58 protein-coding genes and 1 pseudogene (1 of these 59 only partly in view) are annotated in these 55,848 nt (G+C 68.3%); 18 read left to right on the top strand and 41 right to left on the bottom strand.

Annotated elements, in window-relative coordinates:
* Positions 1–458: the end of a S8 family peptidase gene (locus BLU79_RS43590; RefSeq protein ID WP_177001420.1), read on the top strand. Its footprint begins 760 nt before the window's first position; the window shows 458 of its 1,218 coding nt (coding positions 761–1,218); the start codon falls outside the window, past its left edge; the stop codon is at positions 456–458.
* 239 nt (positions 459–697) lie between these two features.
* Here BLU79_RS43590 and BLU79_RS43585 read toward each other — a convergent pair whose 3' ends face one another.
* Genes BLU79_RS43585 through BLU79_RS43575 form a run of 3 tightly spaced genes read right to left on the bottom strand, consistent with a single transcriptional unit; the run spans position 698 to position 2,651 of the window.
* A complete protein-coding gene (locus BLU79_RS43585; RefSeq protein WP_093911601.1) occupies positions 698–1,342 on the bottom strand; it encodes a hypothetical protein in 645 nt (214 codons plus the stop codon).
* Positions 1,339–2,334 carry a WXG100 family type VII secretion target gene (locus tag BLU79_RS43580; protein ID WP_093911600.1) on the bottom strand — a complete coding sequence of 332 codons (996 nt, stop codon included), beginning with the start codon at positions 2,332–2,334 and terminating at the stop codon, positions 1,339–1,341. Before BLU79_RS43580 ends, BLU79_RS43585 begins: the two co-directional genes overlap by 4 nt.
* Complete coding sequence (locus BLU79_RS43575; protein WP_093911599.1) at positions 2,331–2,651, bottom strand: type VII secretion target; 321 nt, start codon at positions 2,649–2,651, stop codon at positions 2,331–2,333. The genes BLU79_RS43580 and BLU79_RS43575 overlap by 4 nt, the downstream gene beginning before the upstream one ends.
* Positions 2,652–3,501: 850 nt before the next feature.
* On the opposite strand from BLU79_RS43575, the gene BLU79_RS47965 reads away from it, so the two are divergent.
* Both BLU79_RS47965 and BLU79_RS43565 read left to right on the top strand, forming a co-directional pair.
* Positions 3,502–3,903: a hypothetical protein gene (locus tag BLU79_RS47965; protein ID WP_143052582.1), complete on the top strand. Its 402-nt coding sequence runs from the start codon at positions 3,502–3,504 to the stop codon at positions 3,901–3,903.
* A 112-nt stretch (positions 3,904–4,015) separates the two neighbouring features.
* The gene (locus BLU79_RS43565; protein ID WP_093911597.1) at positions 4,016–4,564 is read left to right on the top strand and encodes a hypothetical protein; all 549 of its coding nucleotides are present in this window, start codon (positions 4,016–4,018) and stop codon (positions 4,562–4,564) included.
* 36 nt (positions 4,565–4,600) lie between these two features.
* On the opposite strand, the gene BLU79_RS43560 is transcribed toward BLU79_RS43565, so the two are convergent.
* The 7 genes from BLU79_RS43560 to BLU79_RS43530 form a co-directional block, all read right to left on the bottom strand.
* Positions 4,601–5,203 (bottom strand): hypothetical protein, encoded by a 603-nt coding sequence (locus tag BLU79_RS43560; RefSeq protein WP_143052581.1) that lies wholly within the window; start codon positions 5,201–5,203, stop codon positions 4,601–4,603.
* Positions 5,204–5,261: 58 nt separating this feature from the next.
* Complete coding sequence (locus tag BLU79_RS43555; RefSeq protein ID WP_256333706.1) at positions 5,262–5,876, bottom strand: hypothetical protein; 615 nt, start codon at positions 5,874–5,876, stop codon at positions 5,262–5,264.
* A 29-nt stretch (positions 5,877–5,905) separates the two neighbouring features.
* The gene (locus tag BLU79_RS43550; protein ID WP_093911594.1) at positions 5,906–6,616 is read right to left on the bottom strand and encodes a hypothetical protein; all 711 of its coding nucleotides are present in this window, start codon (positions 6,614–6,616) and stop codon (positions 5,906–5,908) included.
* The gene (locus BLU79_RS43545) at positions 6,613–7,899 is read right to left on the bottom strand and encodes a putative T7SS-secreted protein (protein WP_093911593.1); all 1,287 of its coding nucleotides are present in this window, start codon (positions 7,897–7,899) and stop codon (positions 6,613–6,615) included. The genes BLU79_RS43550 and BLU79_RS43545 overlap by 4 nt, the downstream gene beginning before the upstream one ends.
* Entirely contained in the window at positions 7,899–8,171 is a 273-nt protein-coding gene (locus BLU79_RS43540; RefSeq protein WP_256333705.1) for a hypothetical protein, read from the bottom strand. Before BLU79_RS43540 ends, BLU79_RS43545 begins: the two co-directional genes overlap by 1 nt.
* 323 nt (positions 8,172–8,494) lie before the next feature.
* Entirely contained in the window at positions 8,495–8,776 is a 282-nt protein-coding gene (locus tag BLU79_RS43535; protein WP_093911591.1) for a hypothetical protein, read from the bottom strand.
* A gap of 185 nt (positions 8,777–8,961) precedes the next feature.
* Complete coding sequence (locus BLU79_RS43530; RefSeq protein WP_143052580.1) at positions 8,962–9,861, bottom strand: hypothetical protein; 900 nt, start codon at positions 9,859–9,861, stop codon at positions 8,962–8,964.
* 511 nt (positions 9,862–10,372) lie between these two features.
* On the opposite strand from BLU79_RS43530, the gene BLU79_RS43525 reads away from it, so the two are divergent.
* The 3 genes from BLU79_RS43525 to BLU79_RS43515 all read left to right on the top strand — a co-directional run bounded on the left by BLU79_RS43525 (position 10,373) and on the right by BLU79_RS43515 (position 12,311).
* Entirely contained in the window at positions 10,373–10,642 is a 270-nt protein-coding gene (locus BLU79_RS43525; RefSeq protein WP_093911589.1) for a hypothetical protein, read from the top strand.
* A complete protein-coding gene (locus tag BLU79_RS43520; RefSeq protein ID WP_093911588.1) occupies positions 10,639–11,679 on the top strand; it encodes a WXG100 family type VII secretion target in 1,041 nt (346 codons plus the stop codon). Before BLU79_RS43525 ends, BLU79_RS43520 begins: the two co-directional genes overlap by 4 nt.
* Positions 11,680–11,846: 167 nt before the next feature.
* Positions 11,847–12,311 carry a hypothetical protein gene (locus BLU79_RS43515; protein ID WP_143052579.1) on the top strand — a complete coding sequence of 155 codons (465 nt, stop codon included), beginning with the start codon at positions 11,847–11,849 and terminating at the stop codon, positions 12,309–12,311.
* A 32-nt stretch (positions 12,312–12,343) separates the two neighbouring features.
* On the opposite strand, the gene BLU79_RS43510 is transcribed toward BLU79_RS43515, so the two are convergent.
* From BLU79_RS43510 to BLU79_RS43500, 4 genes are all read right to left on the bottom strand, one after another.
* A complete protein-coding gene (locus tag BLU79_RS43510; protein ID WP_256333704.1) occupies positions 12,344–13,186 on the bottom strand; it encodes a hypothetical protein in 843 nt (280 codons plus the stop codon).
* Positions 13,187–13,488: 302 nt separating this feature from the next.
* Positions 13,489–15,036, bottom strand: coding sequence for a DUF6571 family protein (locus tag BLU79_RS43505; protein ID WP_256333703.1), 1,548 nt, complete (start codon positions 15,034–15,036; stop codon positions 13,489–13,491).
* A gap of 52 nt (positions 15,037–15,088) precedes the next feature.
* Positions 15,089–15,745, bottom strand: a complete 657-nt coding sequence (locus tag BLU79_RS49570; protein WP_256333702.1) for a PPE domain-containing protein — start codon at positions 15,743–15,745, stop codon at positions 15,089–15,091.
* Positions 15,746–15,834: 89 nt separating this feature from the next.
* A complete protein-coding gene (locus BLU79_RS43500; protein WP_093911585.1) occupies positions 15,835–16,269 on the bottom strand; it encodes a hypothetical protein in 435 nt (144 codons plus the stop codon).
* Positions 16,270–16,678: 409 nt separating this feature from the next.
* On the opposite strand from BLU79_RS43500, the gene BLU79_RS43495 reads away from it, so the two are divergent.
* From BLU79_RS43495 to BLU79_RS43485, 3 genes are read left to right on the top strand one after another with little or no spacing between them, the layout of a single operon-like run.
* The gene (locus BLU79_RS43495) at positions 16,679–17,080 is read left to right on the top strand and encodes a WXG100 family type VII secretion target (protein WP_107489336.1); all 402 of its coding nucleotides are present in this window, start codon (positions 16,679–16,681) and stop codon (positions 17,078–17,080) included.
* Positions 17,077–18,510 (top strand): putative T7SS-secreted protein, encoded by a 1,434-nt coding sequence (locus BLU79_RS43490; protein ID WP_093911584.1) that lies wholly within the window; start codon positions 17,077–17,079, stop codon positions 18,508–18,510. The genes BLU79_RS43495 and BLU79_RS43490 overlap by 4 nt, the downstream gene beginning before the upstream one ends.
* A 33-nt stretch (positions 18,511–18,543) precedes the next feature.
* The gene (locus BLU79_RS43485; RefSeq protein WP_177001419.1) at positions 18,544–19,248 is read left to right on the top strand and encodes a hypothetical protein; all 705 of its coding nucleotides are present in this window, start codon (positions 18,544–18,546) and stop codon (positions 19,246–19,248) included.
* Positions 19,249–19,389: 141 nt separating this feature from the next.
* Here the strand turns inward: BLU79_RS43485 and BLU79_RS47960 are convergent, their stop codons facing one another.
* From BLU79_RS47960 to BLU79_RS43470, 3 genes and pseudogenes are all read right to left on the bottom strand, one after another.
* Positions 19,390–19,935 carry a hypothetical protein gene (locus BLU79_RS47960; RefSeq protein WP_143052578.1) on the bottom strand — a complete coding sequence of 182 codons (546 nt, stop codon included), beginning with the start codon at positions 19,933–19,935 and terminating at the stop codon, positions 19,390–19,392.
* Positions 19,936–20,453: 518 nt separating this feature from the next.
* Positions 20,454–20,657 (bottom strand): DUF397 domain-containing protein, encoded by a 204-nt coding sequence (locus BLU79_RS43475; protein WP_093911582.1) that lies wholly within the window; start codon positions 20,655–20,657, stop codon positions 20,454–20,456.
* A pseudogene (locus BLU79_RS43470) lies at positions 20,654–21,402 on the bottom strand (helix-turn-helix domain-containing protein). Before BLU79_RS43470 ends, BLU79_RS43475 begins: the two are co-directional and overlap by 4 nt.
* Before the next feature lie 204 nt (positions 21,403–21,606).
* Here BLU79_RS43470 and BLU79_RS43465 point away from each other — a divergent pair.
* Positions 21,607–21,999, top strand: coding sequence for an ATP-binding protein (locus BLU79_RS43465; protein ID WP_256333701.1), 393 nt, complete (start codon positions 21,607–21,609; stop codon positions 21,997–21,999).
* Between the two features lie 366 nt (positions 22,000–22,365).
* Here BLU79_RS43465 and BLU79_RS43460 read toward each other — a convergent pair whose 3' ends face one another.
* From BLU79_RS43460 to BLU79_RS49560, 3 genes are all read right to left on the bottom strand, one after another.
* Positions 22,366–23,697 carry a S8 family serine peptidase gene (locus tag BLU79_RS43460; RefSeq protein ID WP_177001418.1) on the bottom strand — a complete coding sequence of 444 codons (1,332 nt, stop codon included), beginning with the start codon at positions 23,695–23,697 and terminating at the stop codon, positions 22,366–22,368.
* Positions 23,698–23,782: 85 nt separating this feature from the next.
* On the bottom strand, positions 23,783–23,920 hold the full coding sequence (locus BLU79_RS49565; RefSeq protein ID WP_256333700.1) for a hypothetical protein: 138 nt from the start codon (positions 23,918–23,920) through the stop codon (positions 23,783–23,785).
* A 116-nt stretch (positions 23,921–24,036) separates the two neighbouring features.
* Positions 24,037–24,231 carry a hypothetical protein gene (locus tag BLU79_RS49560; protein WP_256333699.1) on the bottom strand — a complete coding sequence of 65 codons (195 nt, stop codon included), beginning with the start codon at positions 24,229–24,231 and terminating at the stop codon, positions 24,037–24,039.
* Between the two features lie 487 nt (positions 24,232–24,718).
* Between BLU79_RS49560 and BLU79_RS49555 the strand changes: the two genes are divergently transcribed.
* A complete protein-coding gene (locus BLU79_RS49555) occupies positions 24,719–25,252 on the top strand; it encodes a hypothetical protein (RefSeq protein ID WP_256333698.1) in 534 nt (177 codons plus the stop codon).
* Positions 25,253–25,264: 12 nt separating this feature from the next.
* On the opposite strand, the gene BLU79_RS43450 is transcribed toward BLU79_RS49555, so the two are convergent.
* The 5 genes from BLU79_RS43450 to eccB form a co-directional block, all read right to left on the bottom strand.
* Positions 25,265–25,579 (bottom strand): hypothetical protein, encoded by a 315-nt coding sequence (locus tag BLU79_RS43450; RefSeq protein WP_093911580.1) that lies wholly within the window; start codon positions 25,577–25,579, stop codon positions 25,265–25,267.
* Positions 25,580–25,581: 2 nt separating this feature from the next.
* Positions 25,582–26,826 carry a type VII secretion-associated serine protease mycosin gene (gene mycP / locus BLU79_RS43445; RefSeq protein WP_093911579.1) on the bottom strand — a complete coding sequence of 415 codons (1,245 nt, stop codon included), beginning with the start codon at positions 26,824–26,826 and terminating at the stop codon, positions 25,582–25,584.
* Between the two features lie 204 nt (positions 26,827–27,030).
* Entirely contained in the window at positions 27,031–27,324 is a 294-nt protein-coding gene (locus BLU79_RS43440; protein WP_093911578.1) for a WXG100 family type VII secretion target, read from the bottom strand.
* 65 nt (positions 27,325–27,389) lie between these two features.
* Positions 27,390–27,710: a WXG100 family type VII secretion target gene (locus BLU79_RS43435; protein WP_093911577.1), complete on the bottom strand. Its 321-nt coding sequence runs from the start codon at positions 27,708–27,710 to the stop codon at positions 27,390–27,392.
* A gap of 273 nt (positions 27,711–27,983) precedes the next feature.
* A complete protein-coding gene (gene eccB / locus BLU79_RS43430) occupies positions 27,984–29,576 on the bottom strand; it encodes a type VII secretion protein EccB (protein WP_093911576.1) in 1,593 nt (530 codons plus the stop codon).
* A gap of 195 nt (positions 29,577–29,771) precedes the next feature.
* Here eccB and eccE point away from each other — a divergent pair, with 195 nt between their 5' ends.
* The 4 genes from eccE to BLU79_RS43410 all read left to right on the top strand — a co-directional run bounded on the left by eccE (position 29,772) and on the right by BLU79_RS43410 (position 35,979).
* Complete coding sequence (eccE, locus tag BLU79_RS43425) at positions 29,772–31,100, top strand: type VII secretion protein EccE (RefSeq protein ID WP_093911575.1); 1,329 nt, start codon at positions 29,772–29,774, stop codon at positions 31,098–31,100.
* On the top strand, positions 31,100–31,927 hold the full coding sequence (locus BLU79_RS43420) for a hypothetical protein (protein WP_093911574.1): 828 nt from the start codon (positions 31,100–31,102) through the stop codon (positions 31,925–31,927). The genes eccE and BLU79_RS43420 overlap by 1 nt, the downstream gene beginning before the upstream one ends.
* Before the next feature lie 387 nt (positions 31,928–32,314).
* On the top strand, positions 32,315–32,632 hold the full coding sequence (locus tag BLU79_RS43415) for a DUF397 domain-containing protein (RefSeq protein WP_093911573.1): 318 nt from the start codon (positions 32,315–32,317) through the stop codon (positions 32,630–32,632).
* 224 nt (positions 32,633–32,856) lie between these two features.
* Positions 32,857–35,979: an SCO5717 family growth-regulating ATPase gene (locus tag BLU79_RS43410; RefSeq protein WP_093911572.1), complete on the top strand. Its 3,123-nt coding sequence runs from the start codon at positions 32,857–32,859 to the stop codon at positions 35,977–35,979.
* A 74-nt stretch (positions 35,980–36,053) separates the two neighbouring features.
* On the opposite strand, the gene BLU79_RS43405 is transcribed toward BLU79_RS43410, so the two are convergent.
* The 9 genes from BLU79_RS43405 to rimP all read right to left on the bottom strand — a co-directional run bounded on the left by BLU79_RS43405 (position 36,054) and on the right by rimP (position 48,341).
* The gene (locus tag BLU79_RS43405; protein ID WP_093911571.1) at positions 36,054–37,010 is read right to left on the bottom strand and encodes a bifunctional riboflavin kinase/FAD synthetase; all 957 of its coding nucleotides are present in this window, start codon (positions 37,008–37,010) and stop codon (positions 36,054–36,056) included.
* A gap of 154 nt (positions 37,011–37,164) precedes the next feature.
* Complete coding sequence (locus BLU79_RS43400; RefSeq protein ID WP_093911626.1) at positions 37,165–40,740, bottom strand: trypsin-like peptidase domain-containing protein; 3,576 nt, start codon at positions 40,738–40,740, stop codon at positions 37,165–37,167.
* 534 nt (positions 40,741–41,274) lie between these two features.
* A complete protein-coding gene (truB, locus tag BLU79_RS43395) occupies positions 41,275–42,180 on the bottom strand; it encodes a tRNA pseudouridine(55) synthase TruB (RefSeq protein WP_093911570.1) in 906 nt (301 codons plus the stop codon).
* On the bottom strand, positions 42,177–42,632 hold the full coding sequence (gene rbfA / locus BLU79_RS43390) for a 30S ribosome-binding factor RbfA (RefSeq protein ID WP_031484943.1): 456 nt from the start codon (positions 42,630–42,632) through the stop codon (positions 42,177–42,179). The genes truB and rbfA overlap by 4 nt, the downstream gene beginning before the upstream one ends.
* Positions 42,633–42,677: 45 nt before the next feature.
* Positions 42,678–42,974, bottom strand: a complete 297-nt coding sequence (locus BLU79_RS43385; RefSeq protein ID WP_093911569.1) for a DUF503 domain-containing protein — start codon at positions 42,972–42,974, stop codon at positions 42,678–42,680.
* A gap of 209 nt (positions 42,975–43,183) precedes the next feature.
* Positions 43,184–46,309 carry a translation initiation factor IF-2 gene (gene infB / locus BLU79_RS43380; RefSeq protein ID WP_093911568.1) on the bottom strand — a complete coding sequence of 1,042 codons (3,126 nt, stop codon included), beginning with the start codon at positions 46,307–46,309 and terminating at the stop codon, positions 43,184–43,186.
* Positions 46,310–46,455: 146 nt separating this feature from the next.
* A complete protein-coding gene (locus tag BLU79_RS43375) occupies positions 46,456–46,752 on the bottom strand; it encodes a YlxR family protein (protein WP_093911567.1) in 297 nt (98 codons plus the stop codon).
* 102 nt (positions 46,753–46,854) lie between these two features.
* The gene (nusA, locus tag BLU79_RS43370; RefSeq protein WP_093911566.1) at positions 46,855–47,841 is read right to left on the bottom strand and encodes a transcription termination factor NusA; all 987 of its coding nucleotides are present in this window, start codon (positions 47,839–47,841) and stop codon (positions 46,855–46,857) included.
* Between the two features lie 2 nt (positions 47,842–47,843).
* Positions 47,844–48,341 (bottom strand): ribosome maturation factor RimP, encoded by a 498-nt coding sequence (gene rimP / locus BLU79_RS43365; protein WP_093911565.1) that lies wholly within the window; start codon positions 48,339–48,341, stop codon positions 47,844–47,846.
* 231 nt (positions 48,342–48,572) lie between these two features.
* Here rimP and BLU79_RS43360 point away from each other — a divergent pair, with 231 nt between their 5' ends.
* Genes BLU79_RS43360 through BLU79_RS43350 form a run of 3 tightly spaced genes read left to right on the top strand, consistent with a single transcriptional unit; the run spans position 48,573 to position 50,562 of the window.
* Positions 48,573–49,148: a hypothetical protein gene (locus BLU79_RS43360; protein WP_093911564.1), complete on the top strand. Its 576-nt coding sequence runs from the start codon at positions 48,573–48,575 to the stop codon at positions 49,146–49,148.
* Positions 49,145–49,612: a ferritin-like domain-containing protein gene (locus BLU79_RS43355; RefSeq protein ID WP_093911563.1), complete on the top strand. Its 468-nt coding sequence runs from the start codon at positions 49,145–49,147 to the stop codon at positions 49,610–49,612. The genes BLU79_RS43360 and BLU79_RS43355 overlap by 4 nt, the downstream gene beginning before the upstream one ends.
* 50 nt (positions 49,613–49,662) lie before the next feature.
* A complete protein-coding gene (locus tag BLU79_RS43350) occupies positions 49,663–50,562 on the top strand; it encodes an aminoglycoside phosphotransferase family protein (protein WP_093911562.1) in 900 nt (299 codons plus the stop codon).
* 58 nt (positions 50,563–50,620) lie between these two features.
* Here the strand turns inward: BLU79_RS43350 and BLU79_RS43345 are convergent, their stop codons facing one another.
* From BLU79_RS43345 to BLU79_RS43315, 7 genes are all read right to left on the bottom strand, one after another.
* Entirely contained in the window at positions 50,621–50,830 is a 210-nt protein-coding gene (locus tag BLU79_RS43345; protein ID WP_093911561.1) for a ferredoxin, read from the bottom strand.
* Positions 50,831–50,923: 93 nt separating this feature from the next.
* Entirely contained in the window at positions 50,924–51,130 is a 207-nt protein-coding gene (locus BLU79_RS49550; protein ID WP_093911560.1) for a hypothetical protein, read from the bottom strand.
* On the bottom strand, positions 51,130–51,447 hold the full coding sequence (locus tag BLU79_RS48520) for a hypothetical protein (protein WP_177001417.1): 318 nt from the start codon (positions 51,445–51,447) through the stop codon (positions 51,130–51,132). Before BLU79_RS48520 ends, BLU79_RS49550 begins: the two co-directional genes overlap by 1 nt.
* Positions 51,448–51,570: 123 nt before the next feature.
* A complete protein-coding gene (locus BLU79_RS43330) occupies positions 51,571–53,274 on the bottom strand; it encodes a proline--tRNA ligase (RefSeq protein WP_093911559.1) in 1,704 nt (567 codons plus the stop codon).
* Positions 53,275–53,363: 89 nt separating this feature from the next.
* Entirely contained in the window at positions 53,364–53,933 is a 570-nt protein-coding gene (locus tag BLU79_RS43325) for a GNAT family N-acetyltransferase (RefSeq protein WP_093911558.1), read from the bottom strand.
* Between the two features lie 115 nt (positions 53,934–54,048).
* Complete coding sequence (locus BLU79_RS43320; RefSeq protein WP_093911557.1) at positions 54,049–54,897, bottom strand: GNAT family N-acetyltransferase; 849 nt, start codon at positions 54,895–54,897, stop codon at positions 54,049–54,051.
* Positions 54,898–55,137: 240 nt separating this feature from the next.
* The coding region (locus BLU79_RS43315) for a flavodoxin-dependent (E)-4-hydroxy-3-methylbut-2-enyl-diphosphate synthase (RefSeq protein WP_177001416.1) at positions 55,138–55,848 on the bottom strand (711 nt) is incomplete at its 5' end.

The following is a 55,848-nucleotide window of genomic DNA, read 5'->3' as shown; positions in this document are numbered from 1 at the left end:
TCAACGGCACCTCACCGGCCTGTGCGCTGGCCGCGGGCGTCGTGGCGCTCATGAAGGCGAAGAACCCGAAGCTGACGCCCACCCAGGTGAACGACGTCCTGATCGCCACCACCAACCGCCCCGCCGGCGGCGGCAGCGCCCTGCTCGGCTACGGACCGATCAACGCGGCCGCGGCCGTCAAGGCATCCGCATCGCCTCCCAAGGACGAGACGGCGCCGGCGGCGTACGAGGGCAAGGAGCACTTCGCGACGCCGGACGGCACACCGAAGGACACGCACCCCGAGCTGGAGCAGTCGGTCTTCATGACGGGCGCGGTCGCTGCGGGCGCGGGGCTGGTGTTGCTGATCGGCGGTGTGCTTCTGGTGCGGTCGGGGCGGCGCCGGGCGCCGACGCCTGGGCCGATGGGACCGACGGGACCGGCCGGCATGATGCCGCCTCAGGGGCGCTACCCGGGCTGATTCCCTCGGCTTCCGCCCAGTTGAATCACCCGTAGAAGCCCCTGTCGAAGCCCCTGAGAAGCTCCTGTCGGCTGTTGGGACCTCGGTCCTCCAGCCGACAGGAGCTTTCGATTTTCCCGGTTCAGGTAGCTGTGGCGACAGCCCTGCAATGGACCAGCGTCAGCTCCGAGCAGTCGTGCCCACCGGCGAGATTTGGCTCGTACAGGGAATCCGTACGTTCTGCTGGCCTTGGTGCTGCCCTATCGCCCCATGGCCATGGCGTCCTGCCGCAGGTGTTCCGGGAACGCCATGAAGAAGTTCACCGCCCCCTGGCTGGGCAGGCACACCCTCACCCAAGAGTCGTCAGTGAAACCGATCTCGTAGGTGTCCGCGTCCACGTCCGTACGGTGCCGGATCCAGGCCACGTGATGCGCCTCCGTGCTCCAACCTTGCTCGACGACGCCCAGTTGCCCAGCACTCCTGCGACGCGCTCGCTGCACGTATGCGATCCCCAACCGACGGTCCGTCAGCTGAAGGACCGGCACTACACCCGTCGTTTTCGACACCGGCCAGAGCGCGGCGGCCAGATTCCCGCCGAGGCTGTGCCAGCCGCCCTCCAACGGCTTGCCGTGCCTGCGCCGCCATTCGAAGAGCCAGTCGAAGCCGCCGATCTCGGGCAGGGTCACCAGCCGCCAGAAGACCCGGGAGACGCCCGCCAGCCTGTCCCCCGGCATCCGAAGACCGCGCAGCACCCGGGGCCGTCGGCTCCGCCGTGGCTTCGGCAGCCGGTGGCCCGGCACGGCCACTTCGCTGCCGAGCAGCCGCTCACCACCCGGCAACGCCTCCGCGGCCCGCGTCCTGACGTCCTTGTAGGGCACACGGCGGAAATCCACAGGCAGGCTCATCCGAAAACTTCCCTTACCGATAGGGCCGACCGTTCCTTGAAGCTCTGCGGTTCCGGCCGGTTCTGGTACTCGGCCTGCTCCTCAGTGGGCTTCGGCGTGGCACTGTCCTGGTGCGCCACATCCCAGGTACGGTCACCGATCCGCACCTCGTCCAGACCGGTGGTCTGGTGAAGCGACCGTTCGGCGCCGTCCGCCCATCCCGCGACCGTCCCGTCGACGTCCCACCCGGTTTCGTGCTCCAGCACGCTGCCCGCAGTGGGGGCCGCATCGATCGCGGCTCCCACCATCTGAGCGCCGAGGACCTTCTTGACCGGGTACTTGACCGCCGTTTTGATCTTCTTGCGGGTCGGCTTGTGTCGCCACGCCGCCCTGGCCTTGGTGCGGAGCCGCCGCAACTTCTGCAGCGCCCGCAGCCGGTCGGCCAAGTCCTTTAGCCTGTCGGCCAGTTTCGCCGTGATACGTACGGCCTTCAGCATCCGGTGCGCCGTGCCCGCTGCGGCGATGAGTGGCCCGATCGCCGCGCCGATCCCCGCGGTGAGCAGCGCCACGATGGCGGCCGTGGCCGCGGCGACCAGCAGTGCCTCGACGATCTCAACGATCAACTCGACCATCGCATCCTCGGCGACAGCACACGCCTCGGCCGCCATCTCCAAGAGTTCGGCGATCGTGATCATGTCCTCGGCCTCGCCGAGGAGGCCCTGCTCGAACTCGGCCATCTGGCCACCGAACGCCTTGGCCGCTTCACCTGTCCAGGACGCCTCGAGTGTGCGGCGTTCCGCTCGCAGATCCTCGACCACGCCCTGCATGTCCCGGGCCGCAGCGCGCCACTCCTGCGCGACCGCGCGCAGCCGTTCGTTGTCCCCGCTGACCTTCTCCAGGTAGTCGTCGAGCCCGAGCTCCTTGATGGCCGCCCGGATCGTCCCGTCGAGGGCCCCTGCCAGGGGGTTGCTCCAGTCGACGGAGAAGCCGACCCTGTCCAGTGCGTCACTCACGCGGTGTCACCGCCGAACGCACGCACCTGGTCCTCCTCGTTGGCATCGTAGGCGTCAGCGCTCAGTCTCAGGCCGCCGGCGATCAGCTGAAGCGTCTCCGTCACGTCACGCAGGTCCTCGCCGGCCTGCGTCGACTGCGTGTCGTAGTCCGCCTTGAGGCTGTCGGACTCCGCCAGCTTCCCGAAGACACCACTACTCAGGTCCAACCCGGACGTGCGGCGCCGGACCACTGCCACGCGGTCGGCCGCGCTGTCCAATGACTTGGCGAAACGCCGTAGCGCCGCACTCTCGACGTCGTACCCTGCACCCTGGCTCATACAGCTTCCCCGCGAATTCGATCTTGCACTGTGCAAAGCCTAGTCGCAGGGATTCACCCGTTTTTCGGCATGGCCATGGCGCATTCACGAGCCGCACGCCTCAAGACCGCACCTTCCGCACGCTTCACCGACCCGAACGCCCCCCATCGCGCGCCGCCGCGACCCAAGCCAAGCAAGGCCAGTCTGCAGGGCGCCTTCATTGAACTGCCGTGAGCACACAGTTGGTTGAGCGCCGGCACTTCAGCCGTCGACCGTTACAGAACCTCCCCGACCGCGCCGGATCACGACGGAGTGGCGCACCCGCCCAAGACGCAGTCGACGACTGCCCACCTGGAACGCCGGCGAGCTCGCTCGTCGGGCCCACCGCGAGCGCTGCGTGCGCAAAGCCCAGCTTTGCAATGCGGCCGGGGCCGGCCTGCTCCCGTTCCGAGCAGACTCGGCCCAGTCCTTCGGCCACACCACCAGTAGGGTGCCGCTGCCTCGACACGACGGCTACACCGCCGCAGGATGGCGTTCAACCACCCGACATTGTCGGCCCACGCCCAATACCTCCTCCGGGCACGCGCCGCCTGTCGACTACTATCCGTTCAGTCGACTGCCGGGAAAACAGCGAGAGACGTAATCAGGTGAAATTCTCGGAGCTGCTGTCCTGGTCGGATTTCAAGGACTGGATCTCAGGACCCGCAACTCCAGACCAGCACGCCATCGCTCGGGAGGCCCGAATGCGGGCAGGGACAGTCCTTCCCGAAGGAGAGCGACTCGGCGACTCCCATGTCGTGGCCATAGGCAAGGGTGTGCCGACACCTCCCAACCGCCTGAGGCCGAGCGGTTCCTGGACCGTCTGAATCCGGTGAACGCGGCGTTGGACGCGTTCGACAGCCGGGGCGAGAACAAAGAGCAGGCGCTGCACGGGGATTGGGGCAGCGCTGCAGGAGAGCTGGCGGTTGCTCTGCAACCCCGTGAAGGATGTGATGTCGTGGCGGTCCTTTTGCTGGGGGACAGCGGCCTGCACCTGGTCCACGTACAGAAGTCCCCGGACGGGCGCGGGGTGGGGCCGGGCGTCCAATACGGATGGGGCGTTCCTTCAAGGCGTGTGGCGTGGATCCGAAAGCGGAATGGCGCGCGACACGGCACCCATGAGATCGGTTTCGATGACGGCTCATGGGTGAGGGGCATCTTCCCTGTTGCCGGCTGGGGAACGCTGGTGGAAGCCCTCGCCAACCTCAACGGCGGCTCCACCCCCGCCCGGTGAAGCACAGTCCCGTATCTTCATGGTCCGTCCGGAGGCATGCGTTGACGGGCCGGAGCTACGGAAGGACGGCATGCGAGATCGATCCGTTCAGGGACGAGATACTCAACTCCCCATGGGCAAGGCCGCATTCGACCACCCCGAGACTCGGACCGCCTGGGCCAAGGCAAGACGCGCGCTGATCACACGTCTGTCACTCGCGACCTTCCTCTTCGCGGCGGCGTTCATCACCCTCAGCGTGCTACAGGGATTCGGCGTCATCACAATGCCCGGCAGCGAGAACAAGGACGGCGGCGTCCTCGGCCTGATCCTGACTCTGCTGCTCTTCGTCTACGTAGTTTTCCTCTGCCTCTACGTCAGCGCCCTGCGCTCTCTTCGGCGAATCCGACGCGTCCTCGAAGCACACCCGTGGCGACCGATCCAGGGAGCTCAGCGGCAGCCCGTCCTCAAGGACGCGATCGGCGTGCCCATCCTGCTCCTGCTCAATGCCACGGCAGAGACGGCGAAGGCGGACGGCTTCATGTCGGCCCGCGGTGCGGTCCACCGCCGTCGCTGGCCGGAAGCCATGGAGTACGGCGCCTGGCACGCGGGGGACCTCGAGGGCCACGGTGTCCTCGCCCTCCCGGGCGGCACCGACCTCATGGAGGTTGAGCCCCGCCGATGAGCCCCCACGCTGAACCCCGTCGCAACGCTCATCGAACTACCGGTAGGAGACAGCCTTCTTGATACCGGCACGCCGGGCCCGCTCGATGCGAGCTTCCCCGGCGCTCTCCCGCTCCTTCGCCGAGAGCACCCATTCATTGGGCTGCATGAAGAGCAGCTCGCCGGTGCCCGGCACGACGGCGGCGCCGCCGAAGGGATCGTCACCGGCGAACCACACACCGTTCTCGATGCCTGCCGGCCAGCCGTTGCCCCCGAGGACGGATTTCGCAAGCATCGTCGTCGATTGATCAGCTTGCTGGGCGAAGCGCAGGCGAAGCCTCGACCTCGCGCGCTTCTCCGTATGCATCTTCTCGATCGGCCCACGGAATTCCATGGGGTAGGTGCGGAAGACCCGCGAACACCTCCAGATCAACGAGAGTCTCGCGTAGAAGCCAACCGCGGAGATCAGAGATCCAAACATCCCGATAATCGCGAGAGGCAGCAAGTAATCGCTCTTCGTGACGAACAGCAGGAGAATCATGACCGCGAAGATCGGGAAAACCTTCAGGAAGCGCTTCAGCGTGACGCCGTAGTGGTCCTTCAGCGCACTCTTGAAATCCGAACCGCCCATTGCGTCAGGCACATGACTGGTCTCGTGCACAACATCCCTTTCCCCTATCGGCTCGCCCCCGGGCCCGCCCCTCGTCGCCCAAGGCCGACTACCGGTAACGCACAGCCCTCTTGATCCCGGCCCGCTTGGCCTGCCCGATGCGAACCTCCCCGGCGCTCTCCCGCTCCTTCGCCGACATCGCCCACTCGGTGGGCTGCATGAAGAGCAGCTCACCACTGCCCGGCACGATGGCCGCGCCCCCGAACGGTTCGTCTCCGGCGAACCACACGCCGTTGGCGATGCCCTCCGGCCAGCGGGAGCGTCCCAAGGGGTCCTTGGCCAGCAGTGTCACCGACTGGCCGACCTTGCCGGCCCGCGCGCCCAAGCGCAGGTGGAGCCGTAGCGGCCGCTCCAGCTTGACCTTCTCGACGGGCGCACGGAATTCCAGAGGGTAGGTACGGAAGGCCCGCGCACATCTCCAGGTCAGGAACAGGCGGCCGTAAACGAGAAAGAACGCGACCAGGAAGCCGATCATTCCCACGATGGCCAACGGCAGGAAGTATCCGCGGTAGTCCATCGGCCACGCGAACATCTGAACAAACAGAGCCGCGCTGGGCAGGCCGAGTTTCGCGAATCGAGTCAGCGCGGAGCGGTAGTAATAGCTCAGTGCGCCCTTGAAGTCCGTGCCGTCCGTCGCGTAAGGCGCGTGCGCGGTCTCTGACACAGCGGATCCTCCAGTAGTCCTGCCCGTGTTCATCCGAAGGGGCTCTTCCCCGCGGTCCCGGCCCCAGGTGCTCCGAACGGCCCCGATGCGCCGTTCGCTTCGGCCGGCCCTGCCGGGTCGGTGAAAGTCACCGTTTGGGCGACGCCCAGCAGCACGCCACGGTAGTCGTCGGCCATGTGCACGGCCGGGGTCACCAGCTGAACGGTGATGACCGACGAGCCGCGCGTGTCCGGAATGACCACCGTGCCCTGCCAGACCGTCTCCTCCAAGGGCTCGTCCTGTCCCTCGGGCGGAGCACCCGGCGACACAGTGCGCCGTTCCGACTCGAGGAGGAAACCCGTCCCGACGGCCAGCTCCACCGGGACGACGCCGTTGTCCACACCGGTGCCGGCGCCGGCCGCCAGCATCTGGGTGAGCGCGGCCTTGGCGTTGCCCTTCGGCGTCACGAGCGTGGAGACCGTCAGGACGGACATCAGTGGGTCGCCGTTGTCGTCGGGGTGCATGCCGAGTGCGCACCCCTGGACCTGCTGGCTCTGCAGCATGCTCACGACGACGGCGTAGAGGCGGAACGCCTGATCGGCGCGGTCGCGAGCCTCGGCGGGAAGTTCATTGATCTGCCGAGCCATTTCCAGGAGCCCCTCAGCTGTCGGCTGGAGGTCCAACTTGAGGTAGCCGTACGGGAGTCCGTACCAGTACTCCGGCTTCGGCTCGGGCGGCGCGATGTCGAGGAAGGTGTTCACAGTCGGATGCCCCTCATCATTTCGCCCATATCCGTCAGGATTCCGATGGCGCCGGCCTTCAGCCCGGTCGAGGCGGCGCCGATCTTCGTCACCTCGGCGGAATCATGTCCGTAGCCGTTCTTCGGAAGAACGCCGGCGGTCTCCAGCGACGACGCCGCGTTCGCGAGTACGTTCGCGCCCTGGATGGAGTACTGAAGCGCCCCAACCGCGGGATCCGTCGCGGCCTCAAGAGCCTTGAGCTTGAAGGCCGGCACGATTTCACTGCCGAAGTTGGCCATCTTCGACCCCAGCGACATGGCCTCTCCGCCCTCACGGACAACCGCCGCCGCGAGCCCCGCCTCGCTTCCCGCCCTGGCGAGCGCTCCGACGCCGGGCACCATACCGAGCGTGTCACCGACCATCGCGCCCCAGGCGAAGGCCCCTTCCTTCCACCCGTACTTGCCCATCAGGGAATCCCTGAAGTCCTCGCTCGAGAGGTTCTTCGTCATGGCGAGCGCGCTGGCGCCGACGGCGATCGCCGCGAAGATCGGCGCGGCCGGCGTCGGGAGGAGCGCGAGCAGACCGGCGATGGCGCCGATGGTTCCGGCGTGCTCATAGATCTGCTTGCCGACCCAGGCGATGCCCTCACCGATGGCCGAAACGGTCTTGCTGAGCCAATTCGGTTCCTTCGGCGCCAGCTTGTCGTCGGCCTCGTCGAGCTTGCCGGCGATGAACTCGGCCCGGGCGGTGTGGTCGCCCTCCAGCTCCTTCGCCTTCTTGATGACGTCGTTGTACGCGGTGGTGGCGTTGTTGAGCTGGGTGGTGGCCTCGTTCAGCGCACTCTCGGCGGCACGCAGCTTGGCCGTGGCGGCATCGGCCTCCGCCTGGGAGGGGAACTCCTTCCCGGCGAGCTTGAGGTCCGGGTGCTTGCTGGCCTCGTCATGACGCGTCTGGGCCGACTCGCGGGCGGTCTTCTTCTCACCTGCGGCGTCGTCGTACTTCTTCGCCAGGTCCCGGTGGGATGCGAGGTCGCCGTCCCATGTGCCCAGCCAGCCGGCGGCCTTCCCCAGGGACTGTCCGGCGTTCCTCATGTATTCCTTGAGGTCGCCGTCGAGGGCGTCACGGAAAGCGTTCGCCGCGTCCCCCTCCCAGGAGGAGCTGGCCGCGAGCAGTCGCTCGATCTGGCGATGGCAGTTGTCCAGCGTCTCCGCCGCGGACTTCACCTTCTTCTGCACTGTCGAAACCGCTTCCGGTACGCCGGGAACGGGATTCCAGCCGAGGTTCGGGTACGGGTTGGCAGCCATCAGCGGGTCCCCCCTGCGTTCGCGGCCGCCGTGTCGTTCATCTGCTTGAGGGCCTTCGACAGTTCCTCTTCGAACTTCTTGTAGCTCAGCATGGTCGTCTCGACGCCCTCGCCGACGGCCTTGATCAGGTCCTTCAGCTGGTCGGTCCCGTACGCCCACCTGTCCTGGAAGGTGTCACAGGCCTCGTCCAGCCGAGGCGTCCCGATCTGGTCGGCCCGCACGTCCGCGAGCGCTTTGCGCGCCCCCTCCAGTTCCTCAACGGATCGCTTCAATGTGTCACCGAACGACTTCAAATGATCAAGATCGACCTTGAATTCCCCAGCCACTGAGGACCCCCTTGTGTGTTGCGCTGAAGCGATCAGTTGCGACGCAGGGGGCGATAGGACACCCCCGTGGTGATGACGCGGGCACAGACTATCGTCGAGTCTTGGAGATTCTGTGAGGACTGAATCGTCACATTGAGTGAGCGAACGATCTTGATGAATATGAGCGCGCGCTCGTGTGCTCGTACATGCTCAGTGGGTTCTGCCGCACCCGGCGATTGCAAGATCGACCGGCGCATCGACCGGTGCCGGTCAGGCCCTCAAGGGACCGGTCAGGCCCCCTCAAGGAAGGCGAGTACGAACGCCAACGGCAGTGCGACGACAGCCAGGACGAGCCCGGCCGCCGCCACTCCCGTACGGATCTCCCGCTTGCCCCGGACGCCCAGATAGGCGGCGATCAACGGCAGGAGGCACAGCACGAGAAAGCTGTAGTGCCAGCCTTCTTCCTTGACGAGGAAGACCATGACGCCCAGGCAGGCCGGCACCGACGCGACGCTCATGGCCTGACAGCGCGAGAGGAAGAGCTCCAGGCTGTCGCCGCCGAGGAATGCCATGTTCTGGACCGCTTTCTGTGGCTGTGCCGCATGGTGGCCTTGGCCACGGGTGCACTTGGGGAATACCGTTCGCCGCGGCGAACGGACCGAACTCAGTCGTCGCGGGTCGGCCGCAGGCGAGCATAGTGGTGCCGTATTCGGACCCGTACTGGCCCCCTACCCCCTCTGTCCGGCCCCTGTTCAGATCACCCCCGCCCAAGCAGCAGCAAGCCCGGCAAATCGAGAGTCTTGTTGTTGTCCCCGGGCCGACGGCGTCCCTCGCTGCTGTTCTTCCAGGTCATGGAGACGGTCGGGGTCTTGCCGTCCCGGATGGTGACCTTGGAACCCACGTAGGGTTCGCCGTCCTTGGTCTTCCCGCGCAGCTTGATAGCAGTGCTCTGGGCGGCCTTCTCGGAGGAGTTGACGGTGCAGATGGTCTCCGTGGAGGTGCCGTCGGCGGCGAGCCTTGCACCAATCGCGAGCAGGATGATGCCCTTCCTCTCGACCTTGCCGTAGAACGAGGCATAGTAGACATCGCCAAGACAGTCGGCGACGGCCGCATATACGCGATCGCCGGCGAGGGATTTCTCCGGCTCGCCGAGCCCCAGACCGGTTCCGTCTTTGTCATGAATGCCGACACGGATCGAGTTGGAGACCTGGAAAGTGGAATCGTCGCCCGGCTTCATAAAACGGGTGCCGCCGTCCACGTCGCTCGCGCCGTAGCCCTTCTCCTCAAAAGCCTTGGTGAGTGCGTCGGTGTCGAATTCTCCCGTCATGCGGGCGTTGTAGTTACCGACGACGATGGAGGTCTCTACATCCTTTTCGTCGAAGCCCCACTCCTTGAGGGGGTCTGCGGCGTGACCGGACAGCTCCGGGATGCCGTAACCCCACAGACCGCTGAACTGCTTCTTGTCCTTGGCAGCCAGGTCGCGCGTGGTGGAGACATCGACGTACAAGATGGCCTCGTCGGCAGCCGAAACGGGCGCAGCGGCGAGCGCCTCCTCAAGGCCCGTCCCCTTCGCGCCCCCGTCACCGCTGTCTCCGTCGCCGCTTGAGAAACAACCGACCGCCCCAACAGCCAGCGCACCACAGGTGATCAGAGCCACGAGAGAGTGACGTGACGATATTCGCATGCGGCGCAGGTTACCCAGAGATGCGGTCCGAACAGCTGGGATTCGGTGGAGGCTTGGGCCTGTCCCGGAGTTGAGCGGAGTCTGAGCCGTTGCCGACGAACCGACGTCATCTCGGGCACCTCGGAGGAAGTGACGCTGTTCTTCCTGCCGCGCCGCGAGGTGCGGAGGCAAGGACGTCGGAACCTTCTCTCAAGGCGGCTCGCCCAGTCCATGCCTTCCGAACCCTCCCTCCGGACCGACGATCGGCGACCACGACAGGTCGTACGCGTCACACACCCGCCGCCTCAGCGCCCTGACCAACCGCTGACCGCGTACGACCCTCACCTTCGTCGGCAGATCGGAGGACGACAAAACTCCCGTTCGCTTATGGGAATTTACCCCTTGTAGTGTGGTGATTGGATCACGGCTGCCAAAGACACACGGGGCAAACATAGGACATGGAACCGAAGTTGAGAGCGATGCACTGCGGCGGTACGCCAGAGCCATGGACCGTGCCGAAGGCCAAGTAGAAGCCATTCGCAACCGCATCAGACCCCTGGATCTACCGGCCGGTGCGTTCGGCAAGCTCTCGGAGTCCGAGAGCCTCAAGGCCGACTATGACACCCAGTCCACGGAGGCGGAGGCCGATCTCAAGGACGTCATGGAGTCGCTGACGGCGGTAGCCGAGGGCGCACGCCTCGCGGCAACCGCGTACGACACCACCGAGGAAGATCACGTCCAGATGCTCAAGGGACTCGGGGGCGGTGCCGGATGAGCATCCTTGACCAGATCGGCTTCTCCGTCGACTGGAGCAATCCACTCGCCGACACTGTCGACAAGGTCATCCGGCAAGCCATCAAGGAGTCCGGGCTCGAAGAGAAGCTGGAGGCGGTCAGCGGCGACAACGAGCGACTGCTCGAGGTGGCCCGCTACTGGCGCGCCGCTGCCAGCGACATGCGGGGAGTCGTCGACGACCTTGTCGCAGAGCGCCGGGCCCATCAGCAGACGTGGGTGGGAGACGCGTCCACAGCCTTCGGCGGGACCATGGCCGAGTTCGAGAAGTCCTTGCTCGGCGAGGCCGACGACATGGACACGGTGGCCGAACTCCTGGAGTCGGCGGCCGAGGCGTGCACCATGGCCGAGAACGCGATGGTCGAACTCATCGTTGAAGTCGTTGAGGCGCTTCTGGCTGCGGCGGCGACGGCGGCAATCGTCGCGGTGCTGACCGCGGGCGTGGGTGCGGCGATCGGTCCGCTCATCGCGGCGGCCGGCATCGCCCACCGCGCGATGAAGGCCGTACGAATCACAGCCAAGCTGGCGGATAGCCTGGCCGATCTCGCCAAGCGCATGCAGGCGCTGCGGAAGCTCGCCAAGGCGCGCACCAAGCTGCGGGCGGTGTGGCGGGACAAGGGCACGATGCTGCGCCCGGGCAAGCGCAAGCTGCTCAGCAAGGCCATCAACAAGGGCGTGGTGAAGCCTCTTGTGGGTGCCCAGTTGGTGGGGGCAGCCGTGGATGCAGCACCGACGGCCGCAAGCCTCGCAGAGCACTACGGGATGGATGCACAGCCCATCAAGGATGCCGCTGGGAATGTGACCGATACGGTGAACCAGCTGGGAGACAAGGCCGAAGGTGTGGTGCGCGACGTCACGGGCCATGAGGTGAACCGCCCGCCGGTCGGCAACCCGTTGGAGTCCCCCCAGTCCAAAGAACAGACGGAGTACGCCAACCGCCCCCAGCCGCAGCGGTTTGGCGAGCGGCTCGCGGACTCAGCACCGTACGCCGGAAAGTCCGTTCGGGAGGTCTTCGGATGAAGTGGAGCGCAGCGCTGCGTCCGTTGCGGTTGAAGGAGGCGGAGGAGAGGGCGGCACAGGTTCTGCCGGCCGGGGAGCGACTCGTCGCCGGCCAGCCGGCTTGGCCTGGGCAACGTGTTCCCAAGCCACGCAGGGGGCGCCGCCCCCGTGTGCTGCGCGGTTTGCGGATGCCCGGTGACCGTTGGGAGGGGGTGAAGGCCCGGCTCCTGTTCCTCCTCGTGGTGACGGATCTACTGGGCGCCCTTTTTGAGGCCCTGTTCGACTGGGAGCGCAAGAAGGGCAAGCCCCTCAAGGGCGGTTGGAACTGCCTTGCCGGGCAGTTCGCCGTAGCGCTGCATCCCATTTCGAGGACGACGGGTGTGGTGCAGGTGCTCCAGCTGACCGACCGGAAGCTGCGTGTCACGTACGTCCAGCGGGGCCGACGGCGTGATGAACTCGGTCATGCCGAGCCCGGGTGGGCCGTGGACATCCGGCAGGTCGCGTGGCTTCGCGACCGTCGCGACGTAGCCAACAAGAATTATGAGATCGGATTCGTGGACGGCTCCTGGGCGCGTGTGTACTTCTCGCCGGTGAACCGGGACTTCCTCGACCGCCTTCCGGCTCACCTCCGGCACGACGCTCCCGCGCCGTGAGCGGTGGTCACGGCCAAGGGTGCCAGAGGTCGTCAGGGCAGTGCGGCCGGGCTGTCGCACCCGTGGCGGGCAGCTGACTGCTCGGCGAAGTGCGCCAGGTCCTCCCACTCCTCCTTGGTGAGCGGGGCCGAGGTGAACTTGCGATCGTTCCCCTCGACCGGCGACGCGTAGTAGTAGCCGACGCCCAGGGCGCCCTGGCATGTGGCCGAGGTCCAGGCCGTGGACCTCTCGACTCCCGAGGGGGTGTCGTGGCCGCCGTACTTGCCGTTGACGACGGCGTCGGACGCATCGTTGAAAGGGCCGTATGCAGCTGTGAGTTGCAGGCTGCCGACGAGTAGACACTCCTCCACCGGCGACACTCCCGCGGCGGTTTCCCGCACCGCCGACACCGAGGTCATCCCCTTGCAGGTGCCTGTGGCACCGCCGGCCGACACGGTCTTCGCGGTGGCAGCGGGAGCGGTCAGTTCGCCCGCGTTCCCCGGTTCCGTCACGCAGCCGGTCTTCTCCGCCGCGCGCTGCGCTGTTCCGGTGGCCACACGGGCGAGCTTGAGACGGACAGCGTCAGTGACCTTGCTGTCGTAGGGCGAATCGGCAGTCACGAGTACTCCACTGCCGTCTTTCGATGTCCAGTGCTTGCAACTGAGAAGCACGGAGGCAGTGGCCTGGTCGTCTTCGGTGACCATCAAGCCCTGCCAACCTGCGTTCAAAGGCACGGGAAAGGACTCCTGATCGCCCTGGAAGGTATAGGCACCGTACGCGTTCAGGGCACCCGCGGAGGTCTCGATGGAGATCTCGACGCCGTCGACGACGCACCGCGTTGCCAGCCCGTCCGGTTCCGTCACATCGCCGGATACATCGAACTGCCAACTGGACACGTCGAATCCCAGGCCGAGCAGGGAGAGTTTCGACTTCCCCGCCAGGTCCAGTACCGGGTCGACGGGAAGCATCCCACTGCACGCTCGTCCGGTCTTGGCAGCCGGGTACTGCAGCTGAAATCCGTAGTACCCGGCCCCCAGCACGGCGAGGGCAACCGTGGAGCCGATCAGCCGACGTCTTCCTTTTCCTCGGAACAGAGCCCGAGAGTCCCACTTCATCTGCCGCAATCCCTGTCTGCGTGACGATTGACCGAACCTGCATGCACCGCGTGTGCCCTCGGACCGCCCAAGGGCTTCCCGGGTCAGCCCTGCCCCGTGCCCCTCTTGTCCTGGCCGTAGCCTTCCAGGTTGCTCTCGGCCGAATGGAACCCCTGCTCGACCTCGTTGGCCAGGATGTTGTTGTAGTCGGCGACGTCGCCCTTGCCCTGGGCCTCCGCTGAGTTCTGGTAGGCGCCCTGGAGAACGGCCGAGGTGGAGTGCTTCGCGTTCTCCCAGTCCGCACCGCTGGAGTACACCGTGTCGCCCAGGGTGTCCCGTTGGGATCCCTGGACCATCTGGTTGATGAGATCTCCGGTGACCGTGGTGGCGAGGCCGGCGACTCCGGCACCGACGGCCGGCGTGGCGATGAAGGAGGAGCCGACGCCGATGCCGGTGCCCACGATGCCCGCCGCGTAGCTGCCCGCACGGCCCAGGGCGTCGTTGTACTCCTTGTCGGCCTCCACGCCGTTGCCGATGTCCGACTCCCGCCTGCCGATCGCGATGCTTCCCTGGACTTCCCCAGATGACCTCGCGATCTCCCTCATGGCGGTCTCCGTGGACCCGTCGAAGGCCTCCGGATGCTGGAGGTGGTAGTCGATGAGGTTGGACGTGTAGGCGCTTTCGCCGAGGTTGATCGCCGCATAGCCGTCCGGGTCCTTCCCGACGGTCATGAGGAAACGGGAGGTGTCCCGCTCGTCCAGTTGTGCCCGGCTGCCCGAGATCGGATAGAACTGGTCCTTGTTGCCGGGCTGGCCGTTCGTCCCGGACTGGTCGTTCGTCAACGACTGGTGGATGTCCGGCATGTATTCACCGGCCATCCGCCCCAGGCTGTCCTGCATTCCGTCGTGGGCCAGTTCGTCGTCCTTGGAGACGGACTGGACGACCTTCTCCATGAGCGCAGCCTGCTTCTCGTTGTGCGCCGGGGTGTCCGCAGAGGGACTGCTGTCGTACGAGTGGCCGGTGACGGCGGATTCCAGCGCGTGACCGAGGTTGTTGTAGCCGCTGGGGTTCTTCTCGTCCCCCGTCCAGCCCGCACCCTCGGGCCAGTGCCGGTCCTTCATCAAGTAGTCGTAGTGGTCGACCTTTTCGCCGTTCACCGTGGTCTCGGAAGTGAAGAACTCGGTGGAGGCCTCCGGGTTGTGGCCCAGGGCGTCCATGTACCCCGCCATGGGATCGAGCGCCCCGATGTTGGTCGAGCCCAGCGTACGCGGGTAGCCCCAGTAGGAATCCGGGTTCTGCCCGGCGTTGGCGCCGTTCTTCTCCGCGGTGATGAGGGCGTCACCGTAGTCGTGAAGGAAGTCCTTGTCCCACTTACCCTCGCTCATCAGGCTGCTGGTGAGCTGGTAGCCACTGAGGCCGTACGGCGACTCGGTGGGGTTGGCGTTGAAGTCGCGCTGCCCGGCCTTGAGCAGGTCGTTCTGGAACTTGGTGATCTCCGGGTCGGGTCCGCCCTTGCGGCGGTCGTCCGACGTGGTCGCCGTTCCCATGGTGGTGCCCAAGTTCGCCTTGAGCTCCTTGAGTTCGGCCAGTTGCGCCTTGGAGAGGGTGGTGCCGGCCGGCGGGCTCATGAGCTCGTTGTACTTGCTCAGCATGTTCTCACCACCGGTCTTGACCGCGAAGTCACGGGAGAACTCCGGATCGTCCTTAATTGGCGGAGAGGAGCAGGTTGAGCTTGGTGATCTCGGCGTCGGTGAGACGTCCCTTCTTGTTCATCAGGGCAGAAGCCTGGTCTGCTTCGACGGCGTCGAGGCTGGTGTAGACGCTGGTGTTGAAGGACTGGCTGTCGCCGTTGGCGTCACGTTGCAGGGCCGCGTGGGTGGCTTCGTCGGCGGCGGTGGCTACTTCCAGAATGTGCGTCAGCCGGGACACGAGCGAGTCCAGCTTCTGCTTGCGTTCCTCGGCGAGGCCCGGCGTCCCGGAGGCGGTCGGGCTGTCCTGCCTCGGGTCGATGTCCTCAACCCGGCCGTCGTCGTAGACCTTGTAGTTGTCGGTACGGGCCTCGTCGAGCAGAGTGTGCAGTTGCTTCTGGGAGGCGGCGAACTCGCTGTGCGCGTCCAGGAGCAGCTTGGCTATACGCTCCGCCTCGGTGGCGGCGTTCTCGTACTCCGTGCGGGCCTTGCCCATGGTGGCGAAGGCGGCCTCGGCCGCGTCGCCCTCCCAGTGGCCCTTGAGGTGGTTGATGACGCGCTGCTCGAACTCGCGTTGCAGCGACTCGTACTTGGCCGGCAGCGCCTTCCAGGAGGCGGCGGCATTGGCCAGCGGGCCGAGGTCGGCCTTGTCGAGGTAGGGGACGGACACCATGTGCGACAGCTCCTCGCGTTCGGGTGAGGGGTTCCGGTCCGGCTCGATGGGCTGGCCCGGGCAGCGCTACGGCGGCCCGGGCGGCCGACTCACCCGAAGGGCGTGCTGATCGAGTTCTGCCGGGCCCGCTCCTCCTGCTCGGTGCGGGTGTAGTGCCCCTTGGTGGCGTGGAGCTTGTCGCTGATGTCCTGAAGCAGGCGCTTCAGATTGAGAACCTGCGACCCCCAACGGACGTCCATGGTCACCAGGGAACCGGCGGTGGCCCAGGAACCCGCCTCGGCCATACCCCCGGCGCTGTACTTGTTCAGGTTCCTGGAGGCGTTCAGGCAGTCGTCGTCGGCCGTGTTGTCGACGTTCTCGGTGTCACCGCGCAGCTCGACCAGCGCGTTGGCAGCCTCGTCCAGACGCTGCGTGTCAACGTTGGTGGTCCTGCCGGCACACCCTCCGCCGCCTTCCGCGGGTAGCGAGTTCAGCCGCAAGTGGGCGGTGCCGCTGTGCTGTGGCGCATCGAAGGGAGTGCTCATCCCTTGTCCCATCCCCGTTGTCAATATGGCAGGCAGGCCCGGTCTACTCACACCGCTACTGGTCCATTCACTGCATCCATACGCGTGAGCTACCCCCGCCCGACTGAGTTTGGCGCTCAGCAATGCGGCAAGGACATGCCAATCAGGAGCCGGAAGATACCGGATCTTCCTGTGCCTGGCCCGCCGTTCGCGGGCTGTGTCACTGGCCCGTTCGCCCGGCCGGCACAAAGGCCCGCGTTCCGGCGCGCCGCTTTGCGAGGGCCACCTACGGCAACCGAGCATCGCCCCGTCGGCTTCAGCGGTGCGCTCTGCCCCGCCCGTCAAGCACGCGGCATCGGTAGATACGATCACGCTACTGAACTGACCCGCACCGTTTGCATTCGAACTTTGAGCACACACGGGGGACTTCATGGGCGACCACTTCAAGGTCGAGGTCAACGATCTCGACCGGCTCATCAAAGAGCTGCACAGCAGCCAGGACAACATGCGCAAGGCCCTTAACGCCCTGAAGGACGTGGGCCCGAAGAGCACCGGCAGTGAGGCGCTCGACAACGCCTGCGACGAGTTCCACGACTCCTGGGACAATGCGATCAAGAAGATCGCGGACGGCACCGAGGCCATCGAAGAGAGACTCAAGCAGACGAAGAACAACTACGAGCAGACCGAGCAAGCGATACGCGACGCCTTCGAGAAGGCGGAGAAGACGAGCCAGCCTTCGTCCGGTCCGTCCCCGACGCCAGGATCACCGCCTGCTCCCTCGAGTCCGGCTACCCCCTCGCCGTCCGCTCGTCCCGCGGCAGGTGCACGATGAGCGGCGCGCAGGACTTCCCCGCGATCGGCTTCAATCCGGCACCCGGCAAGGTCGAGAGCGTCAACGACCTCGTTACGAAGCTCAACAGCGCGCTGAGTGGCCTGGACAGCGCTCACGAGATTCTGCGCTCCCTCCGCGGCGAGGGTGGCGGACGAGCCTGGGAAGGCGAAGCCGCGAAAGCCTTCACGGGCAAGGTCGGTGACCTGCCCAAGTACGTCGGTGACAGTCGGGACGCCATCCGCTCAGCGTCAACGCAGCTCAAGTCGTGGCACGGCATGCTCACCCACTACCAGTCCAAGGCACGGCAGTACGAGTCCGACGCTACCGAAGCCAAGCAGCGTGAAAAGACTCTTCGCAGGGACTACGACAGCGCCACCAACGCCTACAACCAGGCCGCGGAGGATCCCGCGTTCCGCCTCTCCGGAATGTCTTTCTCCGACCCAACCGCGCTCAGGGACGCCCAGGCAAAGATCGACGCGGCAAATGCCCGGTTGAAGCAGGCCGGAGAGACCCTCGATTCCGCGAAGGGCAAACTCGAAGGCGCTATCGACGAGTTCGAGGCGATCGTCAAGCACGCGAAGGAACTCCTCGAGGAACACCAGTCGGATGCCCGGAAGATCGCCGGCCAGATCAAGAAGGCGACGGACGGTGCACCAGATCCGGGCTTCTGGGAAGGCCTCGCCGACGCCTTCACCCGCCTTGGGCACAAGATCCAGAACTGGTGCACCAAGCATGCCGACCTGCTGAAAAAGATCGGCGACTGGATGAGCATGGCTGCGACTGCCATGGGTGTGCTTTCGCTCCTGACCCTGTGGTGTCCTCCTCTCTCAGGCGCCTTTGCTCTCGCCGGTGGAGCTCTCTCCCTGGGAGCACTGGCTACACACGGTGCCGCGAAGATCGGCGGCGCTAATATCAGCACGATGGATCTTGTGGGTGACGCGGTCGGGGTCGTTCCGCTAGGAAAGCTGGCGACAACTGCCACGGCAGGCGTGAAGGTTGCCATGAAGACGGCCAAGAACGGCGTCCAAATGATCGACCGTGCCAGAAAAATCGAAGCTTTGAGTGAGGCCGGATACAATACCGCCAGGCTCCAGGGAAGGTCTTTGTTTGGCCTCGGACGGCAGTATGCGGAAGGAAGCACTAAATTCACCACGTCCGGCATGGGCAACCGCCTGAAGATGGCCTGGGACAATCACGTACTCGACACTATGGGTGCTTCCGTCAAAGAGCGAGCTCTCAGCAAGGTTGTCGAGTGGGGACCGGAGAGCCTGCAGAATTCCTTGAAGAGCGCAATTCGTGCTGACGGCACCCTCGATCCGATGTCTTGGTGGTCCCGCGGTACGCAAATCGCCGGTCAGGCGCCCGGTATCGGCCTCGGACTATACAACGCCTTCACAGGCTCCAATACCCCCGCAGCTGGCAGTCTCTGACGGAGTGCTGCCACAAAGAGGATTGAGGCGTTGATGACCACATCGCTCCCCGCGACTCATGAAGTTCTCATTGAGTTTGAATCGCCTGAGGACTTCCATGAGATTCCGCTGATGCTGCCGCCTGACGCATTCGAAGCGGCACTCCAAGAGCTGGCGCTGAGGATCTGGCCAGGGGGAACTGAGTTTCAGCGAGAAGTAGCTGCAGTTGCCTACGGCGCCATGGCAGAGGCCTTGGAGGAGGACGGCACAGTGCACGCAGCGGTTGGTCTGTTCGAAACTGAAGCCGGGGAGGTGAGCATCGCGAATCTGCTGGTCCGGATGGACGACATGCAATTGGACGAGCCCGACATAGTCGCTGCGTCGTTGCAGGAGATGCTCTCCCTCGAAGAGCACCGCGATGTTCACCGAGTCGATCTGAGCTGCGGTCCTGCCATCGTCTCCTTTCATGCCACGGAGCTCGGTGGCGGTCAGGTTCAGCAGCCCATAACTTTCGCCCATGTCGAACTGTACGTGCCATCGCCATTCGGTGAGAACCTTCTGGTTATCACCATGAGCACTCCCAGCCTGGCCGAACTGCCTGTCTACGTGGGCTTGATGTCTCGCCTCGGAGACACAGTACGGTTCAGCAGGGAAACCTCCCAGATCCCAACCCCGACTCAAGAGCAGAACGACGGGGTCACACATGGGCAGGGTCAGCGTATGACCATAGAGGAAGAAACCCGATCCGTCTTTGGCTGAACGATCCACCAAGCCGCTCGATTCGCTTCGGTCACGGGCATAGCACCCACTCGCGATCGAAGCGATCAGCTCAGCGGCGTGACATTTATCTATGTGTTCCGTGTCCCACGGTCGAGGATTCTCTGGTCTGCAGCACGCACCCTATGCAGTAAGAGAATCAGCAGCGGGAGTGCCGGGATCATCGGCTAGATACACCCACAAGCCTTGTGTTGGATCACCTGCGGCGCAAGGCTTCGCTTTCAGACCATACCGTGCGAGAGAGGACTGAACTACAGGGTAGTTCGCGCCTCGGAATTCACGGAAGTTGACTGTTAGGGCCTTCACTTGGCTGTGCACACCGGCAGTCTCCCGTGACACATGCATCTGCGGGTACCTAATCACGGTACCCAAGGTAAACTTCTTGCCCCTCATCTGATCAGCCAGACGACCAAAGAGAGAGTTCACATGCCCTTCCCAACGACTGGGGTTGCGGCTCAGGGAAATGGCCAGTCTCGCGGGCGACATGAAACGAGCCAAGGGCTCCCTCAACTCAGCGCCGTCCACACCATCTCCAAAGAGCATGACAAGGTTCCACACAAGCCTGATGGTGAGTTCAACAGGGATCAGCAACCACTGAAAGGTGAACCACGCCAGCGTGGCAAGCCTGGACGGCGGCTGTGGAGTTCCGTCAAAGGTGGGTGACTTCATCGATTAATTCCCGTCTTTTCCACTCGGCACGGCATTACACACAGGAACTACTGTGCCATGCGCCATCTGGCTCCGGGCCAGTGGGACCCTGGCCTGACGATTCAGGCGCTTGCTGTCCCCTGCCCATTCTGGCTGCATCCGCTATTGACCCGCTCGCTCGACTGTGGGGCACTCCACTTGTTGTCCGAACCGATCGGCCCATCGGTGTCGGCCTTCGGCGGGTTCGTGCGGCTGTCCGACCTCGACAGTGCAGCCTAACGGCGAAACCCGCGCCGGACCGGGGCAGGCGTCAGCCTGCCCGGCTGGACAGGACGTTCTCCAGGCTCGCGTGGGTCCTCGGTTCACGGTGCAGGCCAAACGGAGCTGGGTGTATACGGTGATGATCAATCAATGCCGGCCCACAGCTGTACGAGGCCTTTCCCCAGAGACGGTCACTATTTTCTCTGTCTGCCGAGTGCGGCATCCATGCTTTATAGCCACCCTCATCCACCTACGCGGGTGACAACCCCGCGCGGAAGTCACTTCAAGTGATTGAGGAAGGCACTCCATGCGTGAGGACTCAAAACCAGCACGGGCCCGTCAGAGTCCTTGCTGTCACGCACGGGGACTATGCGAGGCAGGTCGTCGGCCACCTCGACGCACTCATTGTTGCCACCGCTGTACGTGCTGCTGCGCCACCTCGCGCCTGACAGATCCAGCGTGCTGTGGCGTGCGTTCTTCATGGTCCGTACTCCTTGGCCCTGCGATGGATGACGGCACGGGACTCCACTGGAGAGAGTGCGGACGTGCGTGCGGCGTCGAACAGGTCCCGGTATCGGGCGACCTCCGCCTCTCGCTCAAGCCAGGTCGAACCGGTTGGGTTGTCGGCCAACACCACGTCCAGAGCTCCCTCTTCGGGAAAGCCCAGCACCACATACGGGCCGAACATACTCGCATGGGCGCCACGGGAGAACGGCAGCACCTGGACGGTCACATGGGGCGCTCGGAAACGTCCCAGAGCTGTTGGAGCTGCGCCTTCATCACCTCCGGCCCGCCAACCTGCTGAAGGAGTACGGCTTCCGACAGGACTGCCCAGAGACGCAAAGGTGCGTCGCCGGCCAGCCGCTGCTGCCGAGCCAGGCGCACCTCCACGAACTGCTCGATCTCATCTCCCGTCTCCCTCTGGCGCGATGCGACGTTCCACCATCCTTGCCTGCGACGCCGGTTGGCCTTGCGAGCCAGTACTGTCAGCCGCTCACGACGCTCGGTGTCGGACACCCTGTACGCCTGCAGCATGGCCGTCAGGTCGGGAAGCCTCACCGCCACGCGACCCTTCTCGATGCGGCTGATCTTGCCCTTGGTGCAGTCGAGAGCCTCCGCCGCCTGGACGGTCGTAAGCTCCGCCCCTTCTCGCAACCTGCGTAGCTCGTCGCCAAGTTGGCGTCCAGGAACGGTCGATGGGCTTGAGGTGGCGTTGTTAGCAAGCATGCCAACACCTTTAGCAGAACAGCGGGGGCCACGACATAGCCCTAATTCGAAAGAGGGAATGTTGCTGCCATCTCAACTGGAAACGTTGCAGATTGAGTTGATGCGCGTCCATTCCTGCTGACCATGGACGCCGGTGTCCCGCTGCCCAACTGGCCTTCTCTGTAGGGGATTCCGGGCAAGCATCTTCTCCCCAGGGGGACTGTCATGGCCGTACTGAACCAAATCGCGTTTCGACTATCCCGCCATCGCCGCAGCGTTTCCAGGGCGCGTGCCCTGGTCACCTCTTTGCTCGGCGCCTGGGGCATCAATCAGGACGTCATCGACCCGGCAGAGTTGGTGCTGTCGGAACTGGTCACCAACGCACTGCAGGCTCGGGCCCCAGGTGACCGCCAAGTGGGTATCTGCATCACCCACTCCGAGGAGGACGGGCTGTTGCGGCTGGAGGTGAGCGACGCTGGGGAGGGGCAACCAGAAGTACGGAGCCCCAGCGAGGACGACGTCGGCGGACGCGGACTGCTGCGTGGACGCGCTGACCCTACCGCTGGGGTGTCCAGGCACGCGAGGCCGGCATCGGGAAGACGGTGTGGGCCGAGTTGAAGGCCCCGGACATCGTGGCCGTCCCGATTGAGAGGGAGACGGCGGCGGTCACGCTCTGCCCCGGGGCTCAGGTCAAGTTGCGCGGGGTGTGGCGGACAGTCTGCAGTGTTCGGGGTGAGCGGTCTGTCACGGGCGGGACGACGGACCCGCAGTGCGAGTGGACGCTGCCGAGCTGCTGACTGTGCGGGGTGCCGGACGCAATGGTTACCGCGGCACCAGGAGCCAGTGAAACGTAGGTCGCCGGACGCTCACCAGGACTGTGGTTCCTCCGCCAGCAGAACTGGAACACAGTCGCTCTCACTATGCCAAGCGGGCGTGACGCCTGGTCGCGTCACGCCCGCTGGTTGTCCGAGTCGTATCAGTCCACTACTGCTGGGGCGGCCACTGGCCGTGAGGCGGAGTGGACTGCTGCTGGTAGGGGTTCGGCTGCTGCGGCGCACCCTGCTGCTGGTACGGGTTCTGCTGGGGCGGGAAGGGCTGCTGGCCGTACTGCGGATAGCCAGCAGGACCGCCGGGCCCACCGTTGTTGTTCTTGCTGCGCCGGGATCGCTTCACGACCAGGAGCACGATCAGGCCGATCACGGCCAGGGCGATGACGCCGAGGACGACGAAGAACAGCATTTGCTTCTGGTCTGCCTTTTCGGTTTCTGCGGCGTAGTCGGCGTCGGACTTCCCTGCGCTGGGAGCAGCGGAGGGGCTCTGAGACTCGGATACTGGAGCCTTGAGGGGGCCGTACTTGGAGCCCGCAGGGATATCTTCCGTCAGTGCGGCAAGCGGGCGGATAGCGCCGTAGCCGTACTTCTCGTCAGGAAGAGAAAGCCCCTTGGCAGAGTCCGGGAGGACAGCCGTCTTCACAAGTCGGTCAGCAATCTGGCCCGCCGTAAGGCTCGGGAACTTTGACCGAAGCAAGGCGGCGGCGGCGGAGACGAAGGCGGCAGAGTCCGAAGTACCATCTCCAATCCGAAGCCTGTTACCTGGCGCACCTGCCGTTACAATCCGCGTGGCAGGCGCCGTCAGCAGAACCTCAGGTCCATAGTTGGAATTTGACCAAATCTTCCCACTCTTATCAACACCGCCGACCGTCAGGACGCCTGGGTACTCGCCAGGGAAACCAATATCGTTAGCCCGACCTTTGTTTCCTGATGCCGTCACGATCAAGACATCATGCTCTAGCGCGTAGGTAACCGCCTCACGATCCGCAGGATTGTCTTGACCGACGTACACGGAAATGTTGATGACTGAAGCACCATGGTCTACCGCGTAGCGAATCTCATCAGCGAAACTGTAATCACTCTCGACATCACTCCGAATCGGAAGGATCTTGGCTTCTGACGCTAGCCCCATAACACCGTCAGCTGCGCCCGGACCATGTCCATGCCCAGCGATTATCGAGGCCATCCCTGAACCGTGGTCGTCGTCACCAACCGACGAAGCATCATTGTCGCCGTCGACGAAGTCTTTGCCCTTGAGGACGTTGTCCTTCAAATCGACATGATCGGCATTCACACCCGAGTCGATAACGGCAACAGTGACGCCCTTACCCTTCGTGACCTTCCACACGGATTCAGCCTGCAACGCGTCCAGCGCCCACTGGTCACGTCTGGTCTGGTCAGCGGAGGCAGCAGGAGCCACCGCCAGGATCAGCGTGCCCGTCAGTGCCGTGGCGCTCAGAGCACGCAAGGTTCGCGTGAAGGCCATTCCGTCTTCCTCTCCATACCGAACGTGGGCGTGACCAGAAGGCCACGCCCACGCATCCTGTCACGTGCCTGTGAGCGCCAACCGACTACTCGATGACGCGAGGCGCAGCGTTGGTCTGCGGCGCCCAGGTCTCCTCGTCCTCGACCAGGTAGTCGGGACGGTCACCCTCGCGCTGCTCCTCGTCGTTCGGGCGACCAGTCCGTGCACCGGGGGCGCCTACCATGCCGCCCCTGCGAACAGCACCTGTTCCCGCTCCTGCAGCACCGCGGCTGCGGAGCAAGCCAGAACCACCTGCAGTGCCCCTACCCGCGCCGGCTCCGCCCCTGGGCGTGCCACCAACTACGCCACCGCTTTGGCGAGCCATGCCTCCGGTACGGGCGGCGCCACCGCCCTTGCCAGCACCTGCGCCAGCGGCACCACCCATGCCCCCCGCTCCGGCACGACCCGCCGTGCCCGCAGCACCAGCGCCAGCACGACCGACCATGCCTCCGCGAGCGGCACCTGCCCCAGCCGCTCCGCCAACCCCACCGCCAACGACGCTAGCTCCCCCGTTGACCGCACCGCCGGAGCCAGCAGATCCGCCCGCGACCGGTGCAACACCACCGGTAGTCGGTGTCGTGGTGCGGCCACCAGAGACGCCGTCAATTGCGGTGCCGACCTGGGGCTGCGGCGCGGCCGGCTTGTGTGCACCTCCCGTGATACCCGCAGGCGGGGCCACGGGCTTCGAAGGACTGATCGTGCCGACCTGACCGCCGCGAGCGGTACCAGATGTGGCACCCTGCGGGCTTCGGGGCGCACTCCCTGTGGGGACAATTACAGGCGCAGGCGGAATGCCTCCGGCTTCACCGGGGTACTCGTCACGGTCGTTGCGCCCGCCCACAGGGGGCTTAGGCTTCGGAACCCACGACCCCATCTCCGCAGCCCGGCTGTTATAAGCCGCCCCCAACATCTCCATCTTCGCAGCCATCTGGAGCTGCCGTTCCTTACCCTCCGACAAGCTACCCGCGTTGTCGTCGAGGGCTTGCTGCGAGCTGGCCCCGCCCCGGATGGCGTTGTCCGCAGCCGGACCGCCGTCCCGGTCGCCCAGGTTGCCTACAAAGTCCGCCCCGCTGGCGAGCTTGCCCGGCTTCTCCATCGCCATGACCTGGGGCTTGATCTCTTCAAGCTTCGCAGCGGCGCCCCTGAGGGACTGCGAGGTGTTGTCGGCGTACTTGGAGCTGTCGGTGATCTTCTTGCTGATCACCTGCGCCCGCGCCCTGAACAGATCCGCACTCTGTCCTTCCCAGTGGGCGAGGACGTGCTCAACAGCGGCGTCAAGGTTCGCCTTGATCCCGTCAGCTCCGACGAGGTCCTTACTGAGGGCCGTCCAGGCCTCTGCCACCGTCTTCACGGTTTCCGGATTGGCGTCTCGGACCATGTCTTTCATCTGGTCCATGTCGAAATCGACCCCGAATGGCGTGGTGTGCTTTGCCGACACGCACTGATTCGTTTCGACATACTCGAAGTTGTCGACGTCCTTGCCGCCCATGTCTACAGCCCCCTCGCATCCACGTAGCAGGACACCCCGTTACTTCTGGTTGAACGCCGCATAGTTCTCCGCCTCAGCGTCGCTGAACGCGTCATGCGTCCTCTTCGTCTTCGTCCCGAAGTCGTCCAGCACCTCTTCCAAGTGCGCGACGATCTCGTAGAGTCGTTCCTTCATCGCTTCGTGGGCCTTGTACAGAGCCTCAGCCTCACCAAAGCCCGTCCCAAGCGCCCCCTGCGGCAGGTACGTCTTACCCATGCAGCTCGACTTGGACGTCGTCATGTCCTTGATGACACGATTGAGCTTCGCAATCGTGCCCTCGATCTCACTCAGATCGACCTTGTACTGCTCAGCCATCCTCAGCTCCCCGTTGACTCCACGTTGTTACCCATACCCTGCTTACGCCGCCAGTCACTCAGCACCCGACCGCCCCCGAACAGCAGAAGCACCACAGCGAACCCGGCCGCCAGCACGTACAACGCGTACCGCTCCGTCCGCTGCTGCGGGGTCTCCCCGAGGACCAGAGTCGCGGCCTCGACGTCGGCGGCGTCGCCCCCGGTACCGACCTGGTCCGGCTTCGGGCCGTCCTCCGAGGGCGCCGTCGTGTCGTCATTGACCGCGGCAGCCGGGTCGACGACGCCCCAGCCTACGAAGTCGTCACGGCCCGGCTTCGTGCGGTCCGCGGTCTGCTCGATCTGGGTGATGACCTGCTTGTAGGTCCACTTGGGGTGCTTCGCGCGGATCAGGGCCGCGACACCCGAGACGTAGGGGGCCGCGAAGCTCGTGCCCTGGTCTACGCAGTGGCCGCCCACGGGGACCGTCGAGACCATGTCGATGCCGGGTGCCGCAATGCCCACGAACTTGCCGGACTGAGAGAAGGGGGCGCGGGCGTTGTTGCGGTCGGAGGCCGCGACCGCCAGGACGCCGTCGTACGCCGCCGGGTACGTCTCCTTGATCTTGCCGTCCGCGCCGTTGTTGCCGGCCGCGGCGACGATCAGGGCATCCTTCCCCTGGGCGTACTCGACAGCTGCCCGGAAACCGGCGTCGACCGTGGGGTCCATCTTCGACGCCGTGTCCTGCGAGATGTTGATGATGTCGGCACCGGCGTCGGCCGCGTACTTGATGGCCTGGATCATCGTGCCGACATTCCCGCTGCCCTGATCGTCGTTCTGCCGGATCGGGATGATCGTCGCTTCCGGGGCCAGGCCGACGAAGCCGGTGTCGTCGATCGGGCGGGCGGCGATGATGCCCGCCACCTTGGTCCCGTGACCCACCTCGTCGGACTTACCGGTGCCGCCCTTGTGCAGATAGTCCTTGCCGCTGACGACGGCGCCGCCCTTGAGCTGCGCGTTGACCGTGTTGACGCCCGTGTCGATGACAGCGACCTTGACGTCCTTACCCTTGGTGTCCTGCCACAGCTGGTCGAGGACGATGCGCTGCAGGGACCAGGGGGTTCCCTTGATGGGGTCGGACGGGAACGAGCAGCTGGTGTCGTCGACCTGGAAACGCACGTCGCCGTCGTCGGCCAAGGTGGTCCGCACATGTTCCGCGGCGGCGGCCGGTGCGGCGGCCGCAAAGGGCAGCCCACAGGCGAGGACCGCCATAGCGGCGGTGCCTGCGGCACTCCGACGCGCCGCGCGCGATGCCCCGGATCCCACTTCTTACGTCCTCCCGTTTTGTTCCTGTACAGGCCATGCAGGCCGTACGGGCCGTGCGGATCGGCGACCGGCCGATGAGTCCGCACGTCCCGTCAACCGCCAATGGGGGCGAGCGCGCTGTCGCGCACTCGCCCCCATCAAGCGATCACGTCAGCCGCCCCAGATCTGGGCGTTCTTCGACTCGGTGGCCTGGTAGTTCTGGGCCGCGCTGTCGAGAGCCTTGGCGATGGCCTCCAGCGTCTGCTGCATGGAGGCGGCGCGCTGGTCCCACTCGGTCTGCTTGGCGCGGTAGGAATCCTGCGCCGCACCTTCCCAGCTGGCAGCGATGCGCTTGACGCCGGCCTCGAGGTCGTCCAGCTGACGGCGGACGTTGTTCGCCGTCGAGCGGACATCCTGAGAGGCCTGGGAGATCGTGGCAAAATTGACGAGGATTTGCCCGGACATGTCTTCTCCTCAGTTGTGTGAATGGTCGGTCACGGACGTGTGCCGCGCGCGGCACACGGGGCCGATCATCCGAACGGCGACGAGGCGGCGATGTTCTGGATGGAAGCGCGCTGCTCCTCTTCCGAAGCCGCGTAGCTCTTGGTGCTCTGGTCGATCGCTTCCTTGATGTCGTTCAAGATCTGGTTGATCTTGTTGGCATCCTGGTTCACCTGCGACTGCAGGTTGTTGTACGCGGTGGCCGCCGAGCCCTTCCAGCCGCCCGTGATGGTGTCGATCACGGTCTGCAGCCGGCGAATCTCGCCCTGAATCGAGGAGTTGACCGAGGAGATCTTGCCGCTGAACGCGACCATCTCCTCCTCGGTCATGGTGAACTGCTGTCCAGCCATGTTGTGTCCCCCATGAGACGTAGGAGTTCTTGTCAGATCCACACACGGACCGCCAACGCCTGGCGGCGAGGGGCGTATCCAGTCTGGTCTGGTTCCACTCTAGTCGCATCCGACGACAGAACGAACATCGGATGGGCTCTGTAGCAGGATCGCGATGAAGCCAACTCATCTCTTTCACAAGCCAGTTCGTTGACCGTTTGATGAGTTGACCTTGTGATGGGTGTAAGGGCCCTGTGCCAACTTCTTCAGCCAAGGCCCTCCGCACCGACTCCGTTAAGAACCCTGCGCCTGCTGCGCATTGCCGCTGCTCAGCTCCGGCCCGGCGGCGAGCAGGTCCGCCCAGGCCGCCGGCACCGGGACCGCGCGGATCTTGCCGTACCCGAGCCGGACCTGGGCGGTGTTGGTCTGCTGCTGGCCGTCGGCCTTCTCACCGCCGGTGACCGCGCTGTCGTTACGTGTGGGAACCGAGTAGCGCAGTCCGGTGTCGGTCACCAGGAAGGTGCTGCCGCCACCGCCGCTGGCGCCCGTCAGCTTCGTGAACAGCAGGCCGCTGCCCGGCGAGACATAGGTGCTCGAGCCGGTCTGGGCGACGTCCTTCGGGTACTCCTGACCGGTCCAGACCGTCATCTGCTGCTGGCCGGTGTACTCGTCCTTCTTACCGTGCCAGATGCTGCACGAGACCCTGTTGCCGCCGTTCTCCGACCAGTTGGTGTTGGCCGGGTCCACGACCTCCTTGGGCCACTGCTTCTCCGCCATCCACTCGCCGTCCGACGGCCGGATGTCGTTGTACTTGACGTCCACCGGAGCCGGGTCCGCAGTGCCGTACACCCTGCTGATGAATTCACTGCGCAGCCACATCTGCGCCGTGAAGTTGGACACAGGCTGAACCTTGTCCTTCAGCACGATGTACTTCTGCCTCTTGGGGCCCGCGTCGGCCTCGAGGATGAAGCCCACCTTGGCATAGCGGGGATCGAGGCCCGGGATATTCGCGCCCGCGCCCGCGTCCGCCAGCTCGGGGAACTCAAGGGTTCCCGCGACGGTCAGCGTCTTGATGAAGTCCGCGCTGACCGGCTGCGGCTCCACGCCGTCACCGAGCACCGCGCGCTCCATGTTGTTCAGAGCGTCCTCGGTCGACGTCCTCCACAACTGGCCGCCTACCAAGTAGGCCCGTCCGTCCCCGGTGACCATGTACCGCGGCCCGAACCCGCTGACCGAGCTGGGGTCCCTCGGGCCCTCGATGTAGAGCACCTCGCGCTGGTTCAGCTCCTTGTTGCCCTTGTGCAGGAGGCTGTCGTAGTCACCCTGGTCCAGCACGTACGTGGCCCTGACTGGCTTACCGTCCTCAACGGCCTGCCCGTCCTCGTCCTGGCCCGGCGCCTCACACAACGCCCACACCTTCGCCTTCTCCGCATCATCGGGAGAAGGAAGCCGATCCGGCGCGAACGGAATCCCCACGGTCGCGCCCATCGGGTACTTGCTCTCGTCGAGCACCGATTCCTTGATCTTGATGACCTGCGGGTTCTCGCCGTTCAGCAGCAGCTTCGCGGACGCGAGGTTGAGGACCGGGTGCAGGCTGAGCTTGTCCTCGCCCTTGGTCTTCACCAGGACGTATCGCGTCGTCGACTCGCTGCCGACGAGGATGTTCTTGCCCTGGGTGTCCCAGCCCTTCGGGGCGGTCGGGCTGAGCATGCCCCACGCCCCGAATCCGACGAGCACCAGCACCGCCACGCCCAGACTCGGCAGGACGGTCTTGAGGGGACGCGGCGCGGCCTCCTCCGAACCGTGCGGCGATGGCTGCAAGAACGCCGCCACCGTGCGCCTGCGCGCGAAGGAGTAGGCGTTCAGCTCATCCCGACGTGTCGCCATCGATGGGTCAACTCCCCGTTTTTTCGCTTTGTTTCCGATTGCGGAATTCCCCAGGGCCGCCCGGTACTCCGTGGCGTTTGCTCCTGCAGGGGCCTCTACTATGCCGTGTGACGATCGCACCGTACGGTACGGGGTACGGTGGTGCGCCGCCAGCTCAAGCAGCGGTCAGAGAATGCAAAGGGGTTGTAGCGGGGGATGAGCACTGCGACCAGGTCCCGGCGCCGTAACGGCAGCCGTCGTACGCAGGAAAACCAAGGGCCGGAACCCGCACAGCGGTCCGCACCCGCTGGTCGCCCGAGCCCGGTCTCGCCGGCGCTCTCCAGGCGACCCGGCAGTATCGGCCCCATCCGGGTCCAGCAGTTGGTCGGCTTCGAGCTGGCCGCCGCGGTGCTGTTGATCGGATGGCTGCTGCGGCCCATCGGTCTCACCGTGGGCATCGTGCTGGCCGTACCGCTGGTGCTGGCCGGGCTGCTCCGTCGGCGCGGCATGCCGCTGGCCGAGGGGTTCGCCACCTCTCGTGCCCTGCGGGACCGCCGCAAGCGCAACGCCGAGCCCGTGCCGCCCGGCACCGACCCCGGCTTCGCTCCGGCCGTCGAGTGCGACCCGGCGCTGCGGACCTACGCCTTCCAGGACCGTGAGCAGCGTGAGATCGGCATGGTCGGCGACGGCACCTTCCTCACGGCCCTCGTGCAGGTGCAGGCCGCGGACATCCCGCTGCGTCCGACGCAGGGTGCCCGTGACATTCCTCTCGATCTGATCCAGGGCCTGCTCGAGGTGGACGACATCCGGCTCGCCTCCGTCCAGGTCGTCCAGCACACCCAGCCCGCGCCGGCGACGCACCTGCCTCCGCAGGCCATGGCGGTCCGCTCCTACGGGCCGCTGCAGGCGCAGAGCATGACTCCGGGTCTGCGGCTCACCTGGGTCGCGCTCAAGCTCGACCCGGAGCTGTGCCCGGAGGCCGTGGAGGCTCGCGGCGGCGGTATGCAGGGTGCCCGGCGGGCGCTGCTGCGGGTCGCCGACCAGCTGGCCAGCCGCCTCATGGGCGCCGGCCTGCAGGCCAAGGTGCTGACCGAGTCGGAGATCGTCTCGGCCATCGCCACCTCCAGCTGCGTCAACCCGCTGGCCACCACCGGTGGTGCCGCGCTCGACGGCAGCCGCTCCAACCGTCGTACGGCCGAGAGCACCCGTGCCTGGCGCTGCGACGACCGTTGGCACACCACGTACTGGATCTCCAAGTGGCCGCCGCTCGGTGCCGGTACACCTCCCCTTCCGCAGTTGGTCGGCGCGGTGACCTCGTCGCCCGCGCTCGCCAGCACCTTCTCCCTCACGATCAGCAAGAGGCGGGGCAACGCCCTGGCGCTGTCGGGGCACGTACGGGTCACCGGTCGCGGTGAGAACGAACTGGCGCAGGCGACCCAGCATTTGGAGCGGTCCGCGTCCGCGTTCAAGATCGGTCTGTTGCGGCTCGACCGTGAGCAGCTGCCCGGAGTTCTGGCCACCCTGCCGCTGGGAGGTACTCGCTGATGTCCGCCCCCACCGTTCCCGCCTCCGGCCGCCCCGGCTTCGGATCCGCGACACCGGGCGTGCCCGGGCAGCGTCCCGGTCATCTGCCCCGCAACGCCGAACCCGCCCGGCTCGGGCCGGAGCGGCGTCTGCGCTCGGCCTTCGGTCTGCTCGGCCCCCGGCGTGAGCGCCACCTCGTGGACGCCGACCTGCTGGCGCAGCTGGCCATGCCCGTCGGAGACGACGGCCTGATCCTCGGGGTCGACCCCAACAACCAGCCCGCGGTACTGGGGCTTTGCCGGCCCACCCGGCTGGACATCCTGATGGTGGGCGGTACCTGGCTGGCCCAGGTCATCGCCCTGCGTGCCGCGGCGATCGGCGCTCGCGTGGCCGTCGAGACGGCGCGTCCCCAGCTGTGGTCGCCCATGGCACAGGCGGCCGGCGGTGGCCAGCAGTGTGTGACCGTGCACCAGGTGGGGCGGATTGCTCCGCAGGGCCCGTCCTCCGTCAGCCCGGTGCTCATCATCCGCGACCTGGGCATCCGCCCGCCGAGGAGCCGCCTCAGCCCGGCGCCCTGGCAGTCGGTGCTGACCCTGGTTCCCTACCTCGGCCCCACCGCGCCGCGGCTGCTAGCCAACGCCGACGTCGTCGGTCTGCAGCGGATCTCGCCGCAGGAGGCCGATGTCGTGGGCAAGGTGATGCGGCTGGGCCGGGACGACACCGCGTCGCTGCCGACCCTTGCCGACAGCGTCGCCCTGTGGTGCACGCAGAAGCACCAGCAGTACGTGATGACACAGCCTACGGACGCGGAGACCGGACTCCTCGGCGCCGCTCGCCGTATGGACTGAGTTCGCGTGGACTGAGTTCGCGTGGACTCAGTTCGCGTCACGTGAGCGCATGTGGGATTCCGGGTTCGTAGGAACCTGCGTTTCATGGTTTCGTAGGAACACGCGTGTCGTGGTGGGGAGTTCGGCGTACGGCCTCTGGCGGCCGGGGTCTCCACCTCGTCTGCCGGAAGGTGACGTCACCACTCGCCCGTAACGGCACACTCACGGATGAAAGCGATCAAGTCCCATGGGCCGGAGTGCTCTCCGTGGGCGCAAACTCGCGTGGTACCTCGAACAGCTCGACACCTGACTGCATTTCGTAATCAGATCGTTGCACCATGCGACCTCGCGGAGTCTGAGTAAGGTGATCCTGCATGTCGTTCGCCCATCAGAAAGGGCCCTTTGACCATGGCTGACGCACGCGACAGCGCCGCGGGGACACCGGACGAGGACGTCAAGGCACGGAAGGAACGGGAGCGGGACGAGCTCTACGCCCTGGACATTTCGGATGTCGAGTGGCACAGCGCACCCGGCACCGAAGAGCACGAGGAGCGCGTCGAGATCGCCTATCTCCCGGCCGGTGCGGTGGCCATGCGGTCCTCCCTGGATCCGGACACCGTGCTGCGTTACACCGAGGCGGAGTGGCAGGCTTTCGTACTCGGCGCACGCGACGGCGAGTTCGACCTGGAGCCCGCACCGCACAACGGAGGGCTCTCAGCGGAGTAGCCCGAGGGGGCCAGCGATGCTGCGGGTGCGAACGCACACAGGACGGGCCTGCCCTGCTGACACCTGTGGCGTTTACGCTTGATGCGGGTGCGACGTCGGAACCCCCGGGTGGGTTGTTCGCGTCCAGGGGAAACCAGCGGATCGGACAACAGGAACGGTCGCCCCCAGCCCGGCACATGAGTGCCCCCAGGGCATGAGGGTGCTAGACCACACCAGGAGGAATTGTGCAGAGCGATCGGGACGGGCTGCGGGCGGGCTGGACCACGCCCAGCGATGACCAGTCCGACGCGGAGTCCGCCGTCGAGATGACGGGTGAGTTCACCATCGACTACGCCGCGCCTGCCTGGTACACCCAGGGCGCGGCGCCCACCGGAGAGGCGACGGCTCCCACGCCCGCGCCTCCCGCGGCTCCCGCTGCCCCTGCCCCCGCCCCTCCTGCCGCCCCCGTCCAGCAGCCCCCCGCGCCCCATCCTGGTTACGGCGATACGTCCGGTTCTGCGACAGCAGGCGGCGGCGTACCGGCTCCGCACGCAGGTACCGGTCACGGCGGACAGTTCGACCCGTCAGCGGGTGCGGCTGGTGCGACGCCGCCTGCCCCGTGGGCGGCGAATCCCAACGCGGCCCCGAATCAGTACCTGGCCCCCAATCAGAACGTGCCGCCGAACCCGAACGTGGCGCCGAACCACCCCGCACCGAGCACCCCGCCGCCGGTGGCCCCCGAGGTTCCGGGGCCGTCCGGTGTCCAGACCGGCGGTTCCGACGGTGCCGGATTTGCTGTCGGTGCCGGGAATTCCGGCAGCTGGGACACGGGGAGCGGTACCGGAGTTCCGTCGTCCGGCACAGCCGCGGCTTCCGGCCAGGCCACGACCGGTGACGTCCAGGAACCCGCCGCCGCACCGGTCGCCCCGGCGACGAACGAGGCTTCCGCCGCGCACGACAGCGGCACCACATCAGCGACTCCCGCCGAGGGCACCCAGGTGCCGCCGGGAGCGCCCGCGCCGGCGGATGCCGCCGCGCAGGCCGAGCCGACCCCCAGCAGCGCCGCACCCGCGGCCGACCCCAACGAGGGCGGAGCGGCCGGGCAGAACGCGGCTGACGGTGCTGGGGCGGCAGACGCCCAGCAAGGGCCGGGCGCCGCCAACGACATCACTGCAGAGGGTTCGGACAGCGCCGGAGGCACGGCCGCCGCCCCGACCGGCGAGGCCGAAGCAGGCCCCGCCGAACCGCAGCCACAGGCACAGGCACAGGCACAGGCACAGGCACAGGCACAGGGTGCCGCGCCCGCCGGAAGCGACTCCACCGCGCCGAGCGACGTACAGCAGCAGGCCGCAGCCCCTCAGGCCGCTCCTGCGCAGGCCGCAGCCCCGCAGGCTCCTCCCCAGCAGGACCCTTCCGCTGGCTGGACTCCGCCGCCCGCCCCGCAAGGGACCGTCCCCCCGCTCCCGCCCGAGTTCCCGTCGGCGGCCACGGGCGGGGCACCCGCACCGGCGTCCAGCGCCGCACCGACCGGCGCACCGGAGTGGTCGGCGGCGCCCGGGCAGCCGCAGCAACAGCCCGCCGTCCCGCCCGCGTCCGCTCAGCCGCCGGCTGCCCAGCCCCAGGCACCGCAGTCCGCGCCGCCCGGCTGGCCGGCCAGCGCACAGCAGCCCCCGGCCCAGGCCCCTGCCCAGCCCCCGGCTGCCAACGCGGCCCCGCACGGCGGCGAAGGCTTCCCGCCGCACGCCGCTCCCCAGAACCCGCAAGGCGGTTACGGCTACCCGCAGCAGCCCGCACCCCAGAACCCGCAAGGCGCCTACGGCTACCCGCAGCAGCCCGCGCCCCAGCCGCCGCAGGGCGGTTACGGCTATCCACAGCAGCCCGCACCCCAGAACCCGCAAGGCGCGTACGGCTACCCACAGCAGCCCGCACCCCAGCCGCCGCAGGGCGCCTACGGCTACCCACAGCAGCCCCCCGCCGCCCAGCCCCAGCAGCAGCACCCGCAGCAGCCCCACCCGCAGCAGGGTCAGCCCGTGGCGCCTCCGCCGCAGGCCCCTGCCCAGCCGCAGGCACAGGCGCACCCGGGTCAGCCGCCGCAGGCCCAGCAGCCCTACGCCCAGGCCCCCGGCCAGCCCGGAGTGGACCCCCGCACCGGTGCCGCCTGGCCGCAGCAGGACCAGCGCAGCCAGGTCGGTCCGGGCGCGCCGCTCGGCTACAACGCCGCCGTCGAGCTGACCTCCGACCGGCTGGTCAACAGCCGGAAGCAGAAGGCCAAGAGCAGCCGTCCCACCCCCGGCGCGGGGAAGTTCAAGATCGGCGGGAAGAAGGAGGAGCAGGAGAGGCAGCGCAAGCTCGACCTGATCCGTACTCCGGTGCTCTCCTGCTACCGCATCGCGGTCATCAGCCTCAAGGGCGGCGTGGGCAAGACGACCACGACCACCGCCCTGGGCTCCACGCTCGCCACCGAGCGGCAGGACAAGATCCTCGCGATCGACGCCAACCCGGACGCCGGCACGCTCGGCCGCCGGGTACGGCGGGAGACCGGCGCCACCATCCGCGACCTCGTCCAGGCGATCCCGTACCTCAACTCGTACATGGACATTCGCCGGTTCACGTCGCAGGCGCCGTCGGGCCTCGAGATCATCGCCAACGACGTGGACCCGGCCGTGTCCACGACGTTCAACGACGAGGACTACCGGCGCGCGATCGACATCCTGGGCAGGCAGTACCCGATCATCCTCACGGACTCGGGTACGGGTCTGCTCTACAGCGCCATGCGCGGCGTGCTCGACCTCGCCGACCAGTTGATCATCATCTCGACGCCGTCCGTGGACGGGGCGAGCAGTGCCAGTACGACGCTCGACTGGCTGTCGGCGCACGGGTACGCGGCCTTGGTCTCGCGGTCCATCACCGTGATCTCCGGAGTCCGCGAGACCGGCAAGATGATCAAGGTCGAGGACATCGTCAACCACTTCGAGCAGCGCTGCCGTGGTGTGATCGTCGTGCCGTTCGACGAGCATCTGGCGGCGGGTGCCGAGGTCGACCTCGACATGATGCGGCCGAAGGTTCGCGAGGCGTACTTCGAGCTGGCCACCATGGTGGCCGAGGACTTCGTACGGGCTCAGCAGGAGCAGGGTCTGTGGACGGGCGACGGAAACAACCCGCCGCCGACCATGGCGCCCCCGATGCCCGGCCACCAGACCCAGGGCGGACAGCCGTTCCAGGGCCCTCCCGGCGTCCAGCCCGGCCAGCCCTGGCAGTCCGGCCCGCCTCAGCAGCCCGGGTTCACCCAGCAGCCGTACGACCAGACCGGCGGCGGGCAGCCGCATCCGGGGTTCCCTCCGGGGCAGATGCCGCCACAGCAGCAGTAGCGGAGCGTCCGAAACGGCGAGAGGGCCGGCACCGTCACGGTGTCGGCCCTCCGGCGTTGACGCGCCGCCCGGGTTCAGCCGCGGGACTCGGCGGCCTCGATCAGCTCACGGCAGCGCTTGACGTCCTCGGCCATCTGCTCCAGCAGGGCCTCCAGCGAGTCGAACTTCGCCTGGCCGCGGACGTAGGCGAGGAAGTCGACGGCGACGTGCAGGCCGTACAGATCCAGCCCGACCCGGTCGATCGCGTACGCCTCCACCGTCCGCTCCGTGCCGTCGAACTGCGGGTTCGTGCCGACGGAGATCGCGGCCGGCATCGCCTCGCCCTGCGCGTGCAGCCAGCCGGCGTAGACACCGTCGGCGGGGATGGCGGTGTGCGGCAGGGTCTCCACGTTGGCGGTCGGGAAACCGAGCTCCCGCCCCCGCTGAGCACCTCGTACGACGACACCCTCCACGCGGTGCGGACGGCCCAGGATCTCGCCGGCGCCCTCGACGTCGCCCTCGGAGACCAGGCGCCGGGTCAGGGTCGAGGAGAACGGCTCGCCGCCGCCCGCCTCACCGGTCACGTACAGGTCGACGACCTCGACCTCGAAGTCGTAGACCTTGCCCTGCTCGACGAGGAACTCGACGTTGCCCGCCGCGCGGTGGCCGAAGCGGAAGTTCGGGCCCTCGACGACCGCCTTGGCGTGCAGCTTGTCGACCAGGACCTTGACCACGAACTCGGCCGGCGACAGCTTCGAGAACTCGGTCGTGAACGGCAGGATCAGGACCGCGTCGACGCCCAGTTCGCCCATCAGCTCGGCGCGGCGGTGGTGCGGGGCGAGCAGGGGCGGGTGACTGCCGGGGCGGACGACCTCGCTGGGGTGCGGGTCGAAGGTGACGACGACGACGGGAACGCCCAGCTCACGCGCGCGGTCCACGGCATGCCGGATGATCAGCTGGTGTCCGCGGTGGACTCCGTCGTAGGAGCCGATGGTGACGACGCTGCGCCCCCAGTCCTGGGGGATGTCCTCCAAGCCACGCCAGCGCTGCACTGTGCCTGCTCCTTGTCGCAAACTCGTCGAACCCGTCGAACCCGTGTCCGTCTTTGCCTCACACGCTCTTACGCAGGTCTAAGGGTGCCATGCCGGACGCCTCGGGCCCGCATCGGCATGGAGGTGTGACCGGGTGCACGCACGGACGTGCCGGTCAGGCGGGGACTCGTCCGCCGGCCAGGTTCTCGATCATGCGGCGGGAGCTCGGTCCGACCACCGCGGACCACTCCTGCGGGGCGTCGGTCAGCCAGCCGGCGACCTGCGCGGCGAAGCCCGGGACGCGGCGGCCCAGGTCGACCAGGCCCCGGTCGAAGCGGGCCGCGCCGTCCGGGGTACGGACGAGGAGCAGGCCGGTGTGATGGACCAGGCCACGGAGGTCCTCGTCCACCCTCTCGTCGCCCCGCTGGACGGTGGCGTGCAGGAAGGCGTCCAGGACGGCGGGGGCGCGTTCGTGGGCGAGGAGGAAGTCGCGGAGTTCTCGGCGCAGCGGGCGGGACTCGGGGGTGCCGGACGTGGCGAGTACGGCGGCGAGGGCGGCCCGCACCTGTTCCGTACCGCCGTCCAGCAGGCCGGTGACCAGCGGGAGGAGTACGGCGCGGGCGGCGTGCCCCTGGTCGAGGCGCCGGTCGACATACGAGGCCACGTCGGCGGCGGACTCGGGGTGCCGATGGACCGCCTCCCGTACGAGGGCGCCGGCGCGGAGGGCGAGGCCGGGCGTGGTGATGTCGGCGAGGGTGCGCAGCGCCTGCCCGGGGTCCGGTCGGTCCAGGCGTTCACGGAAGGCGTCCAGCACCGGTTCGGGGTGGGTGGTCAGGGCGGCGACCAGGGCACTGGGTGGGAACTGCGGGTCTCCGGACGCGAAGAGCTCCAGCGCCTGCGGGAGGTGGCGGGCACGGGTGCGCGGGTCCCGGACGAGGAGGGCGACCGCGCCGCTGTGCAGGGTGCAGTCGGCGGGGCGGGCGAGCAGGGCGAGGGCGGCGTAGCGGAGCAGTTCGCGGTCGGCCTCGCTGTGGACATGGGGTGCGGCACGCAGTCCGTACGCCACGGCCGCGACGCGCCGCGCGGGCCGCTCGTCGTGCGCCCAGCGGTCGACGGCCCGGCAGATGGCGGACGGTTCCTCCTCGGCCAGCACGGCGAGGAGTTCGTCGGCCTTGCGGTGCGCACTGTCGACGAGCGTCTCGGTGAGGTCGTCCAGGGCGCGGTTGCGGTGCGCGTAGAGCAGGGCCTGGGCCGCGCGGGCGACGGTCGCGTGGGGGGTGGCGGGGAGGGGGCGGTCGTCGTCGAACCAGCGGGTGAGGTGGCGTTGTACGGCGGTGGGGGTGGCGGCGAGGAGATGCGCTACGGCGTCGAGGTAGCGGGGGGTGCCGGAGGAGGGCGAGACAGGGGGAGGGAGGAAGGTGGTCGGCCCCTGTGCGCGGCCGCCTGTGGTGGGCGGGAGGGCGTCGTCCGGGACGGTGTCCGTTTCTTGCGGAGGGCCGTCGGCGCGGACCAGGTCGCGGAGGAGGTCGAAACGGTCGGTGTCCGGGAGGCTGAGGGCGGTCCAGAAGTCGGGGTGGAAGTCCCGGGGCGCGGGGCGTCCTCGGTGCCGCCAGGTGACGATGCGGTCGGCGAGCAGGCGCAGTACGTCCAGATACGGCGTCGTGTCCGGGACCCGCAGCAGGGTCTCGGCGAGGAGGCGGGCGGCCCACCAGGAGTGCCGGTCGGCGTCGAGGGCGTGCGTCAACTCCTCCAGTCGGCGGCCGAGTTGGCCGGTGTCGTGCTGACGGTCCAGGAGGAGCAGGGCCTGTACGACGGGTCCGATGCGATGGTGCGGTACGGGGAGGGGGTGCTCCGCGTCGGGGTGGGTGCGCCGACGGTGGACCAGGGCCTGGAGTGCCTCGTCCAGGTCGAGGTGCATGCCCTGGATCCAGTCGGCGAGTTCCTCGTGGGCGAAGCGGTAGCCGTTGCCGGCGGGGACGAGGAGGCCCTCGGTGAGGACGGCGGACGCCCACCCGGTACCGCCGCCGAGCCGCGCGGGGGCGGGGCCCCACGGGAACACGGCCTCGAAGGACGTACGGTCCAGCTCTCCCTGCCCCGGGCCGAGGCTGCGGCGGGCGGCCTCGTGGACCTGACCGGAGACCCTGGCGGCGAGGCGGCGTACGGCGGTGCCGCGGAGGCCGTTCTCGGCGGCGAGGCGCACCGCGATACGCAGGCACATGAGGTCGAGGTGGGCGGAGAGGACGTCGTCGCGGTCGAGTGGGGGGTGAGGGGTGTCCGGGAGGGCGGCGCGAACCTCGGAGAGGAGGCGGAGGGTGAGGGGGTGGCGGGCGTCGGGGGCGGCCAGGGCGGCTTCCGGGATGCCGTAGCGGGCGCGGGCCTGGTGGGCCTCGTCAGGGGTGAGGTCGCCGAGCGGTACGCAGGGTGGGAGGCGCAGGGAGTTCTGGGCCTCGTCCTCGAACTCCCCCGGAGGGGCTGAGGTACCTGAACCGGCGTGCGAAGCAGCCCCACTCCCCTCGTACAGCACCTCCTCCGGGAACTCCGCCCCCGCCCCCTCCCAGTACTCCGCCCTGCACGCCACCACCAACCGCACCCCGTTCTCCCGCAGCCACTCCGCCGTGCCCTGCGTCCAGTCCGTGAGGCGGTGGGCCAGGAGTGGGGGCATCTCCTCGGGGCCGTCGAGGAGGAGCAGGAGGGGGCGGCCGGTGGTGTGGGAGTGGTGGGCCAGGCGTTCGGGGGTCGTGTCGCCCTGCAGGGCGGGGTCGGACGAGGTCGAGGCCGCCACGATGCGGGCGGCCCGGATCAGCGCCCGGCGCACGGCGTCGGCCACCGAGTCGTCGTCGTCCTTCAGATCGGCGCCGCGCAGCCACAGGGTGGGAGCCGGTGCCGGTCCGCGGTGGCGGCGGGCGGCCAGGGCCGCGAGTTCCGTCGTACGGCCGCTGCCCGGGGGCCCGACCAGGCCCAGGACCGCTGCCCCGCTCTCGGTGAAGGTGTCGAACTCCGTTGCCACCGAGGCCCGTTCGACCGGGGCCACCGCCCCGACCGTCCCCACTCCCCCGGTGTCCACCCGGCCCACACAGCCCGTCAGCGTCCCCGGCGGACCGTCCTGCCCGACCGACGTGGCCGTCAGTTCCAGTACACCCGCCAGGTTCAGGTCGGCGCCGTACGCCGGCACCGTCGCCGCGTTCTCGGCGAACAGCTCGGCGAGCGGCCCGTCGGCCGACGGGAGCAGCGACACGGCGAACCCGGCGTCACGGCCACCGGACCGCAGAGCCGTGCCGAGGACGCCCACCACCGCTCCGGTCCCGGCGTCGAGCACCGGGCCCCCGGCCGCCCCTCCGCCCAGCCGCAGCGCGTCCCGGCCGGCCGTGCCGATCGCCAACTCCAGGGCGCCGTCGAGGAGATGGCAGCGGTCCGTCGCCGTGTAGGTCACCGACGCCATGCCCAGCACGCGCGCCTCCCGCCACCCGCCGGCCGCGATCCGCACATACGCCCCGGTCTCGACCCGGTCCCGCACGGTCACCGGCATCGGGTCCACGGCCAGGCCCTCGGTGCGTACGAGGGCAAGGCCCAGCACGGGCAGCGACGTCACCGCACTCGCGGCGACGACACAGCTCCGGCCGCTCTCGGCGGCGTACAGGACCAACCAGGGCAGGCCGTCGACGACCTCGTGGCTGGTGACGACCGTGCCGTGGTGGTCGGCCGCGAAGCCGAGACCACGTGGTCGCCCGGCCAGGTCGTGGATGCGGACCAGCGCGTCGTCGCGGACGCGGCCCCGGTCGTCGTCACGAGCGCGGGCTCGGCCGTCGCCGTCGTCGTAGGACTGGGAGCAACGTGAGTGCCGTACGCAGGCGTCCTGCTCGGACCGTCCGACAGCGTCCGGCGCATCCCACGCATCCTGCGCCGACTGTGTGTCCCCCGCCGTTCCGACCGTCCCCGCCGCCGCTCCAGCCGTCTCCGGCATCCGGCGGTCGCCGCCCGCCCACGGGCCCCGTCCCGCCATCGTCGAACCTCCCCGCCGCACGTCAGACGCCCATACGCCTGGGCCCTGTGTTTTCGACGGTAGGTGCGATGTGATCAGTGGGACAGATCGCTCGGCGAACGCGCCCCCTTCCGCTCCCTCGGTTCACTCCGAGCGCCTGCACAGACGGGTGAACAGACGGGGGTCGCTGGATACACCCTAGGGGTGGGGGAACCGAGGGGGGACCGTGGAGCGGCGGGCAAAGGACGACCCCGTGACCGCCGCTCCACGGGCAGGCACCCTCAAGAGGCACCACGAGCCCGAGCCTCAGCCGAACACGGCCAGGCTCTTCGCCTTGCCCTTCTGCTGCTCCACGAGCGCGAGGAAGCGGCTCTCGGGGTCGAAGACGGCGACGGGCCCGGCACCGGCGTACTCGTCGGGCATGTCGAGGCGCACCCCGTTGGTGAGCAGCCGGGCGCGCCTGGCATCCACGTCCCAGCGGGGGAACGCGGCCGTGGCGGCCTCGGCGATCGGCATCACCGTCAGCTCCTGCTGGAGCTGGTCCAGGGTCTTGGCGGCGTCCAGCTTGTACGGGCCGACGCGGGTGCGGCGGAGCGCCGTGAGGTGGCCGCCGACGCCGAGGTCGGCGCCGAGGTCACGGGCCAGGGCGCGGATGTACGTGCCGGAGGAGCAGACCACCGACACGACCAGGTCGAGGACGGCGGTGCCGTCGTCGGCGACGGCGTCCCGGACGTCGTAGACGGAGAAGGACGAGACCGTGACCGGCCTAGCCGGAATCTCGAACTCCTCCCCCTCCCTCGCCCGCTTGTAGGAGCGCACTCCGTCGATCTTGATGGCGCTGACCTTGGACGGCACCTGCATGATGTCGCCGCTCAGCTTGGCGATCCCCGCGTCGACGGCCTCGCGGGTGACCTTCGAGGCGTCGGCCGACCCCGTGATCTCGCCCTCTGCGTCGTCGGTGAGCGTGGTCTGGCCCAGGCGGATGGTGCCGAGGTACTCCTTCTCGGTCAGGGCCAGATGACCGAGCAGTTTGGTCGCCTTCTCGACGCCGAGGACGAGGACACCCGTCGCCATCGGGTCGAGGGTGCCGGCGTGCCCGACGCGGCGGGTGCGGGCGATGCCCCGCATCTTGGCGACCACGTCGTGCGAAGTGAAGCCCGACGGCTTGTCGACGATGACAAGGCCGTCGGGCGTGGTGTGCTTCTGCGTCATTCCGCGGTGTCGCCGTCCGTCTCGTCCTCCGCGCCCGGCTTGCGGTACGGGTCCGCCTCACCGGCGTACTTCGCGCCGGCGGACACCTCGCGCACCTTCTCGTCGGACTGGCGCGCCTTGTCGAGGAGGTCCTCGATGGTCCGAGCGGTGTCCGGGAGGGCGTCGGCGACGAAGGTGAGGGTCGGCGTGAACTTCACGCCCGCGGCCGCACCGACGGCCGAGCGGAGAACGCCCTTGGCGCTCTCCAGTCCGGCCGCCGCGGCTGCCCGCTCCTCGTCGTCCCCGTACACCGTGTAGAAGACGGTCGCCTCCCGCAGGTCACCCGTGACGCGGGTGTCCGTGATGGTGACGTGTGAGCCGAGCCGCGGGTCCTTGATCCCGCGCTGCAGCTTCTGGGCCACCACCTCTCGGATGAGGTCCGCCAGCCTTTTCGCCCGCGCGTTGTCGGCCACTGGTCCGTCTCCCGTTCTTTCTTCTTCGTTCTTGGCTGTTGATCGTCAGTCGTCATGATCACCGTGGAGGCGCCGCCGTACGGACAGCAGCTCCACTTCGGGACGGCCGGCGACCAGCCGTTCGCACCGGTCCAGTACGTCGGTGAGGTGACCGGTGTCGCCGGACACCACGGCGATGCCGATCTCGGCCCGCCGGTAGAGGTCCATGTGGTCCACCTCGGCCGCGCTCACCGCGTACTTGCGCTGGAGCTCGGCGACGATCGGGCGGACGACGGAACGCTTCTCCTTCAGCGACCGTACGTCGCCGAGAAGGAGATCGAAGGACAGTGTCCCCACGTACATGTATGTAGCCGGTTCACCCGCCGGTACGGGATCGATGGTCCCGTCGGCCGTGTGGCCAGGGACATCAGAAACCGTACAACGAAGGGGCCGGGGCGATCGACGGATATTACGCTCCGTAGACCTGGCCACGGTGCCCGCGTGAAGCGGCGGGCAAACGGCGCGCTGGCCGACGGGACCGAAGTCCCGCCGGCCAGCACAGACCGTCGGCTTTACGCCCGCGGCTTCTCGCGCATCTCGTACGTCGCGATGACGTCGTCGACCTTGATGTCGTTGAAGTTGCCGAGGTTGATACCGCCCTCGAACCCTTCGCGGATCTCGGTGACGTCGTCCTTGAAGCGACGCAGACCCTCGATGTTGAGGTTCTCCGCGACCACCTTGCCGTCGCGGATGAGGCGCGCCTTGGTGTTGCGCTTGACCTCGCCGGAGCGGATGAGAACACCCGCGATGTTGCCCAGCTTGGACGACTTGAAGACCTCGCGGATCTCCGCCGTACCGAGCTCGACCTCTTCGTACTCCGGCTTGAGCATGCCCTTGAGGGCCGCCTCGATCTCCTCGATCGCCTGGTAGATGACCGAGTAGTACCGGACGTCCACACCCTCGCGCTCGGCCATCTGCTGCGCACGCCCGGCGGCGCGCACGTTGAAGCCGATCACGATGGCGTCGGAGCCCATCGCCAGGTCGATGTCGGACTCCGTGACCGCACCGACGCCGCGGTGCAGGACGCGGATGTCGACCTCTTCGCCGACGTCCAGCTGGAGCAGCGAGGACTCGAGGGCCTCGACGGAACCAGAAGCGTCACCCTTGATGATGAGGTTGAGCTGCTGGACCTCGCCGGCCTTGAGCACCTTGTCCAGGTCCTCGAGCGAGACGCGGCGCGTGCGCTTGGCGAACGCGGCGTTGCGCTCACGGGCGGCACGCTTCTCGGCGATCTGACGGGCCGTACGGTCCTCGTCCACCACCAGGAAGTTGTCGCCCGCACCCGGGACGTTGGTCAGACCCAGGACCTGGACCGGCGTCGACGGGCCCGCCTCGGCGACGTTGTTGCCGTTGTCGTCGAGCATGGCGCGCACGCGACCGTAGGCGTCGCCCACGACCATCGTGTCGCCGACCCGCAGCGTGCCTCGCTGGACGAGGACCGTCGCCACGGCACCGCGGCCGCGGTCGAGGCGGGACTCGATGGAAATACCCTGCGCGTCCTGGTTCGGGTTGGCCCGCAGGTCGAGCGAGGCGTCCGCGGTGAGGACCACGGCCTCCAGCAGGGAGTCGATGTGCAGACCCTGCTTGGCGGAGATGTCGACGAACATCGTGTCGCCGCCGTACTCCTCGGCCACCAGGCCGTACTCGGTCAGCTGACCGCGCACCTTGGTCGGGTCCGCACCCTCGACGTCGATCTTGTTGACCGCGACGACGATCGGCACGTCGGCCGCCTTGGCGTGGTTGAGCGCCTCGACCGTCTGCGGCATGACGCCGTCGTTGGCCGCGACGACCAGGATCGCGATGTCCGTCGACCGGGCACCACGGGCACGCATGGCGGTGAACGCCTCGTGACCCGGGGTGTCGATGAAGGTGATCGCGCGGTCCTCGTCGTTGACCTGGGTCGAGACCTGGTAGGCACCGATGTGCTGGGTGATGCCGCCGGCCTCGCCCGCGATGACGTTCGTCTTGCGGATGGCGTCGAGGAGTCGGGTCTTACCGTGGTCGACGTGACCCATGACGGTGACGACCGGCGGACGGACCACCAGGTCCTCCTCGTCGCCCTCGTCCTCGCCGAACTCGATGTCGAAGGACTCGAGCAGCTCGCGGTCCTCTTCCTCGGGGCTGACGATCTGAACCGTGTAGTTCATCTCGCCGGCGAGGAGCTGCAGCGTCTCGTCGGAGACGGACTGCGTGGCCGTGACCATCTCGCCGAGGTTCATCATGACCGCGACGAGCGACGCCGGGTTGGCGTTGATCTTCTCCGCGAAGTCGGTGAGCGACGCACCGCGCGACAGGCGAATGGACTCGCCGTTGCCGCGAGGCAGCATCACGCCGCCGACCGACGGGGCCTGCATGGCCTCGTACTCCTGGCGCCTCTGCCGCTTCGACTTGCGACCACGACGCGCGGGACCGCCGGGACGACCGAAGGCACCCTGCGTGCCACCACGGCCACCGGGACCGCCGGGACGACCGCCGAAGCCGGGACGGCCACCGCCGCCACCGCCACCGGGACCACCCGGACGACCGGCGAAGCCGCCACCGCCGCCACCCGGACCGCCGGGACGGCCGGCGAAGCCGCCGCCACCGCCACCACCGGGACGACCGGCGAAGCCGCCGCCGCCACCGGGGCGACCGCCGCCACCGGGACCACGGCCACCGCCACCGGGACCACGGCCACCGGGGCCACCGCCGCCGGGACGCGGGCCGGCAGCGGGACGCTGCGGCATCATGCCGGGGTTGGGACGCGGACCGCCGGGGCCGCCGCCGGGACGGGGGCCGCCACCCTGCGGGCGGGGCATGCCGCCCGGAGAGGGACGCGCGCCGCCCGGAGCCTGCGGACGAGGACCGCCCGCGCCGCCCTGGGGACGGGGACCGCCCTGGCCCTGCGGACGCGGAGCGCCGCCGGGAGCGCCGGGGGCACCGGGGCCGCCCGGACGCGGGGCGCCGCCCGGACGGGGCGCCTGCGGGCGCGCCATGCCGGTGGAGCCACCAGAGGTGAACGGGTTGTTGCCCGGACGGGGACCGGCCGGACGACCACCGGGACGCGGGGCGCCGCCACCCGGACGCGGAGCGCCGGAACGGTCGCCGCGGTCACCGCGGTCACTACGCTCGCCACGACCCTGGCCGGGGCCGCCCGGACGCGGGGCGCCGGGACGGGGGGCCTGGCCGGCCGGACGCGGGGCGCCCGGACGGGCACCGGAGCCCTGGGAGGCGGCCGGCGCGGCGGGAGCCGACGGGGGCGCCGTGAACTCGGGCGTGGTCGGAGCCGGGGACGCCGGGGCGGGCCGCGGCGCGGGCTTCGGACCCGGAGTGGGACGGGGGCCGGGAGTCACCGGGGCGGCAGCCGCGGGCTTCTCGGCAGCGGCCGGCTTGGGGGCCGGCGGGCGCGGGGCGGCCGGACGGGCAGCCTGCGCCGGAGAGGGGGCCGCCGGCTTCGCCGGGGCAGCCTTGCGGGCGGGGGCGGGCTTGCCGCCTCCGTTGCCCTGCTGGAGGGCGTCCGTCAACTTACGGACGACGGGCGCTTCGATGGTCGAAGACGCCGAACGGACGAATTCACCGAGTTCTTGGAGCTTGGCCATGACGACCTTGCTCTCAACCCCGAACTCCTTGGCGAGTTCGTATACCCGGACCTTAGCCACTTCGCTCCTTTTAGGTCCGGGTGCGTCCGGACCGTCGCTACTTCATGGGCGTACTCATCGCGTGCTCATCGAGTGCTCATCGCAATCTCGACCTACTTCCAACTCGCGGGGTACCAGGGCCGCGCGGGGGTTCCGCACGACGCTTCTTACGGTGTTGCCTGCTCAGCAACTGTTCTCTGCTCGACGTGCCGGCGCAACGCCTTTGTGTCGAGCGCTCCCGGGGCGCGCAACGCCCGCGTGAACGCCCGGCGGCGTACCGCCTGGTCGAGACAGACCAGGGCGGGGTGTACATACGCACCCCGGCCGGGCAGCGTACCGCGAGGATCAGGGACGCATTCGTCCTTGATCGCCACGATCCGCAGCAGTTCAGCCTTGGCCGCTCGCTCCCGGCACCCCACACAGGTGCGTTCAGGGCATGCGCGGACGCGTGTCCGGCCAGACACAGCTAAGTCTACCTCCCCGTACCGACCTCACCCCTTTGGGGCAGGCTTCGAACAGTTGCCGGGCGATAACCTGACGTGATCTAAGCGACCCGCGGCTTGGATCTATTCCCCGGTCTGCTCGGTGTCCGGGCGGATGTCGATCCGCCAGCCGGTCAGCCGGGCCGCGAGTCGGGCGTTCTGCCCTTCCTTGCCGATCGCCAGCGACAGCTGGTAGTCGGGCACCGTCACGCGCGCGGAGCGGGCCGCCATGTCCACGACCTCCACCTTGGAGACCCGGGCCGGCGACAGCGCGTTCGCCACCATCTCGGCCGGGTCGTCCGACCAGTCGACGATGTCGATCTTCTCGCCGTTCAGCTCGCCCATGACGTTGCGCACCCGGCCGCCCATGGGGCCGATACAGGCACCCTTGGCGTTCAGACCGGAACGGGTGGACCGTACGGCGATCTTCGTGCGGTGACCTGCCTCACGCGCGATGGCGGCGATCTCCACCGACCCGTCGGCGATCTCCGGCACCTCCAGGGCGAAGAGCTTCTTCACCAGGTTGGGGTGCGTGCGCGACAGGGTGACGGACGGCCCGCGGACGCCCTTCGCCACCCGAACGACGTACGACCGGATCCGCATGCCGTGCGGGTACGTCTCGCCCGGGACCTGCTCCTGCACCGGCAGGATGGCCTCCAGCTTGCCGATGTCCACGAGGACGTTCTTCGGGTCGCGGCCCTGCTGGACCACGCCGGTGACGATGTCGCCCTCGCGGCCGGCGTACTCGCCGAGCGTCGCGTCGTCCTCGGCGTCGCGCAGCCGCTGCAGGATGACCTGCTTGGCGGTGGTGGCGGCGATACGGCCGAACCCGGACGGGGTGTCGTCGAACTCGCGGGCCTCCTGGCCCTCCTCCAGATCCTCGGGATCCTCCTTCGCCCACACCGTCACGTGGCCGGTCTCCCGGTTGAGCTCCACGCGCGCGTGGCGGCGGCTTCCCTCGGTGCGGTGGTAGGCGATGAGGAGGGCCGACTCGATCGCCTCGACCAGCAGGGGGAAGGAGATCTCCTTCTCCCGCACCAAGCCCCGCAGGGCACTCATGTCGATGTCCACGGCTACGCCTCCTCTTCCTTCTTGTCCTTGCGGCTGAACTCGACCTGCACGCGCGCCTTGTCGATCTCCGGGAAGCCGAGTCTGCGGCTGGTGGGCTTGCGGCCCTTCACTCCGGGCACTTCGAGGTCGAGGCCGTCGTCGTCGACCTTGATGATGCGGGCCACCAGCTCGCCGTCGTCGGCCAGTTGGAACTTCACCAACCGGTCGACCGCGCGTACGTAGTGCCGGTGCTCCTTGAGGAGGCGTTCCGCGCCCGGGGTACCGACCTCGAGGGTGTACTCGCCCTCACCCATCGCGTCCGTCTCGTCGAGCTTCGCCGAGAGCGCACGGCTCACATCGGCGACCTCGTCCAGGTCCGCTCCGGTGTCGGAGTCGACAACGACGCGCAGCACGCGCTTGCGTCCGATGGAGTCCACTTCGATCTCTTCGAGATCCAGGCCCTGAGAGCTGACGAGCGGTTCCAGTAGTTCTCGCAGCCTCTCGCTCTGGGTGGTGCTCATCCGGGTGACTCCTCGGCCGCGTGTGCTGTTGTGGGATGGGTCGGTGTCTGGTCAAAGGGTATCCGGTCGCAGGGAGTGTTGCCGTCCACCTGCACACGAACGGTGCCGATGAGTGGTGCCGTCCGGTTGCGCGGGTACCGTGATCACGGGCCTGCGGCCCGCTGGTTCCGCAGCCGCTGTCGTAACTGCTTTCGCAACTGGTTTCGTACGAGTTCCCCGAGGACGTCTGCCGTGCCGTACCCCTCGCCGCCGCGCTCCCCCTCGGGGCCGCGCAGAAGAACCCTGCTCGCCTCGGCTGCCGCCGGGGCCGCCCTGCTGGTGGGCTGCTCCTCCGGGTCCGAGGACTCGGACGGCACCACGAGCGGCAGCCCGTCGCTCACCGAACGGGCACGCGCGCGTGCGGCCCGGGACAGCGAGGGCCTGGTCGCACGGTACGACGCCGTCCTCGCCGCCCACCCGGTGCTGGCGGAGCTGGTGGGGCCGTTGCGGGCACAGGCCGTACGGCATGTGGAGGCGTTCGGCGGCGGCTCTTCCGGGTCCCCCGGAACCTCCGGACCGTCCGCAAGCTCTTCTACGGTGTCCAAGGCGCCGCAGGCCGGGAAGGCATCGCCGTCGTCCTCTCCGTCGGCCACCGTGCCCGCGACGGAACAGGGCGCCTTGGCCGAACTGGCCGCGGCCGAGCGTGAGCTCGCGGACCGGCGTGCGAAGGAGTTGCTCCATGTGCCGGGTGAGCTGGCACGGCTGCTGGCCTCCGTGGCGGCGGCCGGGGCGGCGCACGCGTATCTGCTGACGGAGGGGGCCAAGTGAGCGGGACCGGCAAGAAGGAGCAGCTGACGGCTCTGCAGGCGGCGCTCACCGCCGAGCATGCGGCCGTGTACGGGTACGGCGTCGTCGGCGGCCGTATCGCCGAGGGGCAGCGCTCGGAAGCACGCGCTGCGTATGACGCTCACCGGGCGCGGCGGGACGCGCTGGCGCGCGAGGTGCGCGACCTTGGCGCCCAGCCGGCCGCCGCGAGCGCCGCGTACGCGCTGCCGTTCCCGGTGTCTGACTCGGCCGCCGCCGTCCGGCTCGCCGCCGAGTTGGAGGACCGGGTGGCCGGGGTGTACTCCGACCTGGTGCGGGCGGCCGAGGGTGCGCTGCGGGGCACCGCTGCCGAGGCACTGCGGGAGGCGGCGGTGCGGGCGGTGCGCTGGCGGGGCGAGAGCGTAGCCTTCCCAGGGCTCGCCGAGCGGGCGGGCACCACGTCGGCATCGGCGGCGCCCAGCGCGTGACGCGAGCCGCAGAGAACGTACGGGAAGTACGGGAAGGGAACGACTCGCGCATGGCTTTCGAACCGCCGCAGCGTCTGGTCAGGGCGCTCGGTGAGACGGCACCGGACGGTGACGACTGGTTGGAGAAGCTGCCGGAGGCGGCCCGCCAGTCCGTCGCGCTACGCGAGTTGACCGCCCAGCGCGTGCAGATGCCGGGGGGCCGCAGCAGCCTGGTGGTGCTGGTCCGGCGCGCGGACGGAACCCCCGCCGTGCTCAAGCTGGCCCCGCCCCGGTTCCGCCCGGAGAGCGAGCGGGCCGCGCTCGCGCACTGGGGCGGTCTGGGTGCCGTACAACTGCTGGAACCCTTCGTGACCGAGGGTGTGCTGCTGTTGGAGCGGCTGCATCCGGAGATGTCGGTGCGGTCGTTGCCGGAGGCGAAGGCGTTGCTGGAGGCGGCGGGGACGTTGCGGCGGCTGTGGGTCGATCCGCCGACCGAGTACGCCTTCGAGACCGTGGCCGAGCGGACGGGGCGGCAGGCCGAGGCGATGCGGGCGACCGCGTCGGGCGAGGCGGGGGTCTCGGCGCTGGTGGATGCCGCGCTCGGTGCGCGCGAGGAGTTGTTGGCTGCGCCGCCTGAGATGCGGTTGCTGCACGGGACGTTTCGGCAGTCCAAGGTGTTGGCCGGGGAGCGGATGCCGTGGTTGGCGGTGGGGCCGGATCCGGTGGTCGGGGAATGTGCGTTCGATCTGGCGCGGTTGGTGCGGGATCGGGTGGAGGATCTGATCGCCTCGCCGTCGGGGGCCGCGATTACTCGGCGGCGGGTGAAGCGGCTTGCGGAGTCGTTGGATGTGGATCAGGAGCGGCTTCGGGGGTGGACGCTGTTTCGGGCGGTTGAGTCCGGAGTGCGGGCGCTGAGGGTGGGGCGGCCCAAGGATGCGGAGTTGTTGCTGGAGTTTGCCGGGTGGCTTTGAGGGGTTGTGTGTTGTCTGCGGGTGCGTGGGGGCTGGTCGCGCAGTTCCCCGCGCCCCTTCAGGGAACTGCCCTCGCCGTCAGTTTGATTGCCAACGCGGGACAGTCAGCCGCTGCTCTGCGGGCTCGTTTGACCGTGCGGGCGGGGACCGGGGTGCTGTCCACCAGGGGGTAGCCCCACTCGTCCAGCGTGACGTGGTCGGGAAGTAGCTCGGCGCACAGGCCGTCGCCCTCGCACGCCGTCCAGCCGATGTCGATGCGGTGGTCCATGTCAGCTCTCCTGAGGTATCGGCAGCAGAGGCGTACCGTCCGTCGCTGCGCAGAATCCACATGCGTGGGCATCGAGTTCACTCGCGAACGTCGTCAGGGCGCTGCGTACCAGGCGGACCGTGCCGTCGGGGTGGTGGCAGGCGCCGCGGCCCTCTGCCAGGCCGGACCAGCGACCTCGGCCAGGTAGCGGGCGAGGAGCAGGTTGCAGGAGTCCAGCAGTGCCGGATCGGTGACGACCAGTCGGACGCCGGTGCCGAGGGCACGCCAGTCGGCGGCGGTCGTGCGCAGGGCAGTGCTCATCACGACGCCCCCGAGGTGGAGTCGGTGGAGCCGCCGGAGGAGGACGTGAGGCTGTCGGACGAGGGCTGCAGGGAGGAGTCGGCGCTCGAGCCGTCCGTGCTGCTCGACGAAGTACTGTCGGAGGCCGAGCTGTCCGTGGATGTGGAACTGCTTGTCTGCGTGCCGCTGCTCGCCGTCGTGTCGGCGTCCGCCTGCATCGTGCCGATCAGGGCGAACACCCCGGCGGCAGCCGCGAGCGTGATCGCCGCCGTGGCGGCCGCCGTGCGCCGCGCTCCTCTTCGGACCGCTGCCGCGGCACCCCGTTCCCTGGTACGCAAGACCGTTCCCCTCCCGAGTGACGCTGTGTCACGTCCTACGGTCGGGGAACGGCCTGAGGGGAAGCTGTGAGATGTCTTTAGCTACCCGGAGAGGTTTCTGAGGACTTCCTTTTAGGCCGTCGCCTACGCGGTCAGGCGCGCGATCGCCTCGTCCACCGTCAGCTCCTCGCGCTCACCGGTCCTGCGGTCCTTGAGCTCGACGACGCCCTCGGCCGCGCGCCGCCCGGCCACCAGGATCTGCGGTACGCCGATCAGCTCCGAGTCGGTGAACTTCACGCCCGGCGAGACGCCCGCCCGGTCGTCGCACAGGACGCGCAGGCCTGCCGTGGCCAGCTTCTCGGAGACGTCGAGGGCGAGTTCGGTCTGCAGGGCCTTGCCCGCGGCGACCACGTGCACGTCGGCCGGGGCGACCTCGGCGGGCCAGCACAGGCCCTTGTCGTCGGCGGTCTGCTCGGCGAGGGCGGCGACGGCGCGGGAGACACCGATGCCGTAGGAGCCCATGGTCACGCGGACCGGCTTGCCGTTCTGGCCGAGGACGTCGAGCTTCAGCGCATCCGCGTACTTGCGGCCCAGCTGGAAGATGTGGCCGATCTCGATGGCGCGGTCGAGCTTGAGGCCGGTGCCGCAGTTCGGGCAGGGGTCGCCCTCCTGGACGACTACGACGTCGACGTACTCGCCGACCTCGAAGTCACGGCCCGCGACGACGTTCCTGGCGTGTGTGGCGTCCTTGTTGGCGCCGGTGATCCAGGAGGTGCCGGGGGCCACGCGCGGGTCGGCGATGTACTTGACCTTCTCGCCCAGGCCCTGCGGGCCGACGTACCCGCGCACCAGGTCGGGGCGGCCGGCGAAGTCCGCCTCGGTGACCATCTCGACGACGGCCGGCGCGAAGTGCGCCTCGACCTTGTCCATGTCGACCTCGCGGTCGCCGGGGACACCGACGGCGACGATCTCGCCGTCGACCTTGACGAGGAGGTTCTTCAGGGTGGCGGAGGCCGGGACGCCGAGGTGGGCGGCGAGGGTCTCGATGGTCGGGGTGTCGGGGGTGGGGATCTCTTCGAGAGCGGCCACGCCGTCGGCGTCCACCGGCTTCAGCGCGTACGAGATCGCCTCGGTGTTGGCCGCGAAGTCGCAGTTCGGGCAGTCCGCGAAGGTGTCCTCGCCGGCGCCGGCCGGGGCGAGGAACTCCTCCGACTTGGAGCCGCCCATCGCGCCGGCGGTCGCGGCGCAGATGCGGTAGTCGAGGCCGAGGCGCTCGAAGACGCGCTGGTAGGCCTGGCGGTGCAGGGCGTACGACTGGGCCAGGCCCTCGTCCTCCGTGTCGAAGGAGTACGAGTCCTTCATCAGGAACTCACGGCCGCGCAGGATGCCGGCCCGGGGGCGGGCCTCGTCACGGTACTTGTGCTGGATCTGGTAGAGGATGACCGGCAGGTCCTTGTAGGAGGACGCCTGGTCTTTCACCAGCAGGGTGAAGATCTCCTCGTGGGTCGGGCCGAGTAGGTAGTCGCCGCCCTTGCGGTCCTGGAGGCGGAACAGCTCGGGGCCGTACTCGTCCCAGCGGCCGGTCGCGTCGTACGGCTCACGCGGCAGCAGCGCGGGGAGCAGCACCTCCTGGGCGCCGATGGCGTCCATCTCCTCGCGGACGATGCGCTCCACGTTGGCGAGGACCCGCTTGCCGAGGGGCAGCCACGACCAGATACCGGCCGCCGTGCGGCGGACGTAGCCGGCACGGACGAGCAGCTTGTGGCTGAGTACCTCGGCGTCCGCCGGGTCGTCGCGCAGCGTCTTCGCCATCAACTGGGACATGCGCTGGACCGGTGCGTTCGCCATGGTTCTCGTACTCCTGCTGGTTTGGGTTATGGCAGGAGGTTAGCCGGGGGGTACGGGGCGGTGGAAATCGGTTAGCGGCGGCGCATCGCCTACCGGCGGCGCAGCGGGAGGGGGGCGCCCATGACGGCGTACGGCTTCGGGGCGCTGGGGAAGAGGACCTGGCGGGCGAGGTCCGTGTAGCCGAGGGAGTGGTAGAGGCCGCGGGCGGGGCTGTCGGTGTCGATCGCCGAGAGGATCGAGCGGGGTTCGGCGGCGCTGTCCGTGATCGTGGTGATCAGGGAGCGGCCGACGCCTCGGTTCTGGTAGCGGGGGTGGACGTGCAGTTCCGTGATGACGAAGGAGTCGTCCAGCCAGGCCTCGTGGCCCTGGGCCCGGAGGTAGGGCTGCACGACGGTGGACCACCAGTGGGAGCGGTCGTTGGGCATGCCGTACACGAAACCCGCGAGTCGTCCGTCGGCGGTGGTCGCGCCGAGGGCCCTTGCTCCCGGGTACGCCATGTGGCGCAGGACGATCTGGCGGCGTACGGCCACTTCGTCCGGGCCCAGGCCGAACGCGACCGCTTGGACGGCCAGTGCCTCGTCCACGTGGGCCGAAAGTTCCAGCGGGCCGATCACGATCTCGTCGGGTCGGCGGCGGTGTCCGTGACCGGGAAGACGCATGGTGGGGAGCCTACAGGGGGGTTCGCGCTGTGTTCCGGGTGCAGCTCGTCGGTGGTTGCTCGCGCTCACGCGGCGGCAGCCGCATATCGATTCGGCCCCGCGCCCTTAAGGGGTTTCAGAACAGGACGCTCATGAAGGCGCCGACCTCTTGGAAGCCGACCCTCTGATACGTCCGCCTCGCCGCCGTGTTGAAGTCGTTCACGTACAGGCTGACCACCGGGGCGACGTCCGCCAGGGCGTAGCGCAGGACCGCCGCCATGCCGGGGACCGCCAGCCCCTGGCCCCGGTACTCGGGGGCCACCCACACGCCCTGGATCTGGCACGCCCTGTCCGTCGCCGCGCCGATCTCCGCCTTGAAGACCACCTTGCCGTTCTGGTCGAGGCGGGCGAAGGAGCGGCCGGAGCCCACGAGTTCGGCGACCCGGGCCTGGTAGAGGAGTCCGCCGTCGCCGGCCATCGGCGATACCCCGACCTCCTCGGTGAACATCGCCACGCACGCCGGCATGATCGTCTCCATCTCGTCCTTGCGGATGCGGCGGACGTACGGATCCGGGGCGATGTCGGTCGGCATGCGGTCGGTGACCATGAGCGGCTGGTGGGAGCGCACCTCGCGGGCCGGGCCCCAGCCGGGTTCCAGCAGGCGCCACAGCTGGCCGGTGGAATCGGCGGGGCCGACGATGGAGGAGCAGCGACGACCCGCGCGCCGGGCGCGGTCGGCGAAGGCCCGTACCGCTCGGGAGGTCGCGCAGATCGGGACGAGGTTGGCGCCCGCGTAGCACAGGGACGTCAGCATGCCGTCCTCGTACCAGCCCCACATCTCGCCGCCGAGGCGCCAGGGGTCGAGGCCGGCGACCTGGACGCGGGACGTCACGAAGGCGTTCACGACCGGCTCGCGGTCGAGGACGGCGAGCGCGGCGTCCAGGTCACTCGGTTCGAGCACCCGTGAGGTGGTCTGGGTCAACACGTGCGGGGGCCCTCCGGGGAACTGCAGGTCTCCGCACTGTACCTGTGGAAGCTGAGCCACGCTGCCTGTGGAGGTTGGCGGCCCTTGAGGGGTGGCCGTCTGCTGTGGTCCCGTCCCTGGGGGGGGCTGCCGCCCCCAGACCCCCGCTTCGGCCCTGAAGGGGCCTCGTCCTCAAACGCCGGACGGGCTGAAATGCCCGGACCGGCGCCGAGAAGTCGCCCCAGCGGAACGTAGGCCCCGTCAGCCCGCGACCGCGACCGACGGCTCGCCCGACTCCACGCCGTCCGCCTCCATCTGCTCGGCCAGCTTCATGGCCTCCTCGATGAGGGTCTCGACGATCTTGGATTCGGGGACGGTCTTGATGACCTCGCCCTTGACGAAGATCTGGCCCTTGCCGTTGCCGGAGGCGACGCCGAGGTCCGCCTCGCGGGCCTCGCCCGGGCCGTTCACCACGCAGCCCATGACGGCGACGCGGAGGGGGACCTCCATGCCGGTCAGGCCCGCGGTGACTTCCTCGGCCAGCTTGTAGACGTCGACCTGGGCACGGCCGCAGGACGGGCAGGAGACGATCTCCAGGCCGCGCTGCTTGAGGTTCAGGGACTCCAGGATCTGGTTGCCGACCTTGACCTCCTCGACCGGCGGGGCCGACAGGGAGACGCGGATCGTGTCGCCGATGCCCTGCGCCAGCAGCGCCCCGAAGGCGACCGCCGACTTGATCGTGCCCTGGAACGCCGGGCCCGCCTCCGTCACACCGAGGTGGAGGGGGTAGTCGCACTGCGCGGCCAGCTGGCGGTACGCCTCGATCATCACGACCGGGTCATTGTGCTTGACCGAGATCTTGATGTCCCGGAAGTCGTGCTCCTCGAAGAGCGACGCCTCCCACAGGGCCGACTCGACCAGGGCCTCGGGCGTCGCCTTGCCGTACTTCTGCAGCAGACGCCGGTCCAGCGA

Origin of the sequence: Streptomyces sp. cf386 (assembly GCF_900103585.1) — a bacterium.
Classification (GTDB): domain Bacteria; phylum Actinomycetota; class Actinomycetes; order Streptomycetales; family Streptomycetaceae; genus Streptomyces.
The sequence above is the reverse complement of the archived record's forward strand: the minus strand, read 5'-3'. Positions and strand labels throughout refer to the sequence as shown.

Excerpts from the sequence above, each read along its gene's own strand:
- BLU79_RS43585 (WP_093911601.1), bottom strand. The coding sequence starts at position 1,342 with ATGAGCCTGCCTGTGGATTTCCGCCGTGTGCCCTACAAGGACGTCAGG.
- BLU79_RS43575 (WP_093911599.1), bottom strand. The coding sequence starts at position 2,651 with ATGAGCCAGGGTGCAGGGTACGACGTCGAGAGTGCGGCGCTACGGCGT.
- BLU79_RS43565 (WP_093911597.1), top strand. The coding sequence starts at position 4,016 with ATGGGCAAGGCCGCATTCGACCACCCCGAGACTCGGACCGCCTGGGCC.
- BLU79_RS43545 (WP_093911593.1), bottom strand. The coding sequence starts at position 7,899 with ATGGCTGCCAACCCGTACCCGAACCTCGGCTGGAATCCCGTTCCCGGC.
- BLU79_RS43535 (WP_093911591.1), bottom strand. The coding sequence starts at position 8,776 with ATGGCATTCCTCGGCGGCGACAGCCTGGAGCTCTTCCTCTCGCGCTGT.
- BLU79_RS43525 (WP_093911589.1), top strand. The coding sequence starts at position 10,373 with ATGGACCGTGCCGAAGGCCAAGTAGAAGCCATTCGCAACCGCATCAGA.
- BLU79_RS43520 (WP_093911588.1), top strand. The coding sequence starts at position 10,639 with ATGAGCATCCTTGACCAGATCGGCTTCTCCGTCGACTGGAGCAATCCA.
- BLU79_RS43515 (WP_143052579.1), top strand. The coding sequence starts at position 11,847 with ATGCCCGGTGACCGTTGGGAGGGGGTGAAGGCCCGGCTCCTGTTCCTC.
- BLU79_RS43505 (WP_256333703.1), bottom strand. The coding sequence starts at position 15,036 with ATGCTGAGCAAGTACAACGAGCTCATGAGCCCGCCGGCCGGCACCACC.
- BLU79_RS49570 (WP_256333702.1), bottom strand. The coding sequence starts at position 15,745 with ATGGTGTCCGTCCCCTACCTCGACAAGGCCGACCTCGGCCCGCTGGCC.
- BLU79_RS43500 (WP_093911585.1), bottom strand. The coding sequence starts at position 16,269 with ATGAGCACTCCCTTCGATGCGCCACAGCACAGCGGCACCGCCCACTTG.
- BLU79_RS43495 (WP_107489336.1), top strand. The coding sequence starts at position 16,679 with ATGGGCGACCACTTCAAGGTCGAGGTCAACGATCTCGACCGGCTCATC.
- BLU79_RS43490 (WP_093911584.1), top strand. The coding sequence starts at position 17,077 with ATGAGCGGCGCGCAGGACTTCCCCGCGATCGGCTTCAATCCGGCACCC.
- BLU79_RS43485 (WP_177001419.1), top strand. The coding sequence starts at position 18,544 with ATGACCACATCGCTCCCCGCGACTCATGAAGTTCTCATTGAGTTTGAA.
- BLU79_RS47960 (WP_143052578.1), bottom strand. The coding sequence starts at position 19,935 with ATGAAGTCACCCACCTTTGACGGAACTCCACAGCCGCCGTCCAGGCTT.
- BLU79_RS43475 (WP_093911582.1), bottom strand. The coding sequence starts at position 20,657 with ATGAAGAACGCACGCCACAGCACGCTGGATCTGTCAGGCGCGAGGTGG.
- BLU79_RS43465 (WP_256333701.1), top strand. The coding sequence starts at position 21,607 with ATGGCCGTACTGAACCAAATCGCGTTTCGACTATCCCGCCATCGCCGC.
- BLU79_RS43460 (WP_177001418.1), bottom strand. The coding sequence starts at position 23,697 with ATGGCCTTCACGCGAACCTTGCGTGCTCTGAGCGCCACGGCACTGACG.
- BLU79_RS49565 (WP_256333700.1), bottom strand. The coding sequence starts at position 23,920 with ATGGTAGGCGCCCCCGGTGCACGGACTGGTCGCCCGAACGACGAGGAG.
- BLU79_RS43450 (WP_093911580.1), bottom strand. The coding sequence starts at position 25,579 with ATGGCTGAGCAGTACAAGGTCGATCTGAGTGAGATCGAGGGCACGATT.
- mycP (WP_093911579.1), bottom strand. The coding sequence starts at position 26,826 with ATGGCGGTCCTCGCCTGTGGGCTGCCCTTTGCGGCCGCCGCACCGGCC.
- BLU79_RS43440 (WP_093911578.1), bottom strand. The coding sequence starts at position 27,324 with ATGTCCGGGCAAATCCTCGTCAATTTTGCCACGATCTCCCAGGCCTCT.
- BLU79_RS43435 (WP_093911577.1), bottom strand. The coding sequence starts at position 27,710 with ATGGCTGGACAGCAGTTCACCATGACCGAGGAGGAGATGGTCGCGTTC.
- eccB (WP_093911576.1), bottom strand. The coding sequence starts at position 29,576 with ATGGCGACACGTCGGGATGAGCTGAACGCCTACTCCTTCGCGCGCAGG.
- eccE (WP_093911575.1), top strand. The coding sequence starts at position 29,772 with ATGAGCACTGCGACCAGGTCCCGGCGCCGTAACGGCAGCCGTCGTACG.
- BLU79_RS43420 (WP_093911574.1), top strand. The coding sequence starts at position 31,100 with ATGTCCGCCCCCACCGTTCCCGCCTCCGGCCGCCCCGGCTTCGGATCC.
- BLU79_RS43415 (WP_093911573.1), top strand. The coding sequence starts at position 32,315 with ATGGCTGACGCACGCGACAGCGCCGCGGGGACACCGGACGAGGACGTC.
- truB (WP_093911570.1), bottom strand. The coding sequence starts at position 42,180 with ATGACGCAGAAGCACACCACGCCCGACGGCCTTGTCATCGTCGACAAG.
- BLU79_RS43385 (WP_093911569.1), bottom strand. The coding sequence starts at position 42,974 with ATGTACGTGGGGACACTGTCCTTCGATCTCCTTCTCGGCGACGTACGG.
- rimP (WP_093911565.1), bottom strand. The coding sequence starts at position 48,341 with ATGAGCACCACCCAGAGCGAGAGGCTGCGAGAACTACTGGAACCGCTC.
- BLU79_RS43350 (WP_093911562.1), top strand. The coding sequence starts at position 49,663 with ATGGCTTTCGAACCGCCGCAGCGTCTGGTCAGGGCGCTCGGTGAGACG.
- BLU79_RS43345 (WP_093911561.1), bottom strand. The coding sequence starts at position 50,830 with ATGGACCACCGCATCGACATCGGCTGGACGGCGTGCGAGGGCGACGGC.
- BLU79_RS49550 (WP_093911560.1), bottom strand. The coding sequence starts at position 51,130 with ATGAGCACTGCCCTGCGCACGACCGCCGCCGACTGGCGTGCCCTCGGC.
- BLU79_RS43330 (WP_093911559.1), bottom strand. The coding sequence starts at position 53,274 with ATGGCGAACGCACCGGTCCAGCGCATGTCCCAGTTGATGGCGAAGACG.
- BLU79_RS43325 (WP_093911558.1), bottom strand. The coding sequence starts at position 53,933 with ATGCGTCTTCCCGGTCACGGACACCGCCGCCGACCCGACGAGATCGTG.